The organism is Frankia sp. Allo2 (genome assembly GCF_000733325.1).
Classification (GTDB): Bacteria; Actinomycetota; Actinomycetes; order Frankiales; family Frankiaceae; genus Frankia; species Frankia casuarinae.
In genome coordinates this window covers 22,274-78,031 of the sequence record NZ_JPHT01000026.1, presented here as the reverse complement: position 1 = coordinate 78,031, position 55,758 = coordinate 22,274, and the positions used below count along the sequence as shown (strand labels likewise).

42 protein-coding genes and 6 pseudogenes (1 of these 48 running past the window's edge) are annotated in these 55,758 nt (G+C 69.3%); 21 read left to right on the top strand and 27 right to left on the bottom strand.

What is annotated here, in order from left to right; translation table 11 throughout:
• The 15 genes and pseudogenes from ALLO2_RS16680 to ALLO2_RS16610 all read right to left on the bottom strand — a co-directional run.
• Window positions 1–447, bottom strand: a pseudogene (locus ALLO2_RS16680) (helix-turn-helix domain-containing protein); the annotation flags it as partial.
• Window positions 448–535: 88 nt separating this feature from the next.
• Window positions 536–1,558, bottom strand: coding sequence for a C45 family peptidase (locus ALLO2_RS16675; protein WP_011437653.1), 1,023 nt, complete (start codon window positions 1,556–1,558; stop codon window positions 536–538).
• Window positions 1,549–2,148, bottom strand: coding sequence for a GNAT family N-acetyltransferase (locus ALLO2_RS16670; RefSeq protein WP_035733272.1), 600 nt, complete (start codon window positions 2,146–2,148; stop codon window positions 1,549–1,551). The genes ALLO2_RS16675 and ALLO2_RS16670 overlap by 10 nt, the downstream gene beginning before the upstream one ends.
• Window positions 2,149–2,151: 3 nt before the next feature.
• On the bottom strand, window positions 2,152–2,445 hold the full coding sequence (locus ALLO2_RS16665) for a hypothetical protein (protein WP_084588466.1): 294 nt from the start codon (window positions 2,443–2,445) through the stop codon (window positions 2,152–2,154).
• On the bottom strand, window positions 2,435–3,949 hold the full coding sequence (locus tag ALLO2_RS16660) for an AMP-binding protein (RefSeq protein WP_011437656.1): 1,515 nt from the start codon (window positions 3,947–3,949) through the stop codon (window positions 2,435–2,437). Before ALLO2_RS16660 ends, ALLO2_RS16665 begins: the two co-directional genes overlap by 11 nt.
• A complete protein-coding gene (locus tag ALLO2_RS16655) occupies window positions 3,946–5,934 on the bottom strand; it encodes a class I tRNA ligase family protein (protein WP_011437657.1) in 1,989 nt (662 codons plus the stop codon). Before ALLO2_RS16655 ends, ALLO2_RS16660 begins: the two co-directional genes overlap by 4 nt.
• Window positions 5,931–6,926 (bottom strand): FAD-binding oxidoreductase, encoded by a 996-nt coding sequence (locus tag ALLO2_RS16650; RefSeq protein WP_035733270.1) that lies wholly within the window; start codon window positions 6,924–6,926, stop codon window positions 5,931–5,933. The genes ALLO2_RS16655 and ALLO2_RS16650 overlap by 4 nt, the downstream gene beginning before the upstream one ends.
• Before the next feature lie 155 nt (window positions 6,927–7,081).
• A complete protein-coding gene (locus tag ALLO2_RS16645) occupies window positions 7,082–8,374 on the bottom strand; it encodes a lysine N(6)-hydroxylase/L-ornithine N(5)-oxygenase family protein (RefSeq protein ID WP_011437659.1) in 1,293 nt (430 codons plus the stop codon).
• Between the two features lie 36 nt (window positions 8,375–8,410).
• Window positions 8,411–9,559, bottom strand: a complete 1,149-nt coding sequence (locus tag ALLO2_RS16640; RefSeq protein ID WP_035733268.1) for an acyl-CoA dehydrogenase family protein — start codon at window positions 9,557–9,559, stop codon at window positions 8,411–8,413.
• Complete coding sequence (locus ALLO2_RS16635) at window positions 9,556–11,748, bottom strand: iron-containing redox enzyme family protein (RefSeq protein ID WP_035733266.1); 2,193 nt, start codon at window positions 11,746–11,748, stop codon at window positions 9,556–9,558. The genes ALLO2_RS16640 and ALLO2_RS16635 overlap by 4 nt, the downstream gene beginning before the upstream one ends.
• Window positions 11,745–12,434, bottom strand: coding sequence for an SGNH/GDSL hydrolase family protein (locus ALLO2_RS16630; RefSeq protein ID WP_011437662.1), 690 nt, complete (start codon window positions 12,432–12,434; stop codon window positions 11,745–11,747). Before ALLO2_RS16630 ends, ALLO2_RS16635 begins: the two co-directional genes overlap by 4 nt.
• A complete protein-coding gene (locus tag ALLO2_RS16625) occupies window positions 12,431–13,549 on the bottom strand; it encodes a ferritin-like domain-containing protein (RefSeq protein ID WP_011437663.1) in 1,119 nt (372 codons plus the stop codon). Before ALLO2_RS16625 ends, ALLO2_RS16630 begins: the two co-directional genes overlap by 4 nt.
• 31 nt (window positions 13,550–13,580) lie before the next feature.
• Window positions 13,581–14,522, bottom strand: a complete 942-nt coding sequence (locus ALLO2_RS16620) for a transglutaminase domain-containing protein (RefSeq protein ID WP_035733265.1) — start codon at window positions 14,520–14,522, stop codon at window positions 13,581–13,583.
• The gene (locus ALLO2_RS16615; protein ID WP_011437665.1) at window positions 14,519–14,758 is read right to left on the bottom strand and encodes an acyl carrier protein; all 240 of its coding nucleotides are present in this window, start codon (window positions 14,756–14,758) and stop codon (window positions 14,519–14,521) included. Before ALLO2_RS16615 ends, ALLO2_RS16620 begins: the two co-directional genes overlap by 4 nt.
• A complete protein-coding gene (locus ALLO2_RS16610; protein WP_023840423.1) occupies window positions 14,755–16,377 on the bottom strand; it encodes an AMP-binding protein in 1,623 nt (540 codons plus the stop codon). The genes ALLO2_RS16615 and ALLO2_RS16610 overlap by 4 nt, the downstream gene beginning before the upstream one ends.
• Before the next feature lie 563 nt (window positions 16,378–16,940).
• On the opposite strand from ALLO2_RS16610, the gene ALLO2_RS16605 reads away from it, so the two are divergent.
• The gene (locus tag ALLO2_RS16605; RefSeq protein WP_035733262.1) at window positions 16,941–19,505 is read left to right on the top strand and encodes an ATP-binding protein; all 2,565 of its coding nucleotides are present in this window, start codon (window positions 16,941–16,943) and stop codon (window positions 19,503–19,505) included.
• Window positions 19,506–19,591: 86 nt separating this feature from the next.
• On the opposite strand, the gene ALLO2_RS16600 is transcribed toward ALLO2_RS16605, so the two are convergent.
• From ALLO2_RS16600 to ALLO2_RS16575, 7 genes are all read right to left on the bottom strand, one after another.
• Entirely contained in the window at window positions 19,592–20,290 is a 699-nt protein-coding gene (locus ALLO2_RS16600) for a response regulator (RefSeq protein WP_011437668.1), read from the bottom strand.
• 208 nt (window positions 20,291–20,498) lie between these two features.
• Complete coding sequence (locus tag ALLO2_RS16595) at window positions 20,499–21,395, bottom strand: potassium-transporting ATPase subunit C (protein WP_198031028.1); 897 nt, start codon at window positions 21,393–21,395, stop codon at window positions 20,499–20,501.
• Window positions 21,396–21,397: 2 nt separating this feature from the next.
• Window positions 21,398–23,560 carry a potassium-transporting ATPase subunit KdpB gene (kdpB, locus tag ALLO2_RS16590; RefSeq protein WP_035733256.1) on the bottom strand — a complete coding sequence of 721 codons (2,163 nt, stop codon included), beginning with the start codon at window positions 23,558–23,560 and terminating at the stop codon, window positions 21,398–21,400.
• Entirely contained in the window at window positions 23,561–25,222 is a 1,662-nt protein-coding gene (gene kdpA, locus ALLO2_RS16585; RefSeq protein WP_011437671.1) for a potassium-transporting ATPase subunit KdpA, read from the bottom strand. It abuts the gene before it with no gap.
• Window positions 25,223–25,312, bottom strand: a complete 90-nt coding sequence (gene kdpF, locus ALLO2_RS23475; RefSeq protein WP_023840421.1) for a K(+)-transporting ATPase subunit F — start codon at window positions 25,310–25,312, stop codon at window positions 25,223–25,225.
• 486 nt (window positions 25,313–25,798) lie between these two features.
• A complete protein-coding gene (locus tag ALLO2_RS16580; RefSeq protein WP_035733253.1) occupies window positions 25,799–26,563 on the bottom strand; it encodes a response regulator in 765 nt (254 codons plus the stop codon).
• 96 nt (window positions 26,564–26,659) lie between these two features.
• Entirely contained in the window at window positions 26,660–27,511 is an 852-nt protein-coding gene (locus tag ALLO2_RS16575) for a DUF72 domain-containing protein (protein WP_035733250.1), read from the bottom strand.
• A 1,052-nt stretch (window positions 27,512–28,563) separates the two neighbouring features.
• Here ALLO2_RS16575 and ALLO2_RS16570 point away from each other — a divergent pair.
• Both ALLO2_RS16570 and ALLO2_RS16565 read left to right on the top strand, forming a co-directional pair.
• Complete coding sequence (locus ALLO2_RS16570) at window positions 28,564–28,800, top strand: AbrB/MazE/SpoVT family DNA-binding domain-containing protein (protein ID WP_035733247.1); 237 nt, start codon at window positions 28,564–28,566, stop codon at window positions 28,798–28,800.
• A complete protein-coding gene (locus ALLO2_RS16565; protein ID WP_011437676.1) occupies window positions 28,797–29,204 on the top strand; it encodes a type II toxin-antitoxin system VapC family toxin in 408 nt (135 codons plus the stop codon). Before ALLO2_RS16570 ends, ALLO2_RS16565 begins: the two co-directional genes overlap by 4 nt.
• A 388-nt stretch (window positions 29,205–29,592) precedes the next feature.
• Here the strand turns inward: ALLO2_RS16565 and ALLO2_RS16560 are convergent, their stop codons facing one another.
• Entirely contained in the window at window positions 29,593–29,952 is a 360-nt protein-coding gene (locus tag ALLO2_RS16560; RefSeq protein ID WP_023840419.1) for a helix-turn-helix domain-containing protein, read from the bottom strand.
• Between the two features lie 143 nt (window positions 29,953–30,095).
• Here ALLO2_RS16560 and ALLO2_RS16555 point away from each other — a divergent pair, with 143 nt between their 5' ends.
• From ALLO2_RS16555 to ALLO2_RS16535, 6 genes and pseudogenes are all read left to right on the top strand, one after another.
• Window positions 30,096–30,491, top strand: a complete 396-nt coding sequence (locus tag ALLO2_RS16555) for an NAD(P)-binding domain-containing protein (protein ID WP_023840418.1) — start codon at window positions 30,096–30,098, stop codon at window positions 30,489–30,491.
• A complete protein-coding gene (locus ALLO2_RS16550; protein WP_023840417.1) occupies window positions 30,488–31,396 on the top strand; it encodes an NAD(P)-dependent oxidoreductase in 909 nt (302 codons plus the stop codon). The genes ALLO2_RS16555 and ALLO2_RS16550 overlap by 4 nt, the downstream gene beginning before the upstream one ends.
• 522 nt (window positions 31,397–31,918) lie before the next feature.
• Window positions 31,919–33,355 (top strand): ATP-binding protein, encoded by a 1,437-nt coding sequence (locus ALLO2_RS16545; protein ID WP_011437680.1) that lies wholly within the window; start codon window positions 31,919–31,921, stop codon window positions 33,353–33,355.
• 977 nt (window positions 33,356–34,332) lie between these two features.
• Complete coding sequence (locus tag ALLO2_RS16540) at window positions 34,333–34,968, top strand: Uma2 family endonuclease (protein ID WP_035733244.1); 636 nt, start codon at window positions 34,333–34,335, stop codon at window positions 34,966–34,968.
• Window positions 34,952–35,623: pseudogene (locus tag ALLO2_RS28320) on the top strand (alcohol dehydrogenase catalytic domain-containing protein); the annotation flags it as partial. The gene ALLO2_RS16540 and the pseudogene ALLO2_RS28320, both read left to right, overlap by 17 nt.
• A gap of 538 nt (window positions 35,624–36,161) precedes the next feature.
• Window positions 36,162–36,837 (top strand): annotated as a pseudogene (locus tag ALLO2_RS16535) (uracil-DNA glycosylase); the annotation flags it as partial.
• Window positions 36,838–36,957: 120 nt separating this feature from the next.
• On the opposite strand, the pseudogene ALLO2_RS16530 reads toward ALLO2_RS16535, so the two are convergent.
• Window positions 36,958–38,120, bottom strand: a pseudogene (locus tag ALLO2_RS16530) (benzoate/H(+) symporter BenE family transporter).
• A gap of 353 nt (window positions 38,121–38,473) precedes the next feature.
• Between ALLO2_RS16530 and ALLO2_RS25780 the strand changes: the two are divergent.
• Entirely contained in the window at window positions 38,474–38,614 is a 141-nt protein-coding gene (locus tag ALLO2_RS25780) for a hypothetical protein (protein ID WP_232235141.1), read from the top strand.
• 89 nt (window positions 38,615–38,703) lie between these two features.
• On the opposite strand, the gene ALLO2_RS16525 is transcribed toward ALLO2_RS25780, so the two are convergent.
• Window positions 38,704–39,855 carry an epoxide hydrolase family protein gene (locus ALLO2_RS16525; RefSeq protein ID WP_198031027.1) on the bottom strand — a complete coding sequence of 384 codons (1,152 nt, stop codon included), beginning with the start codon at window positions 39,853–39,855 and terminating at the stop codon, window positions 38,704–38,706.
• Window positions 39,849–40,775: a radical SAM protein gene (locus ALLO2_RS16520; protein WP_255361209.1), complete on the bottom strand. Its 927-nt coding sequence runs from the start codon at window positions 40,773–40,775 to the stop codon at window positions 39,849–39,851. Before ALLO2_RS16520 ends, ALLO2_RS16525 begins: the two co-directional genes overlap by 7 nt.
• A gap of 472 nt (window positions 40,776–41,247) precedes the next feature.
• On the opposite strand from ALLO2_RS16520, the gene ALLO2_RS16515 reads away from it, so the two are divergent.
• From ALLO2_RS16515 to ALLO2_RS16460, 11 genes and pseudogenes are all read left to right on the top strand, one after another.
• Complete coding sequence (locus tag ALLO2_RS16515) at window positions 41,248–43,254, top strand: hypothetical protein (RefSeq protein ID WP_035733239.1); 2,007 nt, start codon at window positions 41,248–41,250, stop codon at window positions 43,252–43,254.
• A 68-nt stretch (window positions 43,255–43,322) separates the two neighbouring features.
• Window positions 43,323–43,490: pseudogene (locus tag ALLO2_RS27370) on the top strand (MFS transporter); the annotation flags it as partial.
• Between the two features lie 489 nt (window positions 43,491–43,979).
• Window positions 43,980–44,288 carry a hypothetical protein gene (locus tag ALLO2_RS16505; RefSeq protein ID WP_011438518.1) on the top strand — a complete coding sequence of 103 codons (309 nt, stop codon included), beginning with the start codon at window positions 43,980–43,982 and terminating at the stop codon, window positions 44,286–44,288.
• Complete coding sequence (locus ALLO2_RS16500) at window positions 44,288–44,680, top strand: hypothetical protein (RefSeq protein ID WP_035733236.1); 393 nt, start codon at window positions 44,288–44,290, stop codon at window positions 44,678–44,680. Before ALLO2_RS16505 ends, ALLO2_RS16500 begins: the two co-directional genes overlap by 1 nt.
• A gap of 3,586 nt (window positions 44,681–48,266) precedes the next feature.
• Complete coding sequence (locus ALLO2_RS16485; protein WP_011436520.1) at window positions 48,267–48,506, top strand: hypothetical protein; 240 nt, start codon at window positions 48,267–48,269, stop codon at window positions 48,504–48,506.
• 121 nt (window positions 48,507–48,627) lie between these two features.
• The gene (locus ALLO2_RS16480) at window positions 48,628–49,014 is read left to right on the top strand and encodes a hypothetical protein (RefSeq protein WP_232235139.1); all 387 of its coding nucleotides are present in this window, start codon (window positions 48,628–48,630) and stop codon (window positions 49,012–49,014) included.
• 136 nt (window positions 49,015–49,150) lie between these two features.
• Entirely contained in the window at window positions 49,151–49,294 is a 144-nt protein-coding gene (locus tag ALLO2_RS25770; protein ID WP_023841791.1) for an albusnodin family lasso peptide, read from the top strand.
• 69 nt (window positions 49,295–49,363) lie between these two features.
• Window positions 49,364–51,193, top strand: a complete 1,830-nt coding sequence (locus ALLO2_RS16475) for an albusnodin/ikarugamycin family macrolactam cyclase (RefSeq protein WP_369808170.1) — start codon at window positions 49,364–49,366, stop codon at window positions 51,191–51,193.
• A complete protein-coding gene (locus ALLO2_RS16470; RefSeq protein WP_011436524.1) occupies window positions 51,193–51,954 on the top strand; it encodes a lasso peptide biosynthesis B2 protein in 762 nt (253 codons plus the stop codon). The genes ALLO2_RS16475 and ALLO2_RS16470 overlap by 1 nt, the downstream gene beginning before the upstream one ends.
• On the top strand, window positions 51,947–52,528 hold the full coding sequence (locus tag ALLO2_RS16465) for a GNAT family N-acetyltransferase (RefSeq protein WP_035733232.1): 582 nt from the start codon (window positions 51,947–51,949) through the stop codon (window positions 52,526–52,528). The genes ALLO2_RS16470 and ALLO2_RS16465 overlap by 8 nt, the downstream gene beginning before the upstream one ends.
• A 701-nt stretch (window positions 52,529–53,229) precedes the next feature.
• Window positions 53,230–54,666 carry a replication initiator gene (locus tag ALLO2_RS16460; protein ID WP_011436526.1) on the top strand — a complete coding sequence of 479 codons (1,437 nt, stop codon included), beginning with the start codon at window positions 53,230–53,232 and terminating at the stop codon, window positions 54,664–54,666.
• 502 nt (window positions 54,667–55,168) lie between these two features.
• Here the strand turns inward: ALLO2_RS16460 and ALLO2_RS16455 are convergent.
• Window positions 55,169–55,758, bottom strand: a pseudogene (locus ALLO2_RS16455) (recombinase family protein) (it continues 916 nt past the right edge of the window).

The following is a 55,758-nucleotide window of genomic DNA, read 5'->3' as shown; positions in this document are numbered from 1 at the left end:
GCCGATCCCCAGCCGGACCGTAGGCGCCGGTGGTGTACCGGAACGAGTCACGGGCCCTCCCGCGCTTCTTGAACCGGGGAAACCGACCCGCCGGCCCTTCCGCTTCCCTTACCGGGAGTCGGTGAAGTTCTTCAACCCCCGGGCAAGCTGATCCAGGCCAGCGCGGAACGCCTCCTTCGAGCACCGCGCCCACCACGGGGCCAGCTTGTGTTTCGCAGCGTTCCAGGCCAGCCGCAACGCGGGCAGCGTCCACGACACCGGGGTGAGCAGATCACCGGTCAGCCCGTAGGACTGTTCGGCCTCGCGCTGCGCGAACGCGGCTTTCACCCGGACCAGACCCCAGTTGTAGGCGAACCGCNCTGCCCCGGCATGCCGGCGCAGAGCGGCAAGCCGGACGGTGTTTGGATCGAGAGCGAACCCTCTCCACCTCCCGCGACGCCAAATCATGGAAGGGTCGGCTAACGAACCGCTTGTTCCAGCAGGTAGGTACAGCGGCGGAAGAGTGGTCCGTCGTGGTGGAGCATCGCCACGATTGTTACTTCAACCGGAATGTCCGAGTAGTGGACAAGGCCGGGTCGCCGGGCCGAAGCCGCAGCTCCCCGAGCTCCGGTAACAGGACTGCTGCCGCGACCGTGCGCTCCCGCCGGATGTCGCCGTTGTCGGGCACCCGGATGGGTGGGGCGGACAGCAACGCGAGGTGCTCCTCGGGCTCCTTCCCAAGGGTCGCGAGCACCGCCGTGGCAGCCTCAAGCCGGCGGACGGAGGAGTTGCGGGCGAACACGTTGATCTCGTCGTGGGGAACGAAGTCGGGATGGAGGAAGTGGTTGGTGTGGACGGTCTGTGGCGCTTGCACGGTCCGTAGCTCGTCACCGAGGATCTCCACCCAGACCGCCCGGGTGGCATCGCAGAGCGTCAGCGACCGGGAGCTGGCCAGCCGCAGGCCGCGGAGGACGTCGAGGGCTTCCTCGACGTCCTCCGCTGTGTCGAGCAGGTGCCGGATCGCCAGGTACGGGGGCAGACCTGCCCGCCAGTCGCCACCCAGGACGAGGTTGAGCCCGATCGCGAGGCCGCGGCTGTTGAGGCCGAGGTATCCGAGCAGGCCGCCGAAGCTCAGCACGAGCGAGCGGCCGATCGGCGAGGCCAGGTCGAGGACGGCGATCTGGTCTTCGAGGTCGCCGTTGAGGTCGACGGTCTGGGCGAGCAGCGGGCCGGCGACCCGCGCGTAGGTGGTGCAGTCACCCGCGGTGGGGATCTTGGTGTAGCCGAGGATCTCGCGCCGAAGCTGGAGCAGCCAGGCCTCGTCCTCGTCCAGGCCCGCGCCGGACGCGAGCCCGGCGACCTCGGCCGCGAGCCGCGGCGTGGCGTGCTCGATCTCCGTACGGTACCGGGCGATCGTCGGGCGCAGTCCGTCCAGCGTCACCGGGTCGGGCAGCAGCCGGCCGAGCCGGCAGACGTGGTCGTCCACAAACGACCGCAGCCGCCCCGCCAACGCCGCCCCGTGGGCCTTGCCCAGCTCCGACGGCTCCCCGTCCGCCCTGACCAGGACGGTCACGGGCACGCCTTAGGGCGCTCGGCGAGCGTCTTCTTCACGATCGGCCATTCCTCGACCAGCACGCTGTAGTAGATCGCGTCGCGACGGCGCCCGTCCGGCATGGGGTTGTAGCTGCGCAGCACCCCCTCCTCGACGGCGCCGATGTTGCGCAGGCCGCCGCGGGCCTGGGTGTTCAACACGTCGGTCTTGAACTCCACCCGCAGCGCGCCCAGGCGCTCGAAGGCGTGCTCCAGCAGCAGCACCTTGGCCCACCGGTTGANCCCCGTGCCGCGGAAGTCTCGGCCGAGCCACGACCAGCCGATCTCCAGCCGAGCGTCCGGCTCGGACAGGTTGCTATAGCTCATGCTGCCCGCGACCCGGCCGGTGCGCTTGTCGGTGATGACGAAGACACATCGCCGGCCGGCCCGATGGTCGGCGAGAGATGCGTCGAAGAACGCCTCGAAGTCGGCATCGGATTCCACCCGGAAGACGAAGTACCGCCAGATGTCCGGGTCGAAAGCGATCGCCCGCAACGCTTCCCGGTCGGCCTCGGTGACGGGTGCGAGGCGGACGTGGTCGTTGTCCAGGACGGCCGGGCCGTCCGTGCGCCAGGCCACCGGTCAGGCCCCCGCTGGAGCGTGCCGGGACAGGATTTCCACGCAGTCACGCAGGGTGTGCATCCCGGCCAGATCGTCCTCGGTGAAATGGGCCATGTCGATGCCCGTGTCCCTGCACAGCGAGGTCAGGAACAGGACCTTGTTCAGCGAGGTCAGCCCGTAGGTACCGGTGAGGGCGGCAGCGGGCTCCAGGTCCTCGGGGGCGATGTCGATGGTCAGCACCGCGGCCAGGTTCTNCCGGACGACGGTCTCGATGTCAGGCAGCACAGAGTCGGGCAGCACAGAGTCAGGCAGCATGGAGTCCCTTCCTCGGGTCGCCGAGCTGGCGCAGGTACACCGCTCGGATCTGCTTCCGCTTGGGTTTGTACTGAGATGTGAGCAGGCCGTTGTCGATGCTGAACGGCTCGTCGGCCACCACGGCCCGGTGGATGTACTGGTCACCGCCGAGCGCCTTGTTGGTGGCCGCGAGCTGTGCGGAGATGGCAGCGGTGTCCGCCGGCACCGACGCCGGCGAGACGACCGCCACCAGCTCGGTCTGGGCCGGGCAGTAGAGCACGCACTCCGCGATGGCCGGGCTGGCCTTCAGATGCTCCTCGATCTGCCTGACGATGATCTTCTTACCGTTGTCCAACACGATCGTGTCGTCGGCACGACCGAGAACGAACAGGAAGCCGTCGGCGTCAAGGTATCCGAGGTCACCGGTGCGCACGGTGCCGTCGGGGCCGAAGACCCGCTCGGAGTCGCCGGGCTCGCAGTAGGCGTACCGCCCGTTCACCGGGTGCTGGGCACGGACGCTGATCACCCCGTCATCGTCGATGAGTACCTGCTTGCCCGGCAGCACCCGGCCTACGCTGCCCTCCCGGTGCGCGCCCGGGTGGTTCTTGGCCACGATGCACGTCTCGTTGAGGCCGTAGCCCTCGTAGATCGGCAGACCGAGCCGGTTGAAGAAGGCAAGGGTGGCGGGATCGGCGGGCGCCGAGCCCGTCCAGAGGTAGCGGATGCGGTCGCCGAACAGGTCGCGGGCCACATCGGCGAGGTCCCGGCCGGTGCGCTGGGTGCGGCGCTCGATCTGGCTGCGGGCACCTTCGAAGAAGCCGGGCACGCCCATGACGACGGTCGGCCGTACCTGGGTGAGTGCGACAAACGCCGCCTCGTAGGTGCAGACCGTGACGTCGTGGCCGTGCAGCAGCGCCGAATACACCCAGTAGCGCTGCTGAAGCAACGACAGCGGCAGAAACACCAGCAGATTGTCGCCGGGGCCGTGGCCGAACATGCCCTGGACGGCGTCCAGCGAGCTGTCGATGCTGCCGACGGTGGCGCCCAGGCCCTTGGGCGTGCCGGTGCTTCCCGAGGTGAACTTGATCGTGGTGACCTCGTCGGGGGCGTACCTGACCGGCGGCGGGGGCACGTCGGGCAGGTCGTCGGGCAGGTCGTCGAGCAGGTCGTCGAGCAGGGCCGCGAGTTGCTCGACACCGGATTCGTCGGACGGCCGGTCGGTGAACAGGAGGGAGAGGCCGTAGCGGTCCATGAGTTCGCGGGTAGGCGCGAACTTGCCCGGTTCCAGGCCGGCGGTCTCGACCTTGAGCCGCAGGGCAGCCAGGTCGAGCACCACCCACTCGAGGCTGTTGGCGGCGAGGATGCCGATCCGGTCGCCCGCGCCGAGGCCGCGGGCGCGCAGCCTGGCCGCGACCAGGCCGGACAGTCGCCAGACCTCGGCGAGCGGGACCTCGCGGGTGCCGGCCAGCCTGGTGATGTACAGCGTCCCGCGGTCCGGGGTGGACGCCAGGAGTTTGTTGATCATGACAGGCTCCTGCTGGTCGGGCGGAAGAACGTGGTGTGGGCGAGGGTGACCTTGCTGCCCGGCGGGATCAGCTCGACCGTGCTGGGCCACTGGTCGGGCGCCGGCTGGCCAAGGGCTTCGGCCAGCCGGACGGCGAAGCGCGGCATGACCGGCGCGGCGCCGTGCGCGAGCAGTGCGGCGGCGGCCAGCTCCAGTGCGGTGGCCGTGCGCACCTCGTTCGGCATGCCGCCGGCCCGCGCCAGCACGCGTTCCCGGCGGCTGAACCGGAGCGCGTCGGCCACCAGGGCGTCCAGTTCGGCGGCGGCCTGGTTGAGCGAGAACCCGCCGGGCCGCAGGCTGGCGGTGAGCGCCCCAAGCCGGGCAGCGAGCTGGCTGAGGAACCCGGCGTGCTCGGGGGTCCAGTTGCCGGCGTCGGGAGCCACCCCGTCGTAGTGGTCGGCCACGTGCTGGCCGAGGTCGTTCAGCCAGGCCTGCCAGGTGCCGATCAGGGTGGTCGCGAGCGTGTGCTCGTAGGCGTCGAGCTCGAAGTTCGTTCGCTGCGCCTCGGGACGGCTACGGGCGAGGAAGTAGCGCACGGCGTCCACGCTGCCGGCGTCGAGGATCTGCTTGCCCCAGATGGCGTGCCGGCGGCCGGTGGAGAACTTCAGGCCGTCGTAGAGGAAGAACTCGTTGACGTGGTAGTCGATGTCCGGCGTCCAGCCGGGCAGGGCGAGCTGGTAGAGCACCGGGTAGAGAATCGCGTGGTAGAAGCTGTTGTCGTAGCCGAAGAAGTGGACGATCTTCCAGTCGTCGGTCGGCTCGGCGGCCGTCCAGTCGCGGCCGATGCGCTCGCCGAGCTTCTGGATGCCGTGCAGGAAGCCGAAGGCCATCTCCGGCCATACCCAGATCACCTGGCCGGCGCCGTTCGCCTCGTGCGGGGTGATGCCCCAGTCGCTGGGGTGGCTGACCGGGATGTCGACCCGCTCCCGGCGGAACAGTCGTGCGGCGAGCTCCCGTAGCCGGGCCGGGACGCGGCCCCGGCGGTGATGGTCGAGCACCGTGCCCGCGTGCTCATGCAGCGGCAGCACGTAGCGGCGGACCGTGCCGGCAGCGGGTGCCTCGCCGGAGGGCTTGGCGACCGGATCGGCCAGGTCGACCACGGTGTTCGGCTCGCCGCACTCCTCGCAGATGTTGCCGCCGGTGATCTCACCGCAGCCGGGGCAGCCGCCGCGGACGTCGACCTCGTAGAGGTATTGGCCGGTTTTCGGGTCGAACAGCGCGGGGCCGTCGCTCGGGGCGATCGCGCCGGAGTCGACCAGCCTGGTGAAGAAGTCCTTCAGCGCGGGGACATAGCTGGGGTCGGCGTTTGTGACGGTGTACTGGTCGAGCGGGATGTCCATCAGTCGCAGGGTTTCCGCGATCTCGGCGCTGTAGTGCGCGGCCGTTTCGGCGTTCGACCTGCCTTCCCGGCGAGCGCAGTCGACCACGTAGGACTGGAAGTCGTCGCTGCCGGTCAGGTGCCAGATGTTGGCGCCGTTCATCCGTTGGAACCGGACGTAGGCGTCGGCACCCAGATACGGGCCGGAGAGGTGGCCGAGGTGGAGGTCGCCGTTGGGGGTGGGCGGCGTCGAGAAGACGAACACCGGGCGGTCGCCGTGCTCGCTGGTCACCGGGGTGGCCGAGGACACCGCGCGGGCGCCGTCGCGCCAGTACTGGGTGAGGAAGACCAGATCCTGATCCCCGGTGTTCTCCACGACGTGAGCCTCGAACGGCTCGAACAGGACGACGGTGCCCGGCGCGACCGGGTGGCGTTCGGAGCCCACGACGAACTCGCCGCGGCCGGCGACGATGACGATCAGCTCGGTTTCGTCGTGCCGGTGGTGCGCCGAGGCGACGCCCGGTGCGACCCGGCCCCAGGCGGCGCCGGTGCCCAGCCCGTCGACCGAGACCATGTCGATCCCGAATGCTTCGGAGAGCGCGGCGACGCCAAAGCGGTCGATGATCATGCGGTGTCCTTCTCGTCGAGCAGGTCGGCGGCCGCCGCGGCGATCGCGGGGGCCAGCCGGTAGCCGGAACCGCCCGCCGCGCCGGCGAACAGCACCCGGCCGTCGGCGGTGACCGGGCGCACGATCGGCGTACGGTCGGGGCTGTAGGCATCGCAGAACACGCGGCCGGAGACACAGTACGGGCTGAGCTTCGGGGCGTAACGATCCAGGATCGCCCGGCCGCGGTCGAGGTCGTCGGCGGACAGCTCCCCGGTCAGCGCGTCCGGGGTGACGTCCCAGTCGGGTGAGGTGTAGCTGAACAGCCAGTGGCCGCGGTGGGCCAGCGGTAGCAGGAACGCGTCCTCGTCGTGGAAGACGGTCGTGCGGTCGCGAGGGGTGGCGGGTCGTTCGATGTGCAGGGCGACCACTTTCTTGATCCGGACGCCGAGCGGGGCAAGCAGCTCCGGCCAGGCCAGCCAGGGACCCGGTGCCAGCACGACGCGGCCGGCGGTGAGCCGGGCACCGGTGCTCAGCGTGAGGACGACGCCGTCCGGTGCGGACCCCACGGCGGTGACCGCGGTGCCCTCCCGAAACGCCGCGCGGTCGCGGAGCCGAGCGGCCAGGAGTTGGGTGAGCGCTCCAACGTCGGCGTAGTGGGCGCCGTCGCCCTCCCAGCCCTGGTCGGCCGGACGCAGCCGCGCTTCGGGGAGGTAGTGCTCCCGGACGGCGGCTTCGTCGGTGCTGACCACGGTCAGGCCCACCGGGTGGATCGGCACCTGTGGGTCTCGCCGGCGCAGGTCCTCGTACCAGCGATGGCTGTAGGCGGCCAGCGCCCGCACCCGTGGGGTGGCACCGCGCGGGAAGTGCAGGCCGGCGGAGAACCGGGACACTCCGCCGCCAACCNCNCCCCTGTCGATCNCCGTCNCCCGCCGGTGGGGCGCGCGGGCCAGTGCCTCGGTGGCCACCAGGCAGCCGACCACTCCGGCACCGACCACCACGACGTCGGCGTCCACATGATCGCACGCCCTTTGGCCCAGGATTTTCCCGGAAAGAAAGGCCTCCGGGCGTGCAGCTTCGCCATAATCGCACGCCCTTTGGCCCAGGATCGTCCCGGAAAGAAAGGCCTCCGGGCGTGCAGCTTCGCCATAATCGCACGCCCTTTGGCCCATTAGCGGGCCCCTGTCTTGGGTGACCACTCGACGAACGCCGGGTCCTGTCCCCTGCTCCGGACGCCGCGGATCCGGTCGACGATCCGCTGGCTGCGCCAGGCGGTGAGGCTGAGGTTCGGGTCGGCGAGGCCGCGCTGCGTGCGGACGGCATTTTGCAGGAACAGGTTCCGGTCGGCCGGGCCGTCCCAGTTGGCGGCGAAGTCGGCGTCCACCTGATACTCGTCGTCCTCCCGCGCCAGGCGTTGCTCCAGGGGTGCCAGGAAGTCCATCCGGGCCGGCTGGAACCCGGTGGCCCAGATGATCACTTCGGCCTCGAAGATCTCCAGGCCGCCGGCCAGGTCGTTGTGCTGGACGGAGATGCTCCAGCCGTCCGGCGAGCACGCCTCGACGCTGACCACCTCGCGGTTGGGGTAGAGCCCGGTGAGCTGCGGGGCGCCCGTGATGAACCGGTGGACGTAGATCTGCTGATAGATTTCCCGGGCGGTGGACTCGGAGATGCCGTCGCTGGTCAGCACCTGCTGGCTGTTGAAGTCGGCCCGTACAGCCAGGTCGAGCTCGGCAAAGTAGTCGGAGTGGCAGGGCATGTAGAACTCGTTGGTGAACGGCGAGTCGTCGATCGGGAAGTAGTTGCGCCGGCGGGACAGCCACGACACCCGGTGCGGCAGTTCGCTGTCGGGCCGGGAGATCAGGTCGAGGAACGCCTCGGCGCCGGACTGGCCGCCGCCGATCACCGCCACCCGCTTGTCGCGCAGGCGGACGGCTTTCGACCTGAACTCGCTGACGTGGAACTGAGTGCTGCCCAGGTGCGGGCGGGCGAACATCGGCACCCACGGCACGGTGCCGACGCCGACCACCACGTTGTCGGCGAGGAGAGCGCGCTTGTCGGTCTGCACGACAAACGCGTCGCCGGTGAAGTCGACGGCCTGCGCCTCCTCGCCGAACACAACGTTCTCGTTGCGACTGCAGGCCCAGCCGAGGTAGTTACGGAACTCCTCGCGGGGCACTTTTTCGAACTGTGCGTTGAGGTAGTGGTAGATTCGCCCGCGGTCGTGGAGATAGGCTATGAACGAGAATGGACTGGTCGGGTCGGACAGGCTCACAAGGTCCTTGAACAAGGACACTTGGAGGGTCGCTCCAGGGATGAGCTGATCGTCGTGCCAGGTGAATTCGGCCTTCCTGTCGATGACCAGGTTCGGCATCCCTGGGTCACCGTGCAACAGGGCTGCCAGGCTCAGGTTGGCCGGTCCGGCCCCGATTCCGACACAGCGGTACCGCGGAGACTTACTCCCCATGAGAAGAGCTCGCTTTCAGCGTTCGGACAGACGAACTTACATTCGCTCGTGAAACCGGCCGCGCGGGCCCAGGGCGTCAGCGATGGCGAGGCGCAGCACCTCGGAGGCGCCCTCGTAGATCCGCAGCGACCGGATCTGCCGGTACAGCCGCTCCGGCAGGCTGTCGTGCACCAGCCCGGCCGCGCCGTAGACCTGCACGGCCGCGTCCACGACCTGCTGGGCGGCCTCGGTGGCGTACAGCTTCGCGATGCTGGAGTGCCTGGCCAGCGGGGCGCCCCGGTCGGCCTCCCAGGCGGCCCTGGCCACCAGGAGGGCGGCGGCGTTCAGCCGTACCTCGACATCGGCGAAGCTGGCCTTCACCGTCGGCAGGTCGAACAGCCGCCTGCCGTACGCGGCCCGTTCTCTGGCCCTGGCCAAAGCGGCGTCGGCGGCCCGGCGGGCGAAGCCAAGCGCCGCGGCGCCGACGGTGAGGCGGAACCGTTCGAGCAGCTCCATGGCCACGACAAACCCGCCGCCGCGGGGGCCCAGGACGGCGTCGGCCGGGACCCGGCAGCCGTCGAACTCCAGTCGGGCGANGTCGCGTTCGGCCACCATGTCGATCGGCTCGATCCGCAGGCCCGGGGTGCCGGCCGGGACGAGCAGCGCGGTCAGGCCCAGCGCGGCCGGGCCGTCACCGGTGCGGGCCACCACGCAGAAGACGTCGGCGCCCGCGGCGCCGGCGATCCACATCTTGTTCCCGTCCAGGACGTACTGCGCGCCGTCCGGCACGGCGCGCAGGGCGAGCGCGGCGACGTCCGAGCCGGCCTGCTCCTCCGACAGCGCGAACGCACCTGCCAGCTCGCCGCAGGCCATGCCGGGCAGCCAGCGCCGCTTCTGCTCGTCGGTGCCGTGGCGCTGGATCGGCCAGGCGGCCAGGACCTGGATCGAGAACGCGAAGTCGGCCAGGTCCTCGGTGTAGGCCAGGGCTTCCCTCGTCAGACACAGGCTGCGCAGGTCGGCGGGCTCCAGCAACCCCGCGGCCCCCAGCTCGCGCAGCACGCGGGCGCCGTACTTCGCCGGCGCGCCGGTCCGGGCTGCCGCCGCCAGATCGGCGCGGGTGTCCCAGAACCTGCCGAGCGCCTCGGCCAGCTCGCGGTGTGACTGCTCGTAGAACGGCAGCGCCACCAGCTCCGGGTCCAGGCTCATGCGGCGGCCCGCCCTGCCATCAGGCGCCTGGCCAACTGCGGCTCGACGAAGAACGCGAACGAGGCGTAGCCGCGCCACACCCGCTGCCAGGCTCGCTCGACGGCAACCGGGCCGGCAGTGCGGCCGACGTGGTCGAGGTAGCCGACGATCAGGTCGGTCGCCTGGCGGGCGTGGCCGGCCGAGACGTTGTCGATGGACAGATGCGCCGCCTCGTAGGCGATGTCGAAACGGTGGTGGCGCATCTTCTCCATCTCATGCAGCCGCAGCTCGCCGAGGCCGAACATCTCTACCCCCAGGCTGTAGCCGAGGATCTCCTCGTAGCGGGAGTCCGGGAACAGCGCCAGGCTGAGCTGGTAGGTGGCGTACGGGTAGGTCAGGTCGGGCAGCTCGGCCTGGGTGAGGAACTCCTCCGAGCGCGGGTGCGGCAGGTGGATGTCCATGCTGGCCAGGGCCTGCTGGATCAGCGTGATGTGGTTCTTGGCGATGTCGCCGCGGCCCATCTCGTCGGCGTAGATGGCGAACAGCGGCCCGTCGCTGGGGCGGTGGAAGCGGCCGGTGTTGCCGATCCGGTGCATGCAGGCGCCGTCGACGAGGTTGCCCAGCGCGAACCGCTTCTGGTTGTTGATCACGTTCTTCCTGGACGGGATGTCGGTCAGCGGCCGGAAGGGCTCGACGAGCTTCGTCCAGTAGAGGGTGTCCACCCGCTCCCACAGCGCCTCGGGGCTGTAGTCGAACCAGCTGGCGTCGGTGTAGCGTCCGGCGGCTCCCAGCTCGAACATCCCCTCGGCCTGGGCGAGCACCCGCTCGACGCGGCTGCGGGCGGCAGCCAGCACGCTGGGGAACCGCTCGACGTTGACCAGGCGGTACAGGAACTGACGCTCGTCGAGAGCCGGCGGCTCGGCCGCGAGGACGTCGCCGGGGTTGGCAGCCACGAGCGCATGCTGCCAGGCAGCGGCACCCTCGTCGCCGGCGGTGCAGGCAGCCAGGTCGGCGCCGGGTTCCTCACCCGCGGCAACAGCGGCCGCCCACCGCCCGATCGTGCGCGCTTCGGCCTCGTCGAAGATCCCGAACATCGGCCCACCGAACGTGATCGCCCTGGTGAAGCGGCAACCGCCGGCCCGCAGCGGCTTCAGCTGGCTGGAGGAGCGGAACTGACGGATGAACGCCGCGGCGTCGAACGCCGGGTCGGCGAACAGGTCGCGCAGCGGGGTACCGGAGATCTGCACCTTGTGGTGCTGGCGGCCCGCGTACGGTGCGTGCCTGGCGACGATCAGCGCCACTCTGGCGTCGAGTGACAGGCCCTGGTGCCAGCTCGCGAGATCGTCGAGCATCGCCACGTGCGCGCTCTCCAGACGCACGACGAGCTGGATCGCCGCGAGCAGCCGCGCCCGGTCGGCCGGGCCGGTAGGCGACTGCTCGGTAAGCGCCAGATACTCCGCCAGCAGCGGCGCCGGATCGTACCCAGGGCCGTCCACACCGGGTGGGCCGTCCACACCGGATAGTGCGGCGTCGGTGCCCAGTGCCCGGAAGGCGCAGTGCACGCCGACCACCTCGGGCAGGAAACTGGCCGGCAGCCGGGACAGCGACAGGTAGAAGGCGGCCGTCACCACGGTGAGCGGCCGGGCCTGCGCCGCGGTCAGGAAGTCGGTGGCTGCCAGGTCAGGGAGCACCACGCCGTGCTCCGCCAGCAGCCGGCGGCGCTGATGGGCCAGGGTGCGCTCGGCCACGCCACGACCCAGCAACTCCAGCTGCTCGACGCCCAGCCGGTTGACAATCACGGCGGGNTGGGNAGCTGGNTGCGACACGGNGTCCAGCCAGCAGCCTTCGATCAGCGCGAGCGGGGCACGCTGCCGCAGCACCGCGGCCACAGTCTCGGCCGAAGCGGTGCGAAGCCGAGCGGCGACCCCCGCAATCGCCACGCGGGAGCCGGCCAGCTCGGCGAGCACGTGCTCCCGGTCCGGACCGGCCTCCCTGGCCAGACCGGCTTCCCTGGCCAGGGAAGCACTGTCCGGCAGGAACGCGGCGAGCACCCGGCGGGCGGCCACCAGCGTCGCCTCGGACTCCTGCTCGACCAGCAGCTGGCGGTACAGGGCGGCCGGCGGCCCGGCCACGGCCGCGGCTGCCTCGGCGGCCGCGGCCGGGCCGCACTCGAACGGTCCCAGCGGCAGCGAGGTCGTCAGGTCGGTCATGCGGCTTTGCTCCTCGCGGCCAGGTGAGCGGCGAGTCCGTGCATCTTCCCGGTGGCCTCGAACGCCTGACCGCGGCAGTTGAGGTGCAGCCTGTCGCTGCAGTAGATGCCCGCGTCGGCGCAGAGCGGATGGTCGGTGAACGAGACGAAGATCGCGCCGTACTCCTGGGACACCTCCCGCGTGATCCGGGTGACGATCCTGGTCGCCTTGCTGAACATCTCCCCGTACTTCTCGGAGACGATGCCCGCCTGGCTGATATCGAGCATCCCGATGGTGAGGATGTCGGCACCGGTCACCCTGACCCTGGAAACGATCTCGGTCAGCTCGGCGCGCACGGTGACCGGATCGAAGCCCGGCCTGATGAAGTCGTTGCCGCCGCCGGAGAGGAACACCAGGTCGGGCCTGAAATCCAGGGCCGGCCGCAACTGCGTCTGGCGGATTTCGGTCAGCGTCAGATCGCGTTTGGCCAGTCGAATCTCGTCGAGGTCAGGGTGAATGCGGTGCAGCACGGCACTGATCCGGTCCACCCAGGACAGATCCTGGTAGCCGGGCACAGCTTCGCGTATTCCGGTCGAGATGCTGTCACCGATCACCGCGATCCGCTTCCACGGCGCGCCCGCCAGCAGCTCCACACCGGCTTCGGTGGAGATGACGTATGGGTCGGTGGCTTCGGTCAGTTCGGTCATCCCTCGTCCTCGCAGTCGTCGTCGCCGTCGTCGGACCCGGCGCCGACGGCTATGACCGCGGACACTTCCCGCTGCCGAGTGGCAAACTCCAGCCTGGCGATTTCGTCGGCGATCCGCTCGTCCTCGGCGCTTATCTCGGCCCCGTCGACCCGGCTGAACCCGAGGACGCCCAGCTCACGCAGGCTCTCCTGCATCCTGGGGCCGAACAGGTTGATGTCCTTCAGCGTTGGGACAATCCGGGTGAACACCCGGCGCCGGAATTCGCGCTGGGCGGGCGAGCGGTTGGCCAGCGCGATGCATTCTTCGGCGCCGTAGTCGAGTTTGCGCCACATCTCCTCGCCGACGAACCGGTCCTTGAGCACCCAGCACGCCTCGACCGCGAAATCCTCCCGCTCACGCAGTTCGGCGGTGCTGAGCTGACTGTAGTAGTCGCGCAGTGCCAACCGTCCGAACGCGACATGACGCGCCTCGTCCTGCAGCACGTAGGCGTTGAGCGCCTGCGCCAGCGGATCGCGCATCCGGTCGCGCTGGATGCTGAACGCCGCCAGCGCCAGGCCCTCGATCATCACCTGCATGCCGAGGTAGGTGATGTCCCAGCGGCTGTCACCGATGATCGCCTCAAGCAGGCCGCGCAGACCGGTGGAGATCGGGTAGTGCACTTTGATCTTTGCCTGCAGCATGCGCTGGTACGCCTCGACGTGCCTGGCCTCGTCCATCACCTGCGTGGCGGCGTAGAACTTCGAGGCGATGTCCGGCACGGCCTGGACGACCTTAGCCGAGCACACCAGGCCGCCCTGCTCACCGTGTAGAAACTGGGAATAGAGCCACCCGGCTATGTGCTGGCGGACGGTGGTCCGCTCCGCCTCCGGCAGGCGCTCCCATACCCGCGTCCCCGCGATCCAGATGAACTCGTCGGGCAGGCCGAGCGGGTTGTCCGGGTCGACGTCGTGGCTCCAGTCCAGCTGCGTCTCGGCGTCCCACTGGCGCTGCTTGCCGCGGGAGTACAGGTTCAGCATCTGTTCGGTGCCGGCGTCGTAGTCCCAGGTGAACAGCGCGTCCCCGCCGAGCGGAACGGCCCAGCCACCAGCCAGCTTCGCCATCGTGTCTGACTTCATGACCACTCTCTTCAGGTCTCTTCAGATCTCTTCAGGCTCGGCTGACGACAGCGCGCCGAAGACGTGAGGACACGGCCCCGAAGGCCCACGCCGCCGGCGGCGTGCCGTCCGGCCGCAGGAACAGCGCGGCCGGCTCGGCCACGGCGCACGGCAGCAGGCGGTTGAACCGGCTGCCACGGCAGGCCGCCCGGAACTCCGCCCCGCCGTCCCGGCCATGCTCGGCCGCGAGGTAGGCGAACGCCGGGTCCAGGGCGCGCCACTGACCGTCGAGGTGGACCTCGCACCAGCCGTGGTCGTTGCCGACGAGGCCCAGCAGGAAGCCGCGGCGGGCCCGCGCCTGGAATCCTNCGNCCCGCAGCNGGTNGGNGAGGNCCCTCCCCGCCACGACGCAGTCGGCGACACCCAGATCCCAGGACCGTCGGTGGTCGGTGCGCAGCGGCTCGGCGATCGCCTGATAGCGCACCGCGCCGCTGTCGAAGGCACCGAGGACGTCATCGAACGCCGCGCGGATCCGGCGGTCGGCGATGTCGAAACGCTCGCCGGTGAGCCGGACGCGCACCTGGTACGGATCGACCTGATAACCCTCGGCGACGACCGGCCGCGGCAGGTCGGCAGCCGGGTCGTCCAGGAGCTCGACGCCCTCGGCGTCGAGCTCCGGGACCGCCACCTGGAAGGTCTCACCGGTGGGTGCCCGGTGTACCGCAACCGTCCAGTCCAGGGGCACGAACCAACTGTCCGGCTCGGCCGCCACGAACCGCATGAGCAGCCGCCTGGCTAGTTCGGGCACCGTGGTGCCGGTGCCCGAGTGCAGCGCCGCGTTGGCGACGTCGGTGTAGTCGAGCAGGCCGTCGACCTGCCGCAGGCCGAGCGCGGCGACCCCGGCTTCGTCGGTGCACAGCACGGTGGCCGCGTCGGCGAGGGTGGTGTCGAAGACGGCCAGGTCCGGCGGGGTCGGCTCGAAGCGGAGTCTCACATGAGTTCCTTGATGAGCTCGGCAAGGTCACGCGCGGTAACTGCCGCGAACGGGACGTCGTCGGGAATCGCCACACTCAGTGCGTCCTCGAGATCCACCACCACGCTGAGGATCACCACCGACTCGATCTTCGGTAGCAGGTGCATGGGGAGATCCAGGTCGATGTCGGCCTTGTCCATCTGCAGCCGGTTGGCCAGGGCGGTGGCCACCGCGTCCTCGACGGTCTGCATACTCATGAGGCGTCCTTCACGGTCTTCTGGTAGAGGTCCCTGGCGGCTTGGCGGCGAACCTTGCCGGAGCTGGTGTGCGGGATGGAGCGGACGGGCACGGGGTGCACGAACGCCACCCCGGGGCCGAGCTCAGCGGAGATGGCCGCCTCGACGGCACTCGTCAGAGCGGCGGCCTCCGCACCCTCGAGCGGCGTCTCGACGAGGACCGCGAGGTGCTCGAAGCCGCCGTCCCTGGCCTGGAGGGCGGCGCAGGCCCGGACGTCGAAACCCTGGACGCGGCGCGCGATCTGCTCAACGTCTTCGGCGTAGTAGTTCTGACCGCGGATGATTGCCATGTCCTTGAGGCGGCCGACCAGGAACAACTCGCCCTCGGCCTCGAACCCGAGGTCGCCGGTGCGCAACCAGCCGTCGGAGGTGAAGGGCTGTTGGTCGGCGGGCAGCCCGAGGTAGCCGCCCATCACGGCCGCGCCACGGATCTGGACCTCACCGACCTGACCGGCACCCGGGGCGTCGATCCGGAAGGCGATGCCCGGCGCCGCCGAACCGCAGGCGACGACCTCACGGGCGTTGTCGGCCTCCGGGGCGACGCGGGCGACCTCGTCGCCCGGCGCGAGGGCGAACCGGTCGACGGTGAGGTGCCACGGCAGGTCCTTCGGCGTCGCCCAGCTGACGACGAGCGTGGCTTCGGCCATGCCGTAGCACGGAAGCATCGCCTCGGGCCGGAACCCGTACGGGCCGAACACCCGGTTGAATGCCTCCAGCGTCGACCACCGCACGGGCTCGGCGCCGTTGCAGGCGGCCCGCCACCCGGACAGATCGAGTCCGTCGGGAGCGCCGCCGGCTTCGACCGCGTCGACCATGCGCTGATAGGCGAAGTTGGGCATGGGCAGCACGCTGGCGCCGGACGCCGCCGCGCCAGCCAGCCACCCGCGGGTGTCCCGGAGGAAGTCGGTGGTGCGCCAGAGGTTGACTGAGCAGCCCCTGGCCAGGTGCGCGAGCATGCCGAACAGGCCCATGTCGTGGAACAGCGGCAGCCAGATGCCGATCTCGTCGGTCTCGGTCAGGCCCAGGCCGTCGGCTATGGCCGCCAGGCCGGCCAGGATGGTGCCGGCGGTCAGCGCGACGCCCTTGGGCGCCGAGGTGCTACCGGAGGTGTACTGGATCACCGCGAACTCGTCGGCCGGGTTCTCACCGACCGGCCCGGCCGGCTCGGGTACCTCCGTGATCTCGGGTACCTCCGTGATGTCGTCCAGCCGGACGTTCGGCAACGTTCCGAGCCGGCTGAGCAGGTGCGCGCTCTGGCCGTCCACCAGCAGGGTCTCCAGCTCGGCGTCCTCGATGACGCGGCGCAGGTGCTTCTGGTAGCCCTCGCTGCTCCCGAACGCCACGGGGAGGGCGATGGGCACCGCGGCAGCCCCGATCCGGAAGCACGCGAGCAGCCCGCGCAGCCAGGGTTCGCCGTTGGCCATCAGGATGCCGACGCGACGCCGGCCGGCGATCACTGTTGCCGTCCGCTCGGCGTCGGCCAGCAGTTGCGTGACGGGTACGGATCGTCCCTCGAACGGCAGGTGCAGTGCCGTCTTCGGGCGGGCGTTGGTGCCTACCGCATCCCAGAGCGCGCTCACCAGGTCTCCCCCTTGCCCGAATAAACGAAATAACGCCCCAAATCGGGAGATTGACGGAATCAATGGAAGCGAAACACAAGTTACGTCAGAGCGCAAGAAGGTTACTAATCTTCAATCAATCGTTCGATTTCGACGATCTTTGCCGTGTTCCTTGAACCGGTATCTGGGTGTGCGGAGCTGGTGCGCGCGACCCGTGTCGGGTACGCGTGGGGAAAGCGGCGCTTCGCTCGCGCCGCGTCACCCAGGGCGCCGCGAGCCACCTCACAGCACGGCTACAAGCCGTCACCGATCACAACGTAGCGCGATCTCTGCGCGGCCCTGGGAGTTCGGGTACCCGTTCGCGCTCGGCCTGATGGCCTTGGTGTCCATTATGCCGTACGTGATCTTCAGGCAGCGGCGGTGGCCGTGACCAGCGCGCGGAGAACGAGGGCGTCGGCTGGCCCACGTAGCGTGAGGTTGCCGCCGGTGTGGATCGCGCAGCCCGCTCCGACTGCCTCGATCAGCTGGTCACGTATCGCCCCGCAGGCTCGTGAGCGGCGGCTCGTACGCGGAAACTGGGACGTATGGCGAGCGGCAGACTGCGGATCTACCTCGGCGCGGCGCCCGGGGTGGGCAAGACCTACGACATGCTCTGTGAGGCTCAGCGGCGCAAGGCACGCGGAACGGACGTCGTGGTCGGGCTGGTGGAGACCCATGGGCGACCGCGGACCGCCGCGTTGCTGGACGGATTGGAAATCATGCCCCGCCGCACGGTCTCCTACCGCGGTGCCACCTTTACCGAGATGGACGTGGATGCGATCCTGGCCCGCGCGCCAGCGGTGGTGCTCGTCGACGAGCTGGCGCACACGACCGTCCCGGGGTGCCGGAACGCCAAGCGCTGGCAGGACGTCCACGAGCTGTTGAACGCGGGCATCGACGTGCTGTCGACATTGAACATCCAACATCTGGAGTCACTCAACGACGTCGTGGAAAGGATCACCGGAGTCCCGCAGCGGGAGACCGTGCCGGACGCAGTGGTACGCGCCGCCGAACAGGTCGAACTGGTCGATATGACACCGGAGGCGCTGCGGCGGCGGATGGTCCACGGCAACATCTACGGCCCAGACAAGGTCGACGCCGCGCTGGGCAACTACTTCCGAGTCGGCAATCTGACCGCGCTGCGGGAGTTGGCGCTGCTGTGGCTGGCCGACAAGGTGGACGAACAGCTCGATCACTACCGCACCGAGCACCAGATCTCCGGCATCTGGGAGACGCGGGAGCGGGTGGTTGTCGCACTGACCGGCGGCCCTGAGGGCGACACGCTGATCCGCCGGGCGGCGCGGATCGCGGATCGCGCCAAGGGTGCGGACCTGCTCGCGGTCCACGTCACCCGATCCGATGGCCTGGCCGGTGCGTCGCCCGCGCACCTGGCCCGGCAGCGGGTGTTGGTGGAGAGCCTGGGCGGCAGCTACCACCAGGTGGTCGGGGACGACATTCCCATCGCGCTGCTTGAATTCGCCCGAGCGGAGAACGCGACCCAGCTCGTGCTAGGCGCGAGCCGGCGCGGCCGGCTGGCCCACATGATCGACCCTGGTATCGGCGTCACGACAACGAAACTGTCCGGGCCGATCGACGTGCACCTGGTCACCCATGAGGAGGTGGGCAAGGGGCGGCTGCTGCCCCGCCGGGCCCGTGGGCTGACCCTCCGGCGGCGGCTTGCCGGTGTCCTGGCCGCGGTCGNGCTGCTGCCGCTGCTGACCCTTGCGTTGACGCACCAGCGGACCGGTCTCAACCTGACCAGCAACGTGCTGGGGTTCCTGATCGTGGTGGTCGCTGTGGCGCTGGTGGGCGGCCTGCTGCCGGCACTGCTGGCCGCGGTCGGCGGCTTGCTGCTGCTGAACTACTACTTCATCCAACCAGTACACCGCTTCATCGTCGCTGAGAGTAACAACGTTCTCGCGCTCCTGGCGTTCCTGGCGGTTGCGGTGATGGTGAGCAGCGTGGTCGACCTGGCCGCCCGGCGGACCAGCCAGGCGGTACGCGCCACCGCGGAGGCGGAGATGCTCTCGACCCTGGCCGGGAGCGTGCTGCGCGGCGAGCAGGCACTGCCGGCGCTGCTCACGCAGGTGCGGGAGACGTTCGGGCTGACCTCGGTCGCCCTGCTCGAACGCGCGGCCGAGGGCGGTCAGAACGGCGCCCGCAAGGCAGACCGCCACGGCTGGCGGGTGGTCGACAGCGCCGGGCCCGACCCATGCCTGCGGCCGGACGAGGCCGACACGGAGGTACCGGTCAGCGAGAACCTGACGTTGGTCCTGCGGGGCCGGCCGCTGCCCGCGGCGGACCGCCGGGTACTCACCGCCTTCGCCGCGCAGGCCGCGGTCGCCCTCGAACAGCGACGGCTGGCCCAGGTGGCAGCGGAAGCCGGNCCNCTCGCCGAAGCGGNCCGCNCCCGCCGCGCCCTGCTCACTGCCGTCAGCCACGACCTGCGCAGCCCGCTCGCCACGGCCTCGGCGGCAGTCGCGAACCTGCGCGGCAACGAGGTCGAGTGGAGCGCCGAGGAGCAGGCGGAACTGCTCGCCACCGCTGAGGAAGCGTTGGACCACCTGGCCCGGCTGGTGGAGAACCTGCTCGACATGAGCCGGTTGCAGGCTGGACGCCTGAGCGTGTTCCCCGCCCCGGTCGGGCTCGACGACGTGATTCCCGGCGTGCTGCGCGACCTGGGCCCGGCGGCTCGCGACGTGGCTGTGACGGTCCCGGACGACCTTCCGCTGGCCTACGCCGACCCGGCGCTGCTGGAACGGGTGATCGCCAACCTGCTGTCCAACGCGGCCCGCTACTCNCCCCCGGGCCAGCCCCCGCTGATCACCGCCAGTGCGTTGCACGACCGGATCCAGCTGCGGGTCATCGACCGCGGGCCTGGACTGCCCGCGGAGGACCGTGACCAGGCGTTCACGCCGTTCCAGCGGCTGGGCGACACCGACAACGCCAGCGGCATCGGGCTGGGCCTCGCGCTCTCCCGAGGCCTGACGGAGGCGATGGGCGGCACCCTGACACCGGAGGACACCCCCGGCGGGGGCCTGACCATGGTGGTAGCGCTGCCGGTCGCGACGGTCGGCGATTCTACCCAGCCGGCGGACGGTGCGGCCTGAGATCGCGGGACGGTCAACAGACAACGAGGTCATAGTTTGACAACAAGGTCATAACTGGACAACAAGGTCATGACTGGATAACAAGGTCATGGTTGGAACCGGTAGCCCATGCCTGGCTCGGTGATGAGGTGGCGGGGCTGTGCCGGGTTGAGTTCAAGTTTGTGGCGCAGCCGGCCGATGTACTGGCGCAGGTAGTGGCTCTGCTCCTTGGGTGCGGGCCCGCCGGCCCGGGGCAGCAGATCCCGGTAGGTCAGTAGCTTTTCGGGGTGGCGGACCAGGACGTCGAGCAGGTGCCATTCCGTGGGGGTGAGCCGGACCTCGGCGGGGCCGTCCGGGCGGGCGCTGTCGGGTTTGCGGGTGACGCGCCGTGCGTCGAGGTCGATCAGATAGTCGCCCAGGGCGACGGTGAGCGGTTCGGTGGGCGGCGGGGTGCGCCGGACGACGGCGCGCAGCCGGGCGAGCAGTTCGTCGACCCGGAAGGGCTTGGTGACGTAGTCGTCGGCACCGGCGTCCAACGCTGCGATCTTATCGCTGCTGCCGGCGCGTCCGGAGAGCACGATGACCGGGGCGGCGGTCCAGCCGCGCAGGGCGTGGATGACGTCAACGCCGTCGAGGTCGGGAAGCCCGAGGTCGAGCAGGATGATATCGGGTTCGTGTTCGGCGGCGGCGGCGAGCGCGCGGCTTCCGTCCGCGGCGACGGTGACCTGGTAGCCGCGGGCGCGCAGGGTGATGTGTAGCGCGCGGAGCAGCCGTGGGTCGTCGTCCACCACGAGTACGCTGGTCACGCGTCGTCTCCCGGCAGTGAACCGAGCGGTACGGCGGGCAGGGNGCGAACCATCGTGAGGCCTCCGCCGGGGNGTCCTCGGGGCTGAGCGTTCCGTCCATAGCTTCGACCCGGGAGTTTGTCTGGGAAAGTGCCCCGGCCGCAGTGGGCGGTGCGCGGGACGGGTCCTGCGCACCGCCCCCGGGCCAGCGTCACCCGGGCCAGTCCAGCTACCTGGTCGTCCTGTCGAGGGCCAGGTTCAGGGTGAGGACGTTGACCGTGGGTTCGCCCATGAAGCCCAGCGCCCGACCGTCTTCGTGGTCGTGGACCAGCGCGTGGACCGTGGCCGGGTCGAGACCGCGTTCCTTCGCGACCCGGTTCACCTGCAGGTAGGCGTAGGCCNGGGAGATGTCGGGGTCGAGGCCGCTGCCGGAAGCGGTGACCGCGTCCGGCGGGACCGGGTTGTCCGTGCCCTTACCCGGCCCCTTGACCNGCGCAGTGACGCCGGCCGAGTAGTCCTCGCCGAACCTGGCGCACTCGACCTTGACGCCTTGGTACGTGGCGACGAAGGGCGCGGCCGGGCACTCCTCGTTGATGCTGACGACCCGGGTGACCGGTCCGGTGGTGCCGCCGGTCCGGAACACCGACAGGACCGCGCCGACGCCGTTCGCGGTGCAGAAGGGACGCCGGCCGTCGACCCCTTCCAGGTCACCGATGGCCTTGCTGCGGGCGCAGACCTGGGTGAGCAGGCTCTGGCTGCTTTCGTCCTCGTCCTTGGTGGCCGGGTCGTCGAAACTGTCGACGATGTTTTCCGGGCCGAGGTTGGACGCGGACGTCGACGTCGGGTCGTACCCGTCGCCGGCCGCCGAGGGGCGGGACTGGAAGTATTTGGGAATCGGGTTGCCCTTGTCGTCGGTGAACAGTTGGCCGATCTCGGCTGAGCCGACGATCTGGCCGCTGGCGTTCGTGACGAACGAGCCGTTCGCCTTATCCTTCAGCCCGGGAAGCTGCGCGATGGCCGTGATGACCAGCGGATAGGCGATGCCGGTCAGCACGGTCAGCACGAGCAGTGCGCGGAAGGCGGCGAGGTGCTGCCGCACGAAGGAGGGAAGTCGGGTCGCAGGCANGGTTACCGGGCTCCCGGGATGAACTGGATGACAAGGTCGATGAGTTTGATCCCGACGAACGGGATGATCAGACCGCCGACGCCGTAGATGTAGAGGTTGCGACGCAGCATCGCCGACGCGCTGGACGGGGTGTAACGGACGCCGCGCAGCGCCAGCGGGATCAGGGCGACGATGACGAGCGCGTTGAAGATGACGGCGGAGAGGATCGCCGACTGCGGGCTGTGCAGCCGCATGAGGTTGAGCGCGTCCAGCCCGGGGTAGATCGCCGCGAACATCGCCGGGATGATCGCGAAGTACTTGGCGATGTCGTTGGCGATCGAGAAGGTGGTCAGCGCCCCGCGGGTGATGAGCAGCTGCTTCCCGATCTCGACGATCTCGATCAGCTTCGTCGGGTTGGAGTCGAGGTCGACCATGTTGCCGGCCTCCTTGGCGGCCGACGTGCCGGTGTTCATCGCCACGCCGACATCGGCCTGGGCGAGCGCAGGGGCGTCGTTGGTGCCGTCGCCGGTCATTGCGACGAGCTTGCCGCCGGCCTGCTCTCGTTTGATCAGGGCCATCTTGTCTTCGGGCGTGGCCTCGGCGAGGAAGTCGTCGACGCCCGCCTCCTCGGCGATCGACCGGGCGGTCAGCGGATTGTCACCGGTGATCATAATGGTGCGGATGCCCATCCGGCGCATCTCGTCGAACCGCTCACGCATGCCCTGCTTGACGACGTCCTTGAGCTGGATCACGCCCAGGACGCGGGCCAGGCCGCCATCGGTGGCCTCGGCGACGACCAGCGGGGTGCCACCGGAAGCGGAGATGCCGTCCACGATCTCCCCGGTCTCCGCGGGCACGGCGCCACCAAGATCGCGCACCCAGGTGATCACCGCGCTGGCCGCTCCCTTGCGCACCTGCCGGTTCGCCCCCCCGTCGATCGCATCGAGGTCGACCCCGGACATCCGGGTCTGGGCGGTGAACGCCACGAACCGGGCGTGGCTGAGCTCGCCGGGACCGCGCTCCCGCAGGCCGTAGGTGTTCTTCGCGTGCACGACGATGGAGCGGCCCTCGGGGGTCTCGTCCGCGAGCGAGGACAGCTGGGCCGCGCTGGCCAGGTCATTCTCCGATGTGCCGCCGACCGGGACGAAGGCCCGTGCCTCCCGGTTGCCAATGGTGATCGTCCCGGTCTTGTCGAGCAGGAGGGTATTGACATCGCCGGCGGCCTCGACGGCCCGGCCGGACATGGCCAGCACGTTGCGTTGGACCAGCCGGTCCATGCCGGCGATGCCGATCGCGGACAGCAACGCGCCGATTGTCGTCGGAATCAGGCAGACCAGCAGTGACACCATCACGATCCCGGACAGGCCGTCGCCGTTCAGCGCACCGGTGTCCGGCACGCCCGGCAGCTGCGCCTTCGAGAAGATCGCCAACGGCTGCAGGGTCGCGACAGCGAGCAGAAAGGTGAGCGTCAGGGCGGCCAGCAGGATGTTCAGCGCGATCTCGTTCGGGGTCTTCTGCCGATTCGCCCCCTCCACCAGCGCAATCATCCGGTCGATGAAGCTCTCGCCCGGTTTCTGAGTGATCCGCACGACGATCCGGTCCGACAGCACCCGGGTGCCGCCGGTCACCGAACTGCGATCACCGCCGGACTCCCGGATCACCGGCGCGGACTCACCGGTGATGGCCGACTCGTCAACGCTGGCAATCCCCTCGATGACGTCGCCGTCCCCGGGGATGAACTGACCGGCCTCGACGACGACGGTGTCGCCCTGCCGCAGCCGCGGCGCGGGCACCTCCTCAAGCCGGCCGTCGTCGCGCAGCCGGTGGGCGATCGTGTCAGTCTTGGTGCGGCGTAGCGCGTCCGCCTGGGCCCTGCCGCGGCCCTCCGCAACCGCTTCGGCGAGGTTGGCGAACAGCACGGTCAGCCAGAGCCAGACCGTGATCAGCCAGCTGAACGCGGTCTCGTCCCGAATCGCCAGGACGGTGGTGAACACCGCGCCGATCTCCACGATGAACATCACCGGGTTGCGCCACAGCGTGCGCGGGTCGAGCTTGCGCAGCGCGCCCGGCGTCGACCGCAGGAGCATCGTCGGGTCGAGCAGCCCCCCCTGCACTCGCCGGGGAGCCGGCGGCGGGGTCGGCGCGGGCGCCGGAACCGGCGTACCCGCAATGGTCGAGGTGGNCATCTAGTGCAAACCCTCCGCAAGCGGCCCGAGCGCGAGCGCCGGGAAGAAGGTCAGAGCGACGATGATCACGGTAACGCCGGTTAGCATGCCGACGAACTGCGGGCGATGCGTCGGTAGTGTTCCCGCGGTTTCCGGCACCGGCTGCTGTTTCGCCAACGATCCGGCCAGCCCCAACACGAAGACCATCGGCAGGAACCGCCCGAACGCCATCGCGAGGCCGAGCGCGGTGTTGTACCAGTCGGTGTTCACCGTGATGCCGGCGAACGCCGAGCCGTTGTTGTTCGCCGCCGAGGTGAAGGCGTAGAGCACCTCGGACAGGCCGTGCGGCCCGCTGTTGAGCATCCCCGCCCGTTCCCCCGGCAGCGCCATCGCCAGGCCGGTGCCGACCAGCACGATGACCGGCATCGTGAGGAAATACAGCGAGGCGAACTTGATCTCTCGACTACCGATCTTCTTGCCCAGGTACTCCGGCGTTCGTCCGATCATCAAACCCGCGACGAACACCGTGATCACTGCAAGGACCAGGATGCCGTAGAGTCCCGATCCGGTGCCGCCGGGCGCGACCTCGCCGAGCATCATGTTGAACAGCAGCGTCGCGCCACCCAGGCTGGTGTACGAGTCATGGAACGAGTCGACGGACCCGGTTGACGTCAGCGTCGTCCCCGTGGCGAACAGCGCCGAATCCGGCACACCGAACCGGGTCTCCGTAGCCTCGCGGGCCGCCCCGACCGCTGTCGGCACCGTGCCGTGGTGGATCGCCTGGAACACCTCGTTGGCTCCCAGACTGCCCAGCGCCAGCACCGCCATCACCGCGACGATCGCCAGCCCCTGCCGGGTGCTGCCGACCATCTTGCCGAACGTCCGCGGCAACGCGAACCCGATCGACAGCAGCAGGTAGATCTCGAACCAGTTCGTCCAGGAGGTCGGGTTCTCGAAGGGATGCGAGGAGTTGGCGTTGTAGAAGCCGCCGCCGTTGGTGCCGAAGTCCTTGATGGCCTCCTGGCTGGCGACCGGACCCCCGGTGACCGCCTGCTCCCCCCCGGCCAGGGTGGGGACCGTGGTGTTCCCGTGGAAGTTCTGGATCGCGCCGCCGACGATCAGCACGATCGCCGCGAGCGCGCAGACCGGCAGCAGGATCCGCACGACGGTGCGGACCAGGTCCACCCAGAAGTTTCCCAGCTGGTCGGTCTTCTTCCGGGCGAAGCCGCGCACCACCGCGATCGCCACCGCGATGCCTACCGCGGCGGACACGAAGTTCTGCACCGCCAGACCGGACATCTGGACCAGATGGCCCATCGTCGACTCACCCGAATAGGCCTGCCAGTTCGTGTTCGTGGTGAAACTGACCGCCGTGTTCCACGCCAGGTCCGGCTTGACCGCCGGCAGGCCCAGCGCCAGCCACAGGTGGTTCTGCACCCGCTGGAACAGGTACAGGAACAGCACCGATACGAGCGAGAACGCCAGCACGCTGCGTGCATACACCGACCAGCGCTGCTCGGCGTCCGGATCCACCCCGACCAGCCGGTAGATACCGCGTTCCACCCGCAGGTGCTTCCCGCTCATATACACCCGGGCCATATAGTCGCCAAATGGCCGGTAAGTCAGGGCAAGAGCCAGCACCATCGAGACGATGAAGATGACGCCTGCGGCGTTCGTGCCCATCTAGAACCGCTCCGGGGACAGCAGAGCCGCCACGAGGAAGATCGTGAGAGCTACGGCAAGGATCAGGCCGGCGATGTTCTCCACGCTCACAGCTTCTCCACCGCCTTGAGGGTTAGCCCGAGTACCGCGAACACCGCAAGGGTCAGCAGTACGAAGACAACGTCACGCACGGAACTCCTGCCTTCTACTTTGGATGAGATCGGATCTGGATGAGATCGGAACAAATGTCGCCGCCTTGGCCGGTGTCCTGGCCTGATGGCAGGTGCCAGTATCGAGCCCTTGCCGCCAGCGGACCAGCGAAGCTAACGGTCCAATGACGCCCAATCCCGAAAATTCAACACGGCGCTCACACGGCATCCGACCCGGACGAGATCCGCACCCGCGTAAAACTCGGTGTGCACAACCCGGATGAGACGCAGAACACCTCTCGGTGGTCCACGGACAGCCGCCCGGGCGGGGACCAGGCCGGTCCGCCCCGCCCTGTCCAGGTGATCCCCGCGAAGGGTGTCCAGACGCCGGGGTGTCCGGACGCCGGGGTGTCCGGACGCCACCGTGAGTGCCAATGAGGCGTGGTGGTTACGGCTGGTAGCGGTAGCCCAGGCCCGGTTCGGTGGTCAGGTAGCGGGGTCGGGTCGGGTCGGGTTCGAGTTTGCGACGCAGTTTGTTGATGTAGAGGCGGAGCGAGGAGCTGTCGTCCGCCACGCCGGGACCCCAGACCTGGCTGATCAGCTGCTGATGGCTGACGAGCTTGCCGGGGTGGCGTACCAGTGCTTCCAGCAGCCGCCATTCCGTCGGGGTGAGGCGTGGACCGTCCGGCTTGTCCTCTCCACCGGTCGCGGATGGATCCTCATGACCGCTGCCCGCGTCGGCGTCGGCGTCGGCGTCGGCGTCGGCGTCGGCGCTGTCTCGTGAGCTGATTCGCTTTTCGCCGAGGTCGATCCGGTACCGGCCGAGGTCGACAACGGTCACCGATTCCGCGCTGGTGGCGCGGCGGGTCACGGCCCGGACCCGGGCCAGCAACTCGTCGATCGAGAACGGCTTCGTGACGTAGTCGTCGGCGCCGGCGTCGAGCGCGGCCACCTTGTCGTGGCCCGAGGCGCGACCGGACAACACGATGATGGGAACCCCGGTCCAAGCCCGTAGCCCCTGGATGACCTCAACGCCGTCCATGTCGGGCAAGCCAAGATCCAGAATGACCAGGTCGGGTGGGCACGACGCCGCCTCCGACAGCGCGTGCCGGCCGTCCAGCGCTGTGCGTACCTCGAACCCCCGAGCGCGCAGGGTGATTCGCATGGCCCGCAGCAGCTGCGGTTCGTCCTCCACGAACAGAAGACGGGTCATATCCGCCCCGTCCCCTCCAGCCACCTCCGGACCGGCGGCGCCTCCTACCCTGGCATCATCCCTCATCCTCGCCCCCTGCGCCTTCGCCCGTCCGGATCAGAAGAGGGTCAGGGGCTCGGTCGGTATCGGCTGAGGCAGTGCATCGAGCTCAGGCACCCGTACCCGTACGTCATCGTGGAAGCAGCGGGCGAGTAGTAGCGCGTCGGCGTTGTCCGGGGTGTGAANAAACACGGTGGGTGATCGACCCTCGCGCAGCCACTCGATGGCAGTGTCAATCCAACGCTGCCAGCCTTTGATCGTCTGCGTGGAGGCGTCGCGGCCGAGGTAGCGGACGATCGGCCGGTCGGTCAACGCGAGCGATCGGAGCGGCACGCGCGGTTTCCTGGTCCAGGCTTCTCGTTCGGCATCGCTGCCTGGCGGGCTTTGAAAGAATGTGGTGGTGTCGAATGGAATCCATTCGGCGGTCGCGGCGGCAAGGACTCCTTCGAGAAGTCGCGCTGCGCGAGGGTCGTTGAAGAATGCGGGGTGGCGGACCTCCACAGCGTACCGGTGGGACCTGGTGAGCCGGCGCAGAAAGCGGGCAAGCACGGGGACGTCGGCCGGGGTGAACGATCCTGGTAGCTGTATCCAGAGGGCATGGGCCCGTGGGCCGAGTGGCTCGATCGCTTCCAGGAAGGCGTGTAACGCTTCGTCGACGCCCGTCAGGCGGCGTTCGTGCGTGATGGTTTTTGGCAGCTTGATCACGAATCGGAAGTCGGCGTCGGTCTGCTGCGCCCACGAGGCCACGGCGCTCCTGGCCGGAGTCGCATAGAACGTTGCATTCCCTTCGACCGCGTTGCACCAGCTGGCGTAGTTTCGCAGGCGTTCGTGAGGCGGGAGCGGATGCGCCAGAAAGCGCCCTTGCCATGACTTGTGAGCCCACATCGCGCACCCCACATGAAGACGCATGACCCAAGCCCTCCATGAACAAACTGCTCCCGAGGCAGCCGGAACCGAGTTCGCCCGCCAAGTCGCGACCGTGCCACAGGTACTGTAGTCCGGGCGTCGAGTCCGCCCCCGGCGTCCGGTGCGCCGCGGGCCGACAGCCCGCGCTCCAGCGATCCACTATCCTTTCCGTACTGGCGAAGTCTAGTTGACCTACGGATCTGGAGCCCTTCAAGCTCCGGAGCTGGAGGGCCCGCAGCCACGGATCCGGCAACTTGGACGAGAGAACTGATACCGCCGGGCTGCTGGGCTTCTCCGAGCGCGACAGCTTTCCTGTGACCGGGTCCAGGCGTCGGCACCANCNCCGNCCCGCCTCAAACGCCCTGACCGGAGACGGTTCGCCGAGGTACTGGGCAACGGCGGCTTCGGATGACATCCGCTGACATCCGCGGTTGCACCGCCGACGAGAGACCGAGCGTATGCGGCGACTGCTCGACGACGTCTTGGGGATCGGCGGCCTTGGGGAACGGCGGCCTGTTCGTGCGGCGGTGCGTGGAGACCGCCACCGCATGAGGGCCACACAGACTGGTCGGACCCGGGGGCCGTTCGTCAACCGCGGGCCTCGATCGTGGTGTGTGGGTGCTGGGCGATGCTGGTCTGGCTGAACCTGACTATTCTTCGGCGGGACTTCCGCGACGTCCCCCTGTGGCGCCAGGCGGTCAGCGAGATGCTCCGTCTTGCTCTCCAGGGTCCCGAGGACCCGGTGATCGCGCCGATGACCATCCTCGATTCCGACCTGCTCGCCGAGCTGACGGCCTCGACCCGCGCCGCCGGACACCGCGCCGCCGGACACCGCGCCGCCGGACACCGCATCGCCGGACACCGCGCCGCTCATGTCACGCTTCTTGCCGACCGCACGACAATGATCCGCCGCATCCACCGACGCGGGGATGCGGACGCCGGAGTCGCGATCATCTCGCCCGGCCTTGTGGGGGGCGAGGTTCCAGACCCGGAGGAACATCGCGCCCTGGCTGGCGAGGCCTCCGGCGATGGGATCACAATGGTATCGTTTTCCCATGGAAGCCGTTGTCGATCAGGCGGGCCGGATCGTGTTGCCCAAGCTCCTCCGCGAGGCGCTGGGCCTGTTCCCGGGAACGAAGGTGGACATCTCGCCCTATGGCGCCGGTGTCCAGATCGTGCCTGCCGGCAGGACCGCGCGCCTCGTCGAGGAGGATGGTGTGCTCGTGTCAGCCGGCGATACGCCCGTCGACGACGACATCCTGTTCGGCCTCATTGACGCAGGCCGCAGGTGACCATTGCGGTCGACACGAGTGTCGCGGTTCCGCTCCTGGTACGTTCGCACACGCACCACGCGGATGTGGTGCAATGGTGGGGCGGGCGGGAGCTTGCGCTGAGTGGGTATGCGCTGGTGGAGACCTATTCGGTACTCACCAGAATGCCCGGCGACGCGAGACTGTCCGGGCCGGACGCCGCGCGTCTGCTCGACGTGCGCTTCACTGCACCGTTAACGTTGAGCGGACCGCATGCGCGGAAGGTTCACGCGACGTTGAGTCGCGTCGGTATTGTTGGGGGCGCCGTCTACGATGGGCTGGTGGCTTTGGCTGCCAAGGAGCACGGCCTGGCCCTCGCGACGAGGGATGCTCGCGCACGCGGGACCTATGACGCGCTTGGAGTCAAGGTCATTGTTGTCGCTTGAGGTGGCTCACGACTCCGAGTACGTTTCACTTCCCGATCCTCACGGACGCGCCGCGTAATCAATTGATGCATCCGACTTTCCGGTAGTTCCGCGACGTCGTCCAATATCCGATCTTGGAAGCTACGATCGGCCGTCCATACACCCTCTACACCCATGGCGACAGCGACACGACCGGAGCGGTCCGCGGGGTCAGCAGGGACGCCGCCCAGATGGGTCCTGAAATCATCATTCGCCCGTCGGGACCCGGGCGCCGACCAGCGGCGGTGCCCGATGACCGCCCAGCCGGCACCATCCGTATCCGAGTCGAACGTGCGTTCCGCAAACCTGGTGGTTCCGGCGGCTCCGGTCCGCCTCGTCACCATGATCGTGGGGATCGAGGCGCGGCCGGTTACGCGGATTCGAGCGCGTCCTCGACGGCGAGGCGCTCGCAACGTCGTTTCCCCCATTCGCCTAGCGGGCGGAGGGCCTCGTTGAGTGAGATGCCATGCTCGGTGAGGGAGTACTCGACCCGGGGCGGGACCTGGCGATACACCTCGCGGTGGACCAGGCCGTCCTCCTCCATCTCGCGCAGGTGCTGGATGAGCATCTTCTCGCTGACACCGGGAAGGCCGCGCCGCAGCTCTCCGAACCGCCGGGTTCCGTGGTTGTTCAGCTCCCAGAGGATCAGCGACTTCCACTTCCCTGACACCACGTCCATACCGGCGTCTATGCCGCAGACGTAGGGACCGCGCCTCGCGCTCGTCGCCATCAGACCCTCAACCTCGCCTCAGCTGGCCACTTACTTCCTGGTAAGTATTGAACAAAATTGTAGGTACTTGCCGGCGGGGAAGGTTCGGGCGGAGAGTCGGGACGGCACGCCAGTCAGACCACCGAGCGGAGCGAGGGCAATCCATGACGACCTGTACGACCTTCCTGGGCTTGGGCGCGATGGGCAGCGCGCTCGCCGCCGCGACCCTCGACGCCGGCCGACCAACCGTGGTGTGGAACCGCACTCCAGGCAGAGCACGGGCTCTCGGCGATCGTGGCGCCACCGTCGCCGAGACCGTCGAGGAGGCGATCATCGGCGGCGGGGTGGTCGTCGCCTGCCTGCTTGACCATCGGTCGGTGCACTCTGTGGTCGAGTTCACCGAAGCCGCGCTGGAATCGCTGGTGACGGCCAGCCTGGACCAGGGCGTCAATGTCGAGATGCTGCGGCCCGTCCACGACATCGTGCGCCGGCAGATCACCGCCGGATACGGCCAGCAGGGCACCGCCCGCATCTTCGAAGAGCTCAGGAGCTCCCGATGAGCGGCGAGGGCGGTCCGTCTCCTGTGACGGTCGTCGGCCTTGGCCCGATGGGTCGGGCAATGGCCGCGTCCCTGTTGCGGTCCGGCCATCCGGTGACAGTGTGGAACCGCACCGAGGGGCGCGCCGACGACCTCATCGTCAGGGGCGCCACGCTGGCACCCACAGCGACAGCCGCGGTCGCCGCCAGCGAGCTGACCATCCTCAGCCTCACCGACTACCAGGCGATGTACGACATCCTCGACCCGGTCGCCGAAAGTTCGCGACCCTCCGCTGTCCTTGCCGGCAAGGTCCTGGTCAACCTCAGTTCGGACACCCCCGATGCCTCCCGGGATGCGGCGGGATGGGCGGCCAGACACGGAGCGAGCTTCGTGACAGGAGGCGTCATGGTGCCCGCTCCCGCCGTCGGCGGTCCAGGGGCACATGTGTTCTACAGCGGGCCCCGCGCGGTATTCGACATACACGAACCGACGCTCAGACTGATCGGCGAGCCCCGGTACCTCGGGGAGGACCCAGGCCTGGCCCAGCTCTTTTACCAGGCGCACCTCGACGTCTTCCTCACCGCCCTGTCAAGCCTGCTCCACGCCACCGCGCTCGTCACCGCCGCCGGTGTCCCGGCCGCCGACTTCCTACCCGGCGCGCTGAACACCCTCACCGACATCCCGACGATGATCGGAGACGGATGGGACCTGGCCCGGCGCCTGGAGGCCGGCGAACACCCCGGCGACCTCAGCACGGCACGGATGATGGGCGCCACAGCGAACCACATCGTGTGGACGAGTGAGAAGGCCGGCATCGACACACAGCTGCCCAAAGCCGTCAAGGCGCACTACGACCAGGCCGTCACCGCGGGCCGCGGCACCGAGAACTGGACCGTTCTCTACGAGATGCTCAAAGGCTGCGACTGAGGAACGACCAGAACCACGGTCCTACCACCGGGCCACGCAAGCTGCGTACCTGGCACAGGGTAGCTGTTCACGTCGGTTGCGCGGCGGCCTTGTAGATCTTGTTTGGTGATCGTGTGGCGTTCGCGGGCCGGTGGGTGATGATCGGATAGCGTCACGAGTCGTGGAGTCAACCGGCCGCCCGACGTACCCGGATCATCCGCAATCCGGCAAGGGGCGTGCGGCTCCCACCGGCCCGGATCCCGGACAAGCTCTTCCTCGTCTACGCCGGGCGGTTCCGCCCGTTTCCAGGCCGCCCGTTTCCAGACCGCCCGATGATCGTGACCGCTGGGCGTCGTGGTCGCGTCGACCTTCCTGCGATCGAGGGGAGGGCGGCCGGTCGGTACCCCTCGCAGCCAGTGTCGACCGTCCCGCCGTCGATCTTCCATGTTCTCCGATCTTGGGGCGCGAGCCACAACCGCCAAATGTAACCGCCACACGCCAAATGTAACTCCGTCGTGGTTACATTTGGGTGTGCCACGTGACGTGAGCCAGACGATCGCCTTCCTGCGCGCGGCGGGAGGCGACACCACCGAGGTGGAGGTCAAGTCTGCCGCCGGCGGGTTACCCGCCTCGTTGACCTCTACGCTGAGCGCGCTGGCGAATCAGCCCGGGGGCGGGACCATCATCCTGGGACTCGACGAGCGGGCCGGGTTCCGCCCCGTCGAGCTCAGCGACCCGCAGGTACTCAAGCAGGGCCTGGCTGCCAGGGCCCGGGCATTCACACCGCCGGTCCGTCTCACGATCGAAGACGGGGAGGTTGACGGGGCCGCGGTCGTGGTTGCGCAGGTCCAGGAGTGCGACCGGTCGACCAAGCCCTGTCGCGTCACCGCGACCGGCAGGGCGTACCTACGTGGCTACGACGGCGACTACGCCCTGTCTGACGTGGAGGAACAGGGGTTCCTGGCCGCTCGCCAGCCACCGCTGTTCGACCGTTCACCTGTCGAGGACGCCACCATCGACGAGCTGGACACCGAACTCGTCGATGCTTTTCTACTCGCTGTCCGCGAACGCGACCCGGCCGGGCTCGGCCGTTTTCCCGACGACACCGAGCTCCTACGCCGGGCTGGGGTCACGATGGATGGCGGGCAGCCAACTGTCGCGGGACTGCTCGCTCTCGGGGTCCATCCCCAACAGTGGTTCCCTCGCTACGTCATCCAAGCCGCCGCGCAGCCCTTGCCCACCGGCTCCGCCGCAACGCGGGCCCGCAACCAGGTCACCATCAGCGGACCGGTCCCGCGGATGCTCGACGCGGCGCTGCTCTGGGCCCGACATACCTTCGACACCGCCATCGTCGCCGAGATGGACGGCAGCGTTCGTGACCGTCCGATCTACCCACTCGTCGCCTTCCGTGAGCTGGTCGCCAACGCGCTGATCCACCGCGACCTCGATCACTGGTCCGCCGGGCTGGCCGTCGAAGTGCGGCTTCTGCGGGACCGCCTGGTAGTGACCAATCCCGGCGGCCTGTACGGCATCACCGTCGACCGGCTCGGACGCGACGCGGTGACCTCCGCCCGCAACGCCAGCCTGGTCGCGATCTGCCAGCACGTCCGCTCTGCGCAGACCGGAGCTCGGGTTATCGAAGCCCTCGCCAGCGGGATTCCCACCGTCACCGAGGCTCTCGCCGACTGTGGCCTGCCGTCAGCCCACTACGTGGACAGCGGCATCCGGTTCACCGTCATCCTCCACCAGTTCGCGACCGCCACGCCCGTGGCAACCGCCGAGCCCCCGCTGGGCGCCACGGAGCGTCGCGTCTACCAGGCCCTGACCCGTCAGGGACGAACAGTCAGCGACCTCGCCGAAGAGCTCGGGCTGTCCGCTCCGAACATCCGCAAGGCCCTGCGAAACCTGCGCGGCCGCGGGCTGATCCTTCAACTCGGCGGCAGAGGCAGGGCCACCACCTACCAGCGGACGGACTCATAGCCGATCGATCCTTACCCGCCAACCACTACACGCCCTGGACCATGCCTGGCCCATCCCCATGTTCCNCCCGGCCAGATGACGCCGAGTCCACCGCGCGAGCCAGATGAATCACGTCACCGCCGCTGGTCACGGTGAGAAGCATCGGCGCCCCATGCGTGGTCCTTTGATGTGCCCCGAAAGCCACGCATGGGGCGAAACGGCCTGCACTCCGCGTGGTGTGGCCGCGCGATCAGTCGAGCCACAGCGACGGAACTCGTGGACGCCGATGTACACGCAGAGTCATCAGAGGATGAGTGGGTTCATGGCCTGCCGCAGGCATCTGACGACCCTGCACGGGCACGCTCCGTGATCCCCGCGCCGACCTTGGACGGCGGGTGACCTTGACGGAGGGATCCACTTCCCGGTCTCGAGTGCGGGCGCGGCGGCGCGGGATGACCTTGCTCGACAGAAGCCCCGGCGGCCCTAGATCTGGGCATCTACCTGCGGGTTTGGTCGTCCAGGCGGGGCTCGGACCACCTGTCGAGGTCCTGACCAGGATCGTTCCACAGCCCTGGATCTCAAAGGGATAGATCGTAAACCGCATCCACCCAGGTCGGAGGAATGATCAAAAAATTGGTGGGGCTCGAACCCACGACCGGAGGATTATGAGGACTATCCGGCTATGCGGTGTGCTGAGCTGCATCGACGCACGTCACGCGCGACCGTGAACGTCGAATACTCCTCTGTACAGAGATCCGTCTGGTTGCAATCCTGTCGAGGAGATCACACCACCCAGCGGTGGTCACAGACCGGCGCGGCCGTGGCCGGTCCGGGGCACGGCCCTGCCGCGGAGGGGCGCCCCGACGGCGGCTGCGGCTTCGACGCGGTCGCGTTGCCTTGCGATGCGCGTCCACGCGAGCCCAGGATCTACGCTGGGATCGGATGGTCGCGTCCCACCGACGTCTTGGACGCGTGACGACTCATCCGCCCGGGAGGCGATGGTGACGACGGCCTTGCCAGAGGACAGCTGGCTGCGCGACCTGCGCCCGCAGCCCGCGCGCGTGACGGCAGCCGAGTACGAGGCGCTGTCGGAGGAGATCGCCCGGTCGATCGAGATCGTCGACGGTTACATCATCTTCTGTGAGGCTCCCGCCCCGGACCACCAGACCGCGGGACGGCGGCTCGCCAACCTGCTGGAGCGGCACGCCCGGAACGCCGTGAAGTCAGGCCGGTACGGCTGCCTGACGGTCAACAACGACGTCGACCTGCGGCTCCGCGACATCCCCCTGCTCAACCGCCGGCCCGACGTCATCCTTTACCGCTGCCTCGATCGTGACCGCGGCGAACGGCTCCGCGCCGAACACGCCCTGCTCGTCATCGAGATCGTCTCGCCCGGCTCAGAGACCCAGGACACCACCGACAAGCTCGGCGAATACGCCCGCGCCGGCATCCAGCACTACTGGATCATCCGACTCGACAACGACGGCGTCACCAGCATCGAACGCTACGCCCTCGACCGCGCCAGCATGCTCTACAAACACCTCGGCACCCTCATGAAAGACGAGGCCGGCGGACCACCGGAAATCACCAACCCCATCCCGATCACCATCACCTGGGATGACCTGGCTTTCTGAGCGTCCCGACAGGTCGACAGGACCAATTTTGGCCCTCCCAGTCATTTGTTACAAGCCGTGCGAGACGATCTTGGCACGGTTGGATGTCGCGGATCAGCGTGGCGCCATCGCTTCACTCGTCCCGGGGGTGCGGGAGTTCGGCCCGCCGGGGGTCCCGCGGGTCGAGGAAATCGAGGATCCCAAGCCGTCGGTCGGCGAGGTGCTGGTCGCTGTCGAGGTGGCCGGGGTCGGCTACGGCGACGTCATCGTGCGGTCCGGCCGGTATCCGTTTCCGAAGCCGTACATCCCGGGCCTGGAGGTTGGCGGCCGGGTCGCCGCCGTCGGACCGGACGTCGATTCGTCGCTGACCGGCAAGCGGGTGGTGGCGAGCACGGCTGGGATGACCGGCGGGNACGCGGAGCTGGCCCTGGCCGAGGCCGACAGCGTCTACGAGGTGCCCGAGGGGCTCACCCTCGGGTCCGCTGTGGCGGTGTTCCAGGCCGGCGCCATCGCCGTCGGCCTGGTGTCGGCCATCCAGGTCCGGCCCGACGAGTCCGCTCTGATCACTGCGGCGGCGGGCAGGATCGGCTCGCTTCTGGTGCAGCGGGCCAAGGCTGCCGGGGCCGCGACCGTGATTGCTGCCGTGGGCAGTCCCGCGAAGGCGGACGTCGCGGTCGAGTTCGGGGCCGATGCCGTCGTCGACTACACGACGCCCGGCTGGGTGGCGAAGGTGCGCTGGGCGGTCCGGGCTGACCCTGGAGTCGGCCAGGACATACCCGATGGCCGGAACTGCCCTGGTCGGCTTCGCCTACGAGGGTGTCGCGTCGAAACCGGCCTGACGGCCGGCGGCGGGAAACGCGCCCACGTCGAGGACCCGGCCTTTGCGACCCGGCCCCCGCGGACCCGGCCTTTGCGACCCGGCCCCCGCGGACCCGGCCTCTGCGACCCGGCCTCTGCGACCCGGCCCCCGCGGGGACAGCCGGCACCGCCGAGCGCCACCACGCCCGACGGCGCCACCCGGCCGACGGCGCAGCGGGCCTCCCCGGGCCCCGGGACAGCACGGGACACCCGCCGCCTCATCGGCCACCACGCCACCGGCCACCACGCCACCACGCCATCGGCCATCGGCCATCGGCGACATTCCCGGCTGGAAGTTCGGCCGCGGTGGGGCGTAGGCAGGGGCGGTCGGTGGTGCGCAGTAGGCATGGCCGGCCATGCCGGCGCAACCACTGCGGGACCTTGTCGAGCCAGGCTGGGCGCATGCCCTCGAACCGGTGGCGGGGCAGATCAGCGCCATGGGCGACTTCCTGCGGGCGGAGATCGCCGCCGGGCGCGGCTACCTGCCGGCCGGCCCGCATGTCCTGCGGGCCTTCCAGCAGCCGTTCGACGACGTGCGGGTGCTGATCGTCGGACAGGATCCCTACCCGACCCCGGGAATGGCCATCGGCTACAGCTTTGCGGTGGCACCCGAGGTGCGCCGGCTGCCGGGCAGTCTGCTGAACATCTTCCAGGAGCTGTGCGCGGACGTCGGCGTGCCGAGGCCCTCGACCGGCGACCTGACCGGCTGGACGCGCCAGGGGGTGCTGCTGCTGAACCGGGCGCTGACGACGGCGCCGCGCCAGCCCGGGCTCGCACCGGGGCAAAGGCTGGGAGCCGGTCACCGAACAGGCCATCCGGGCGCTGGCCGGGCGGGGCAGGCCGCTGGTCGCGATCCTGTGGGGTGCCGAGGCCCGCAGCCTGCGGCCGTTCCTGGACGGTGCCGCGACCATCGAGTCCGCCCACCCGTCACCGCGGTCGGCCGACCGGGGCTTCTTCGGGTCCCGGCCGTTCAGCCGGGCCAACGNCCNCCCGCGCCGCCAGGGTGCCGAGCCGGTCGACTGGAGCCTCCCGTGNCCCGCCCGCCGCTCGGCCCGGAAGCTCCGGGACACGGCGCCTGACCGTGGCCGACACCGGCGCCCCGGCAGACGTGAGATGCCCTGCCCCGCGGGCTGCGGTCCGGGAGGGTGCCGGTCAGCGTTGCGCGGGGGCACCGGCGGGGGNGGGGCCGCGGCGCAGGGCGGCGCGGACGAGGAGGCCGGCGGCGAGGGCCCAGAAGGCGGCGCCGACGCGGGCGAGGGTGACGCCGCTGGCCGCGACGACGAAGGTGACGACCGCGGCCTGCCGCTCGGCCGGGTCGGCCAGGGCCGACGTCAGCGCCGAGGCGAGTGTGCCGACGAGGGCGAGGCCCGCGAGGGCCGTGGTGACGCCGGTGGGGGCGGCGGCCGCGACCGTCACCAGGAGCGTGGACAGCAGGGCGAGGGCGAGGAAGGTCCAGGCGGCGAGGTGGGCGACGACCCAGCGTCGTCGCGGGTCGGGGTGCGCGTCGGGGCTCGCGGCGAGCGCCGCGGTGATCGCGGCCAGGTTGATCGCGTGGCCGCCGGCGAACGCGCCGAGAACGGTGCCGACCCCGGTCACCGTCATCGCCTCCCGCCAGGGGACCGCATACCCGTAGGAGGACAGCACCGCGACACCCGGCACGTTCTGCGAGGCCATCGTGACGACGTAGAGCGGAACCGCGAGCGAGAGCATCGACGCCCAGTTCAGCGTCGGTGCCGTCAGCGCGACCCGGGGCAGCAGCGGCCTGTCGGGCCCGCCGTGCCGGCCGAACCAGATCCCGACCGCCACCACCGCGGCGGCGAACGCCGCCGGCACCGCCCAGCGCGGCGCGACCCGCAGCAGCACCAGCCACACCACGACCTCCGGCGCGACGAGCGCCGGATGGTCCACCAGCCCGTGGACGGGCACGAGGCACAGCGAGAGCAGGACACCGGCGANCATCGCCTGCGCGATCGGCGCTGGGATCGCGGCGATGAGCGTCCCGAGGCGGGGCCACAGCGCGGTCAGCAGGATCAGGCCGCCGAGACCGCGAAGGCCCCGACCGCCGCCGCCCAGCCACCGTCGACCGCGCCGGTCGAGGCGAGTAGCGCCGCGCCCGGCGTCGACCAGGCGAGCAGGATCGGCATCCGGTGCCGGCGGCTGAGCCACAGCGTCCCGAGCGCCTGGGTGACGGTGACGGCAAGCAGGCCCGAGGCTGCCTGCGCGGGGTCCGCCCCGACCGCCCGCAGCCCGGCCAGCACCACGACGGCCGTGCTCGCGAACCCGACCAGCGCCGTGACGGCGCCTGCGCTGACCAGATGGGTGCCCCGAACCCCCGAAGCCGCCTCGCCGTCCGCGGGATCCGGCGGATCCGACCGGCCTGAACCGCCGTCGCTCACGGTGACAGCGGGATCGGCGCCGACGGTAGGTCCGGAAGGTCACGATCGCGCTGTTCCATCCCCGGAACACTACTGTCGGCCGTTCGGCGGCGGACCATGAAAACGGACCGCGGATACGGCACCCGTCACGAGGCCACGGCCGCCACCGGCACCCGGCCGCGGGTGACCAGCCCGGCCCCGGGCTCTCCCGGGGCGCGAGCGGTGGGGGTGTGGGGCGGCGGGATCGTCCGCTCACACGAAGTTCCCGTCTCCACAACCTGGCGCCCTGGAAGGTGCTGCCCGACGGACGTTCGCCGGACAGCGTCACGACCGGGCGTCCCCACCCCTCCGATGCCCAGGCCCGCCGGGAGGCGCTGCACGTCCTGTCACTGCACGTCCTGTCACTGCACGGCCTGTCACTGCACGGCCTGTAGTGGGAGGATGCCGCGGTCCGGACGCGGGAAGGTGGTGCGCCGGGCCGCCGGGCCGGGCCATCCGGTCATCCCCGCGCGGGATCCGAGGGTCAGCATTCGGCGAAGAAGGCGAGCATGTCGGCGGCGAGCCGGTCGGGAACCTCCACCGCGGGGAAGTGCCCGCCCTCGTCGTGCACCGTGGAGCGCACCACGCGGCACAGCCGTCCGACGAACTCGGGCGGGGGCGGGCGAAGGTCATCCAGGCCGTTCCCGAAACGCCCGAACGCGGTGGGGGCGAGGACCCGGTCACCGACCGTCATGCCCTCCTGGACCTGGCGGTTGTCGTGGAAGTCGCGCAGCGTGCTCCCGACGCAACCGGTGGCCCAGTAGAGCGTGAGCGTGGTCAGCAGGAACTCCCGGGACACTCGGGGCACCCGGCCTTCGGCGCAGTCCGACCAGGCACGCCACTTCTCCAGCAGCCATGCGGCCAGCCCGGCGGGCGAGTCGGTCAGCCCGTACGCGAGGGNCTGGGGCCGGGTGGACGCGATCGCGTGATAGCCGCCTTCGGTCAGCGACCACCGTTCGCCGGCGTCCAGATACGCACGCTCGGCCGGGGACAGCGGTGTCGGGTCGACGGCCGGGTCCAGGACGGGGTCGAGTTCGAGATCGGTCAGGTACAGCCCGGCCACCGTGTCGGGATGGTCGAGTGCCAGGAAGGTGCTGACCCCGGAACCGAAGTCGCTGCCCGCGGCCAGGTACCGGGGATAGCCGAGCCCGGTCATCAGGTCGTGCCAGACACGCGCGGTGTCCCGCAGCGTGTGTTCCCCGGCCGGACGCTCGGAGAAGGGATACCCGGGCAGGGACACGGCGACGACATCCCGCGCGGGAGCGTCGATGCCGTACGCCGCGGGGTCGCGCAGGCGGTCGACGAGCGGGAGCATCTCCACGAAGCTGCTCGGCCAGCCGTGGGTCAGGATGACCGGCGGACCGTCGGCCCCCGGCACCCGATGATGGACGTAGTGCNCCCGCAGCCCGGACNCCNCGGCGACNAACTGGTCGTNCCCGCCGTTGATTCTCTCCTCGGCCGCACGCCAGTCGAAGGTGGCCCAGTCGGCGAGCATTCCCTGGAGGAACGCCAGGTCGGTGCCCTGGGACCAGGCCGGGCCGGGGGCCGGTTGCGGCCAGCGCACCCGCGCGATCCGCTGCCGCAGTCCGGTCAGGACGTCCTCGGGCACCCGGATCCGGGACGGTGTGATCAGCACGCGGTCCGTCCGGCCCGGGCGAGCACCCGTTCCAGGGCCGCCACCCGGGCCGGGTCGCTCAGGGCCCGCAGGCAGAAATCGCAGATGTTGGTGAACCGCGCGTCGGCGAGGTCCTGGAACTGCGGATCCTCGGCGACCATGGTCCGGAAGTAGGCTGGGGACTGCGGGTCGTGGAAGGCGTGCACGAGCCGTTCCCGCCGGGCCTGCTCCGCCGGGTCCGATCCCGGGCCGCGCACGGGCCCCAGGAACACCGGCGTCCGCTTCATGTCGTCGACGCCGATGTCGAGCTGGCAGCATGCATAGGCGTCACCGGTGGCGTGCACGGTGGTGGTCAGATCGTCGCAGTCGGGCAGCTCGGTGACCGGACGTCCCCGCCAGATCCGGTGCATCTCCCGGGCGCGGCCCCGATCGAGCAGCTCGAGCACCACGAACGGCTCGCCGGCCGCGATCAGGGCCGCCCTGATCTGCTCGTCGGCCTGTTCGTCGGCCGAGGTGCAGAACTGGATCTCGGTGGCCAGGCCGCTGGCCCGGGCCGCCCGGGCGGCGTTGATCGGTCGCTCCACGGGGAAGTACCGCATGTGGTGGACGTCCGCGCTGAGGGACAGGCCGTGGATGCCGGCCTCGACGAAGGGCCGCAGTCTGGCCTCGGCCTGGGCGGGGTTGCGGGCCCAGAAGGCGTTGGACTCCACGTCGACGACATAGCCGAGCCGGACGCCGTGGGCGATGGCCTGGCACATGACCTGTGGGTAGAGGAAGACCTCGCCCCCGCTGAAGGTGACGTGTCGCTTCCCGGTGCGCTGCCCCTGCTCGAGTACGGACCGGACCTCGTCGAGGGTCAGCCGCTCCCGGCGGGTCGGATTCGACTCCACAATGCAGTGATCGCACGCAAGATTGCAGGTCAGAGTGTAGTTGATGACCATTCTCTGGGTCGGGGGGAAACGGTCCCAGATCGCGATGCCGCCGGCCACATCGGCCCCCACGTCATTCTTGGCCCCCGTGTCATTGGCGCTCCGTGTCATTGCCCCCCACGTCGGTCCACCCGAAGCACGTCCTTCTCCTTTGGCACGGTAGCCAGCGGGGAGCGAAACGTCCACCATTTTTTCTCCTGCAACCATCTCGGGTCGGGACTGATGCGCTCGGGCATCATGGTGGCACCGGCCCGAACGTCGGCTGAAAGAGCCTGGTGGGCGGGCGGGATCGGTAGGGTCCCGGTGTCGCGTAGAAGACGGCGCCCTTGACGTTCGATTCGAGGCGTAGGTACCGTCGGGACCAAGTTGGCTGGGGCGGACCGGTTGGCGGTAAACGCTCCACGGACCTTCTGGCTGTCGGCCGTCCGTGGAGGCGCGCTCCGCGCTCTTGAACCTCGATCTGGCAGATTGTCATGGAGGAATTATGGGCGTGGACGTTCGTCGTGTCCTGAACTCTTTTGTTCCCCGGCGGCAGGCCTGGGCCCGGCTGGACGAGACCGTCCAGGACACGGGCCTGGCCGATGACACCACCGGAGTCCTCAATCCCGACTTCCTGGCCCTCGGCCTGGGCGCCACCAACATGATGGGAATGCTCTGGTCGCTGGCCCTGGGCCGGCGGGTGGTGGGCGTCGAGCTGNGGGGTGACCCCTCGCTGGGCGTGCACTGGAACATTCGCGAGGACCTTTACCACCACCTCGGCCTGATCGACCAGATGATGCTCGAGCGCTACGGCGAGGCGGGTATCCCCCNCCGGGGCGACGGGAGCCTGTTCATCCTGGCCGAGTGCTTCTACCGGCCGGACACGCCCGCCGGCGCCGTCACGGCCGACGAGGTGGTCAGCGGATTCCTGGACGCGCTGGTCGGCGAGCCCGCGCGGATCGGCGGCCGGATCTTCCACACCGAGTTCATCGACGACCGTTGGAAGGACGGGAAGCCGCACCGCACGGTGACCGTGCTGACGCCGCCGGAGCCCCCGCGCCGGCCCGACCCCACCCGGGTGGGGCGCAGCACCCTCGAGGCGCTGGAGGGGCCCTCCACGTTCCAGAGCGCGGCCTCCGAGGTGATGGTGCTGATGCGCCGCTACCTCGAAGGGGTCGAGCGGATGGACCTGGCCCGGGGCGTCACGCCGCGGGTGCGGTTGTTCCTGTCCCACCGGGTGGTCACCACCGGGACCGGGAGCGACGCGGGCTATCTGAAGTGGCTGCGCCGCGAGGAGGGATTCGGGGACGCCTCCGGCGGTCGCANGTCCATCCGCATCGAGCAGGTAAGGGAGCTGGACTACAACGGCAGGTTCCACCGCGTGCGGGTGCCGGGCAGCAAGGTGATCGACATCGGGATTCCCGAGCTGTTCATGATCGCGCAGGGTTTCAACAGCACCGACGCCGACCGCCTAGGCTTCAGGCAGGAGGACGTGCTGGTGGACCACCACGACGGCCGCGGGCCGGTCGTGGCGCAGGCCGACTACCTCGCCGGCCTGCTGGAGGTGCTGGTCGACGGCCGGCTGCGGCGCAGGATCGCCTCCGACTTCGACAAGGAGGGCAACGAGTACTGGGTGCGGCAGATCGCGGTGGGGCATGAGGACGACGCCGAGGTCGGCTGGATCCTGGTGCAGGTTCCCGACTACAAGACGTTCGACCCGATCCTGTCCGGCCTGGTGCCGCCCGGTACCTACCGCAAGTCCAAGCAGTACCGGGCCGGCGTGCAGCACCTGATGCGGGAGNTCTACCTGGACCAGGTCTCGCAGATCTGCGAGATGCCGGTGTCGGAACTGGAGAGGATCCAGATGCCGTACGGTCCGAAGCTGTTCAGCCTGGTCGAGCGGGCCGGGGTGGACGCCCAGGTCGCGGCCAACGGGGTCGTCGCCGGGGACACCTTCGGCAACGGCCATTTCCTCACCAGCGGCGGCGCCATCACGGGCATGATCGGTCACGGGCACCGCGTCAAGCTGTACTGGGAGGCCCGGGACGCCGGAGTGCCCCACGAGCAGGCCATACGCGGCCTGGCCGACGGCATCAAGCAGGACACCGACGACTGGTTCGCGGTGAGCGCGCAGGAGTTCAGCACCGCCCTGCCGATCAACTTCGGCTCCGAACGGATCGCCACGATCGAGGCGGCCGGCGGACACCGGTCGTCCGCCCGGGCGACCACGATCGACGCCACCCGCCGTCACCGGCACACCCTGGTGCCGCTCGACCCGTCGGACTGGCGCCGGTTGCTGGTGCGCAGCGGGCGGATGCACGCCCTGGCCCTGCCCCCGATCCCGATGACCCACCCGGTCGTGCGCGGCGGTGGTGGGCTGCCTGATCCTGCCGACGCCCAGCAGGACGGTGCTACGGCCGGGATGGGGGCCGGGATGGGCGGTTGCATGGTCCAGCCGGGCGGTGCCATGGGCGGGATGGACGGTGCGATGGCCGAGGTGGCAGCTCAGTGAGCATCTTCCAGCCGAAGGGCGACTCGTTCGGGAGCCTGAACGAGACCGTCCAGTCGCGGCGCCTGATCGTGAGCCGCTACCGCAGCCTGCGTGAACGGCAGTGGGCCCTGCTGGTGCTCTGCACCGGCGCCCTCGCCATCGTGATCGACACCTCCATCGTGAACGTGGCCCTGCCCTCCATCGGCCAGGACCTGGGGTTCTCCGCCGCCGGGCTCTCGTGGGTGGTGAACGCCTACGCAAGTAGTACGTCGTAGCAACGCCTGATCTGCACGTTCATCCCGCTTGCACCTGCAAGCAGGCTTCCGCGTCAGCCTGGGGCGAGGGAGACGTGTGCCTTTTCTCCACCGGAGAACAGTGATCTGCACCACAAAAGGTGGGTGGGGTGCGCCGTCTCCTTGCCGGGCGGCCAGCGTCGCGCGGGGCCGCGCTCCGGTCCGGCTCGTCCTGGCCGTCCCGGCGGGCGTTCCGCTCCGGGAAGCGGGGCCAACGCGGACGGCGGTCGTATTCTTTACTACTCCCCGGAAAACCTGGCCCACGCTCGCAGGAAATAGACGTGACTGTTTCTCGTGAAACATTCCGGCTCGTACGAAATGCCGGCATGGCGTGGATCGACGGGGTATTATGGGCGGTGGAAGGTAAGTGAATAGGGCGGCCCGGAGTGGTGTTACCAGCACCATCCCCGGGCCTTGATCCCAAATCCTGCTACGAACAGGAGTGTGGAACCCATGGCCATGGTGCCATATGGGCCGGCCGGTGCCGGTAGCCGGTCGGTGACGAGTGTGGATCTCCAGGTGCATCCGGCGGAGTCGGCGGATGTGCATCTTCCGATGCCGGGACCTCGGTTCTCGGTGATGCGTCCGACCCTGCTGCTTCCGGCCGGGGTGCGGGTGAGCGTGGCCAGTGACATGCCGTACGACGTGGCGGCGCGCTGGTGGGACTCGCTGACGGTCGCGGGGTCGGCGGCGAGCCAGTGGTACACCGCCCAGGTCAACGGCTGGCCCGGTGGCAAGGATCGTCGGGACGGGGGCCGGTGATGGCGGGCTCGCTGCGGGCGTTGCACTTCATCCGCCAGGATGCCGGCAGCTACGGCGACCTGGCAGACCAGCGGGCGGTGTTCGCGGTGGCATGTACGGCGCGCGGCTGGCAGGCCGGAGGTGCGGTCCGTCAGATCGGGTCGGGTCCGCACGCCTGGTCGGCGGTCGTCCGGCTCGTCGGGTCGGGGGCGTACGGCGTGGTCGTGGTCGACACGCTGGAACGGCTCGCGGCCACCGAAACCGGGCGGATGGCGGTCCTGGGCCTGCTGCGCCGGACGGGGGTGCGGCTGCTGGTCGCACGCGAACCCCTCGACACCGGCGATGCGATCGGCCGTGCCCTCGCCGATTCCCTGCTCGACCCGGAGGAACAGCGGACACCGCTCGCGGCATGACCTGACCCACGGCTGATCAAACCCGGGTTCGGGGGCTTCCACGCCACCCGACCCGGGTTTTGATCTTTCACAGAGTTCGGGCTGAGCTGATCTCCTCCGTCGGTCGGGCGGCGTAGCCCTACCCCGGGTTCTCCTGGCCGGGCAAGGGCGCCGACGGCCCGTACCATGCTGGGTGCGGTGCGTCCCTTGCGCGGGTGGGAGGTTCCGGGGTAGCCCTTCAGGGGTCCGGGCGGCGGAGGCGATCAGCGGACGTACGCGGCCTCTCCCCCTCCTCCAGAGTGAGGGCCGGGGTTTGGGGCGGAGCCCCAACAACCAGCAGCGGCACCGTCCTCGCGGACGTCGCGCGGCTCCTGGAGCACCGGCGTGGACCAGCGGCATCAGCATCGCCGATCGTCACGGTCGTCACGGACCCTCTGGCGGGGGGCCTGACGCTCCGACACGCCGACGGGCCGACGCGCCCACGGGGCGACGCTCCGGCCGGGGTGCCGACCGGAGGGAGGCGGGGCCCCGGCCGGGTGCGGCGATCCCGTAGGCGCGGCGCGCACGGGGCGACGCGCGGCGCGTGCGGCAGGCCCCCCGCGGCGGCCGAAGGCCGCCCTTGAAACGGTACAGAACATTAGCGACGATCTTGAACTACTCGGGGATCCGGGTTGTCGGGGTCACCTGGCAGTAGTTCTCGACCTCGGCTGCAATGTCGAGTGCCTGCGGCGATCGTCCGTACCGCTGGTCGGTCAGCGCACCTTGAATGCGCTGCATGAGGGTGCGGATCCCGTGGTTGCGGCGCTGGGCTGGGATGGCTAGGACGGGCCGGAGGGCGTCTTGGGCGCCGTCGACGTCACCCCGGCGGGTGCGAGCCAGAGCGAGGTTGATGTGGGCCCCGGCTCGGCTGCCGTAGCTGGCGTTACCTGCGGCGGCGAAGGCTTCCACGGCGTCCATGGCTGCCTGCTCGGCGCGTGGGTCCTCGGGGAGTCGGGTAAGGGCATCGGATGCGATGAACAGTTGGACGGCTACCGGGGTGGAGAGTTCACCCCCGATCTCGTCCAGGTCGTCGGGACGGGTCCGCTCGCGGAGGTCTACGGCTCGCGTGATGGCGGCATGGGCCTGTGCGCTGTCGCCGAGTGCCGCATGGGCACGGGCTGCCTGTACGGCGGTCTCTATCGCTGCCGTGCCGTGAACGAGGTGGACGTCTGCTTCGGCTGCTTCGATGTAGCGCAGTGCCTCGTGTGGTGCCCCTGTCCAGTAGGCGGCGCGGGCCTGTTCGGTGCGTACCCAGATGCGCAGGCCGGGATGATCTGCCCGGTCGGCGCACAGGTAGGCGACGCGGGCGTAGATGTCGGCGGTTGTGTGCTGGCTGAGGTCGACTCCTGCGCGGGCGAGGAGGCCGGAGGNTCCCCCTCCTCCAGAGTGAGGGCCGGGGTTTGGGGCGGAGCCCCAACAACCAGCAGCGGCACCGTCCTCGCGGACGTCGCGCGGCTCCTGGAGCACCGGCGTGGACCAGCGGCATCAGCATCGCCGATCGTCACGGTCGTCACGGACCCTCTGGCGGGGGGCCTGACGCTCCGACACGCCGACGGGCCGACGCGCCCACGGGGCGACGCTCCGGCCGGGGTGCCGACCGGAGGGAGGCGGGGCCCCGGCCGGGTGCGGCGATCCCGTAGGCGCGGCGCGCACGGGGCGACGCGCGGCGCGTGCGGCAGGCCCCCCGCGGCGGCCGAAGGCCGCCCTTGAAACGGTACAGAACATTAGCGACGATCTTGAACTACTCGGGGATCCGGGTTGTCGGGGTCACCTGGCAGTAGTTCTCGACCTCGGCTGCAATGTCGAGTGCCTGCGGCGATCGTCCGTACCGCTGGTCGGTCAGCGCACCTTGAATGCGCTGCATGAGGGTGCGGATCCCGTGGTTGCGGCGCTGGGCTGGGATGGCTAGGACGGGCCGGAGGGCGTCTTGGGCGCCGTCGACGTCACCCCGGCGGGTGCGAGCCAGAGCGAGGTTGATGTGGGCCCCGGCTCGGCTGCCGTAGCTGGCGTTACCTGCGGCGGCGAAGGCTTCCACGGCGTCCATGGCTGCCTGCTCGGCGCGTGGGTCCTCGGGGAGTCGGGTAAGGGCATCGGATGCGATGAACAGTTGGACGGCTACCGGGGTGGAGAGTTCACCCCCGATCTCGTCCAGGTCGTCGGGACGGGTCCGCTCGCGGAGGTCTACGGCTCGCGTGATGGCGGCATGGGCCTGTGCGCTGTCGCCGAGTGCCGCATGGGCACGGGCTGCCTGTACGGCGGTCTCTATCGCTGCCGTGCCGTGAACGAGGTGGACGTCTGCTTCGGCTGCTTCGATGTAGCGCAGTGCCTCGTGTGGTGCCCCTGTCCAGTAGGCGGCGCGGGCCTGTTCGGTGCGTACCCAGATGCGCAGGCCGGGATGATCTGCCCGGTCGGCGCACAGGTAGGCGACGCGGGCGTAGATGTCGGCGGTTGTGTGCTGGCTGAGGTCGACTCCTGCGCGGGCGAGGAGGCCGGAGGNGATTGCTGCGAGAAAGTAGAGGTCCCGGGCCTGGTCTGGCGGAGTTGGGCCGTCCAGGAGTCTGAAGGCGACGCGCTGTGCGTCGAGTAGCGGGCCTACAAGGTTCGTCGCCTCGGTCNGGAACGCGATGGCGAGGCTGCGTACCTGTTGGTGGAGGAAGTCGAGAACTTCCGGTCGAGCCGCGGCCCGTTCGGCGTTGACCAGGAAGTTAAACGCCTCTTCTGATTCGGTCATGATCCGCCTCTCCGGCCCGTCGGTATCGGGCGGGCGTGAAGCGGTGTACCCGCCGATGTCTCCAGAGTAAGGCGGCGGAGAGGACGCGGCCCGGTCACTGGGAGAGTCGGCCTGCTGCGGAGTCGTCTGGGCGTGCTCGGCGGGGAGCCGGTGGCGGAATCCCAGGTCGGCGTCTCCAGTGCCGAAGATGTGCCGGTAGCTGGCGCGGTAGTCGGCGCCGGGGTAGGTCTGCCCGCGTTCGTGCTTGCCGATGACTTCGGCGGTCGCCAGTGGCGGGGTGAAGCTTCGTTCACGGGCGCTGTCGACGTCGATATTGCGGATGCGTTCGGCGAGCGTGGGAAGGGTGAGCCCGTACTGAAGCCGATGCCGGCGGAGCATAGAGGGGTTCCATCCGGGGTGCTCTGTCGCGCGATGTGGCGTCACGGGTGCCTCCCAGAACAAGGGGTTGCACGAAGCGTAGCGGCCCATGTTCGGTGGCGGACCGGGCGGCAGGGAAGTCACCGTGGATTCGGCTGGTCGACTGATCATTTGACCTGCGATTCGACTGGTCACGTCAACCGGACAACGGCTCTGATCGCCGGACGGGCCGTCGGTGACAGCCGGTTACTTGACGTGGCATCTGTCCTTGGGCACGTGCGGAATCCGCGTTGAACTTCTCGTAGCGGCCCTGGTCGGGCTTGGGGCCGTCCCCCCCGGCCGGTGCCGTTGGGGGCCTGGGGTGCCGTGGCTGGAGTGCGCAGCATTCTTGGTCCCACAGGTACCGGGGGTTCGCGGTCTGACGGATGCGGTCGGTAGAGGTGGGAGCGATGAAGGACGAGGACAGGTACGACGTCGACGATGACGACTGGGAGTGGGATGACGAGAACGGGTATTCCTACGGGGCTCGCGCGAATGGTGAACCTCCGGGACGTGATGACCCCGTCGGGAGCCTTCGCGCTGGTAGTGCCGGGCGCTCAGGTGGTCGCCCCATTCGCGGATCTGCGGTCGATGGCGAACTATGCCCACCGGCACGGGATCACGATTCCGGGATACCGTGCGCTTCCGTTCCTGGACTTGGGGATGATCGCGAGCCTTTGAGGGATCTGGCTCTGGCTCTTCGTCCGGGGCCCGAGTAATGGCGAGTGGGGCGGTCACGGCCACGGGGTGGGAATTTCACACGGGCCAGCTCCCGGAGTTCGTGCCCTGGCACCGCGACGGTTTGATCATCGGCATGCTGCCAGAGCCGTTGCGGGCGGACAGCGAGGCACAGGAGATGCTGCTGTCCGACCAGTTGGCGGTGGACGAGGAAATCATGGTGGGGGCAAGTATTGGGATTGCCCAGCTTGCTCCGGTGGGGCTCGTACTGATGCACCGCAGGTTCACGTCGCTGATGGAATCCCGGGTGGCGTGGGCGGTCGGTATCCGGCTGCGGCGACAGAGGATCATGGCAGGTGAGTTGCCCCGGATCGTAATGGCGGGATCGAGACCGAACCCGGATGTGACACCGGACGGAGTGACGTTCAGTTTGCATCGGGTGCGCCTGCGCGACCACGAAGTGGTGTTGCCGATCGACGTCTGGGAGATCCATTTCCCTGCTCTGATTTGAAGGTCGACGCTGCGTCATAGTCAAGAATGACGCTCCGGTGAGCCTTCACCCAGATCCCCCGACGCGGAATCGGCCGCTGTCGGGTACCCAGGCGCGGTATTGGCCGCGCAAACACCAGGAAAGGTAGGGCGGAAAAATGGTGACGGTTGACCTCCAGTCGCACGAGGGTCCGGCGGAAAAGGATCCGGTGCTGCTGGTGTGCCTCGGTGAGGCGTCGATGGTGACACTCGGCCAGGGCAAGGGCAGCGCGGAGGACAAGCGGAAGGCGTATAACAGCTAGTCCGCGTCCTGCTGGTGCCTGGTTCCGCATGGGGCCAGGCACCAGTACGTTCAGGAAAGGACGAAAGGGATGGGAGACATGCGCTGGTTCGGGGGCTTCAGTAGCGCCGCAACGCCACCGCGGACCCCTGCCAACAGTGCGGAGGTGTGGCCGACCATTCCCGGATGCTGGACGGTCGGCCGATGGGACGGGCACGAGGTCCGCACGACGCACAGCGACCACCGAATGGTTGCGGTGATCGGCCCCTGCGCCATCACTCGGAATTCTTTGACGCGACTCGGAACGCACGGGGTTCCGGACGACGTGGCCTGGCAGTGGGCGGGTAGTTACACCACTGTGGAAGTCACCGACAGCCTTACCCGCATCTGGACCGACCTCGGTGGAGCATGGCCCATCTACACAGCCTCGCTGGACGGCGGGGTGTACTGGTCTTCCAGCTCACGCGCGTTGGCTGCGCTGACCGGTGCCGGGCCGGATCTGGATCGGTTGGCGATGTGGCTTTTGGCTCCGTCGGTGCCTGTCCTGTTTGCGGGGCGGTCCGCGTTCAAGGGCGTAGGGCTTGTACCCGCCGGACATCGCCTGACCCTGATCCGCTCGGGGGCGGTGCGGGCGGAACGGATGTGGTCGCCTCGACCATGCGCAGATTCACCCGGCAGGCGACTGCGGGCGGAACTGGCAGCGGCGGTGGCCGTGCGGGCAGTCAACGCGACAGCGCTGACAGCGGATATGTCAGGCGGGTTCGACTCGACATCTCTTGCTTTGCTAGCCCATGCGTCGTCCGGCACTTCGCGGCCGGTGACCGGGGTGACGGTGCATCCAGTCGGCCGTGCCACGGGTGGGGACGTGGACTATGCGCGGCTCGCGGCCAGACATTCCGGAATCGTTCATCGCCTCATGCCGCTGGGCGCGGAGCACGCGCCGTATTCTGCGTTGGATGTTGTCCCGGTAACAGACGAACCGGCGCCGTCCACGATCGCGCATGCCCGATTTTCCGGTCAACTCGCCTGGATGCGGAGAACCTTCGACACTGATTGCCATTTGACTGGCGATGGCGGGGATAGCCTGCTGTGTTCTCCACCAATCATTCTGGCAGATTTGTTCGCGATCGGGCATAGCCGGCGGGCAGTGGTCGAAACGATCCGATGGGCGCGGTTGCGTAGGCTTCCCGTGTGGCCGCTGCTGCGGTCGGCTCACCGTGTCTCGCGAGAACGTCGCGCGGCAGCGCTGGCGGCGCTGGCCACGGAGTTGGGTGGAGGTTCCTCACGAAGTACCGCCGATGGCGATATCGGCTGGTGCGGGATCGAACCTCTTCCCTCATGGGCGACGTTGCAGGCACGGGAACGGGCACGGACTGTCGCCTCGGCGGTAGCTGAACGCACGGATGATCCCACCCCCGGTTCGTTTGCCACGGTCATGACCGGTGAAGGAATGGCGGAGGTGGGGCGCTCCGCGCGCGCCGATATTCAGCTTGCCGAAGCGGCCGGGGTAGCGCTGCACAACCCANTCACGGATTCTCGCGTGGTGGATACCTATCTGTCGGTTTCCCTGGGTGACCGTCCCGGCCCCGCCGACTACAAGCCCGTGTTGCGGGCTGCGATGGCGAACCTGTTCCCTGCCAGGCTGGCAGAGCGCACTACCAAGGGCGATTTCAATCCTGACCACTACCAGGGGATGCGCACGAACCTGGCTTCGCTCCATGCCCTGGCTGACGGCCGGTTGGCCGCTCTGGGCCTCGTCGAGCCCGGCGAGTTCCGACAGACGTTGACGATGATGGCCGCAGGGCTCCCTGTCCCGTTCGCCACCGTGGAGCCGGCTTTGGCGGCGGAGGTATGGCTACGGGCCCTGGGTGACACATCCGATGTGGCGTGGATTCCAAGAACCACGGAGAGCGATAGATAATGTCATGTGAGTACATCAGCGTCCCCGAACACGTTCGTGCGCTCGATGTCGGCCCGGCCACCGTGATCGTCAACTACCGCAACGGCCGTGCTGATGTACTGACCGGGCCGGCCGCGCGCTGGTGGGAGGCGGCAACGACCAGCGGGTACGGCGACCCGTCAGGGCTGCTGGACACCCAGTCCGCGCGGGCCCTGCGTGAACAGCTCCTTACGGCAGAACTGATCATGGAGACCCTTCGACATCGGGCGGGCCAACCGACGGCGGTCGGGCCGTCGTGGGTGCCAAGCTGGGGAACGCAGGAGATGCAGGCCGGGCGCACGACGGCCGGATCCGCATCCTGCGGGATGACCTTGCGTGCGGGTGTGGCCCTACTCGTCGTGCTCGGCGCGCTCTCGGCCGGACAAGGTCGCAGCCGGATGGCGCGGCTACTTCGTCTGCTGACGTGGGCCACGCGACGCACCAGGGTCAACGCCTCAGCTGATCACCTCATGGAAGCGGTCAACGCCGTCCGGCGGGCAGGAACGGTCATGCCGGGTCGTGTTGCCTGCCTCGAAGAATCATCAGCGGCGTTCCTCCTGCTGGCCATGGGCCGGAAGCGGGTGACGTGGTGCCACGGCGCAGCAGCCGACCCTGTCCGGCTCCATGCCTGGGTGGAGACTGACGACGGACAGCGGGTTGCCGAACCGTCGTCAACCGCACGGTTCGGCGTCCTGCGCGCCGTACCCGAACGCGACAACGGAAGCGAGAACAGGCGTGCATGAACCGATCGTGTGGATCCGGGGCGAACGCGCTGGGCTCGGCCCGTTCTCCAGCAACCTCGTCGATCTTTACTGGCAGTGGGAGCAGGATCCTGGCGTCCTGGTCGGCTACGGTCGCCAGACACCGGACTCGCTGGAAAACCGGCGAGAGGGGTTCCAGCATCAGGCGCGCGGCACGGACGATCAGCTGAGGTTCACCGTCTACGACGTGACCACGGATCCGCCGNCCCCCGCTGGCNCCACCGCCGTTCTCATCGACCATCACGTGCGAACCGGGGAGTTCGTGATCCAGCTCGGCCCGGCCAGCCGTGGCAACGGTATCGGTACCGAAGCGACGCGGCTCACACTCGACTACGCCTTTCACGTGACGAACCTGCGATGCGTCCACCTATCGGTACTCTCTCCGAACCTGGCTGCGATCCGGGCCTACGAGAAAGCTGGTTTCCGCAGGATCGGGGAGCGTCGAAACTCCGGATACTGGCTGGGTGAGCTTGCCAACGAAACGCTGATGGACGCGATACCCGCCGACTTCCCGGGGCCGTCTGCGGTACGGCAGGCCGTCGAGTCGGACCGGTAGAGCAACGATTCTCGCGGAACTATCCCTACCGATCCACCCCCGCCAGGCGACCCCGCGGCCTTCCCGACCCTTCCCCTCGGGTGGAGGTGCCCCGGGGTCGTCGCCATGCCCCCTGGCACCCAATGCGCCGGGGTGGTATCGTCAATGACGGCATTCGAGGGTTCTGAACCCTGCGCCACGATGATCTTTTTCTTGTACGGCAGTACGCCACATTGTCGGGCTGTCCACATGTGAGCCGCCTCGGAGCGGCACGGACCGGGCTCGGGCTGCTGCACCGTGGGTCGCCGTCGGTGGCCTGCGTCCAGTCGTGTTGATGTTCCGTCTGGGGTGCGCATGTGCCGTGTTCTGCTGCTGTCCTGGGTTGCTGCTGCCTGTGGGGTGAGCGGGTAGCCGGGGGCGGCTGAGCCTGCGCGGGGTTTCCGCGCGTTCACCTGTTCCCCGTGCCGGTGCCGGTCTGGTGCCGGTCGCGCTGCCGTTTCGTGTGCCATTAGCGCTGCCGACTATGGGCGTGTTTTTGTGTGTGGCATTGTGCCGGCGTTTCGGTGTGGGATGGCTGTACGGCGGAAGGCCCGTCGGGTTCGGTTTCCGTTCCGGTTCTCCTGTTCTCATTCCTGCTTTCTTTCTTCGCGCTCTCCGCTGGTCTGACCTGTGGTTTTCCGGGTCTGGGCTGGTGGGGGCGTGTGCGAGTGAAAGGGCGCGGTGTGTTTTCCGTGGATGTGGGCGTGAGCCTGCCCGAAAACCGGCCGGTCGCGGGTGGCTGTTCCCGTCCGATCCGCCTGTCCGGCCATGTCGATCATGTGGATGTCGGGACCGGTGAGATCCGCCGTGCGCTGTCCGGGAAGGATCTGCCGGGCGGGGTGCTGCATGTGCGGTGCGGGAACCGGCGGGAGTCGGCGTGTCCTGCCTGTTCGGCGGTGTACAAGCGGGACGCCCGGCGGCTGGTCCTGGCCGGGCTCGCGGGCGGCAAAGGCGTACCAGAGACCGTCACGACGCATCCGGCGTGGTTCGTGACGTTGACCGCTCCGACCTTCGGGCCGGTGCATTCCCGCCGTCAGCAGGGCGGTAAGGGCGGTCCGGTGCGGGCCTGCCACCCCCGGCGGGGGCTCTGCCCCCATGGCCGTCCGGCAGGCTGTCATGAGCGGCACCGCGAGGATGATTCCCGGCTCGGTTCCCCGATCTGCCCGGACTGCTACCAGTACGGCCGGGCCGTGACGTGGAACGCGCTGGTACCTCGGCTCTGGAAAACGACACGCGACGCGACGGAATCCGCGGTCGCGGCTGCTGCGGGTCTGACGGTGGCGGGGCTACGCCGCTCGGCGCGGCTGAGCTTCGTCAAGGTCGCGGAAATGCAGGCGCGGGGCGTGGTGCATCTGCATGTGGTGGTCCGGGTCGACGGGCCGGACGGGCCTGGCTCGTCTCCTCCTGGCTGGGCGGATGGTGATCTGGTCGCGGACGCGCTGCGGGACGTCGTCGGGTCGGTCGCGGTAGCTGCTCCGGATCCGGACATGGGCACCCTCGACGGCACCGCATCGGCTGACGGGTGGGCGGTGCGCTGGGGTGTCCAGGTCGACATCCGGCGCATCGCGCTCGACGGACCCACCGATGTCGGACGGATCAGTAACTATCTGGCGAAGTACCTCACCAAGTCGGCGGCGGCCGGCGGGGCGCTGGATCATCCGGTGCGGTCGCTGGCCGCGCTGGGCCGGCTGATCCTGGCGCCGCATGTGCGCCGTCTGGTGGAGACCTGCTGGCGGCTCGGCCATGATCCGGTGTTCACCGCGGCGTTGGATGCGGCACTCGGCCGGGATTCCGGCGATATCCCACGGCTACTGCGGTGGGCGCATCAGATGGGGTTCGGTGGCCACTGGCTGACGAAATCGCGGACCTACTCGACGACGTTCACCGCGCTACGGACGGTACGGCGGGTGTGGTCGCGCACGATCGGCGCGGCGATGGCGGGCCGTGTCCCGGTGGACGCCTTCGGCCGGGCTGAGGGCGATGAGAACACGATCGTTCTCGGGGCGTGGACGTATACGGGCCGGGGGCTAGACCTCGGCGGACACGGGGCTGACCCTCCCGAGTTGCGGTCGTCGCGGACGGCTGGTAGCCCGGTGGGCAATGGGCCGGCTGAGAGATGAGTACCGGGTCGGTTCAGCCGTCGCTGTTCGATGACCTCGACGACTCCGGTTCGGGCCCGGCGGAGCTGGGTGGGCAGGTGGCTGGCCCGGAGACGAGCACCGAAGGTGCCGATTGTTCGTCGTCGTTGCTCACGGACACGGCCGGTGAGCGCTCGTGTGAGACGACAGTGGCGTGGGTGGGCGGGTGGGCTGCACCTCGACCGGCGTTGGCGCGGGGCGGTCTGCGGGATATCGGGGCTGATCGGGTGATGTCGTGTGAGTCGGAGACGGATGGTGGTCGTGGGCCTGGTGCTGCTGGGCGGCGGCGTGGTCGGTCNTCGGGCAGGTCGGTCTCCAGGTCGGCGGCTGGCCCTCCTGATGCCGGCCGTGAGGCTGAGTTGGAGGCGGATGCGCGGTGGATAGCGGCTCAGCTCGCGCGGGCTCCGGAACCATCGGCGCTGATGGCGGCGGCGATCGTGACCGCACTTGCACCGAAACCCGCGCGGAACGTCGACAGCGGCGGTCAGGCAGGTCCGGGATAGCGCCATTGCGGGTCCAGCCGTTCCCGCAACGGAAGATCCTTCCCGGGAACCACAATGATCTTCACCATGATCGTTGACAGGACACGGCGTTTCTCCGTGAGGGTGCCTCCGCGCCAGAGTCGGAGCGCTTCCGCTCCGTCCAGGACGGTCACGAGACGCGCGCGGCGGGCCAGTTCGGCGTCGATCTCCCGTAGCCGGGTCTCGTACTGGGCCTCGAGCTGGCCACCCAGCCGCAGGCTGATCTCCTTGGCGGCGATCGCGCGGGGAAGATCGGCCAGTTCGCGTTCCTTCTCGGTCCGCTCGGCCTTCAGCTCGTCACCGTCCGCGACGTCGCCGGTCTTCTCCCAGTCTCGGCGGCGTAGGTAGGCGTCAACCAGGCGGGTCATCAGGTCGTCCGCGTCGGCGGCGTTGATGTGGAACGACTGGTCACACTCGAAGTGTTCACGGCTCTTCCCGAGACGATGCCGCCACAGGGCGTACGCGCGGGGAGAGTTCCGGACCAGGGAACGCCTGCACTTGTGGCACACGTAGTACCCGGCGAACGTGTGCTTGACGGCCGTACCCGTGCCCT

Bases quoted from the DNA above. Each gene is read 5' to 3' on its own strand.
- ALLO2_RS16470 (WP_011436524.1), top strand. From the start codon at position 51,193: ATGTCATGTGAGTACATCAGCGTCCCCGAACACGTTCGTGCGCTCGAT.
- ALLO2_RS16660 (WP_011437656.1), bottom strand. From the start codon at position 3,949: ATGATCAACAAACTCCTGGCGTCCACCCCGGACCGCGGGACGCTGTAC.
- ALLO2_RS16555 (WP_023840418.1), top strand. From the start codon at position 30,096: ATGACGACCTGTACGACCTTCCTGGGCTTGGGCGCGATGGGCAGCGCG.
- ALLO2_RS16540 (WP_035733244.1), top strand. From the start codon at position 34,333: ATGGTGACGACGGCCTTGCCAGAGGACAGCTGGCTGCGCGACCTGCGC.
- kdpA (WP_011437671.1), bottom strand. From the start codon at position 25,222: ATGGGCACGAACGCCGCAGGCGTCATCTTCATCGTCTCGATGGTGCTG.
- ALLO2_RS25770 (WP_023841791.1), top strand. From the start codon at position 49,151: ATGGTGACGGTTGACCTCCAGTCGCACGAGGGTCCGGCGGAAAAGGAT.
- ALLO2_RS16655 (WP_011437657.1), bottom strand. From the start codon at position 5,934: ATGATCATCGACCGCTTTGGCGTCGCCGCGCTCTCCGAAGCATTCGGG.
- ALLO2_RS16580 (WP_035733253.1), bottom strand. From the start codon at position 26,563: ATGACCCGTCTTCTGTTCGTGGAGGACGAACCGCAGCTGCTGCGGGCC.
- ALLO2_RS16500 (WP_035733236.1), top strand. From the start codon at position 44,288: ATGGCGGGCTCGCTGCGGGCGTTGCACTTCATCCGCCAGGATGCCGGC.
- ALLO2_RS16485 (WP_011436520.1), top strand. From the start codon at position 48,267: ATGACGACTGGGAGTGGGATGACGAGAACGGGTATTCCTACGGGGCTC.
- ALLO2_RS16560 (WP_023840419.1), bottom strand. From the start codon at position 29,952: ATGGCGACGAGCGCGAGGCGCGGTCCCTACGTCTGCGGCATAGACGCC.
- ALLO2_RS16505 (WP_011438518.1), top strand. From the start codon at position 43,980: ATGGCCATGGTGCCATATGGGCCGGCCGGTGCCGGTAGCCGGTCGGTG.
- ALLO2_RS16645 (WP_011437659.1), bottom strand. From the start codon at position 8,374: ATGGGGAGTAAGTCTCCGCGGTACCGCTGTGTCGGAATCGGGGCCGGA.
- ALLO2_RS16625 (WP_011437663.1), bottom strand. From the start codon at position 13,549: ATGAAGTCAGACACGATGGCGAAGCTGGCTGGTGGCTGGGCCGTTCCG.
- ALLO2_RS16520 (WP_255361209.1), bottom strand. From the start codon at position 40,775: ATGGTCATCAACTACACTCTGACCTGCAATCTTGCGTGCGATCACTGC.
- ALLO2_RS16615 (WP_011437665.1), bottom strand. From the start codon at position 14,758: ATGAGTATGCAGACCGTCGAGGACGCGGTGGCCACCGCCCTGGCCAAC.
- ALLO2_RS16630 (WP_011437662.1), bottom strand. From the start codon at position 12,434: ATGACCGAACTGACCGAAGCCACCGACCCATACGTCATCTCCACCGAA.
- ALLO2_RS16570 (WP_035733247.1), top strand. From the start codon at position 28,564: ATGGAAGCCGTTGTCGATCAGGCGGGCCGGATCGTGTTGCCCAAGCTC.
- ALLO2_RS16550 (WP_023840417.1), top strand. From the start codon at position 30,488: ATGAGCGGCGAGGGCGGTCCGTCTCCTGTGACGGTCGTCGGCCTTGGC.